A 57,671-nucleotide genomic window follows, 5' to 3' on the forward strand; every position below is an offset into this window, starting at 1 on the left:
TCACTACCGAAACCTACATAACTCATTGAATCTCAAGGAGTTTTCCGTTTCGACTGCGCCGGAAGTGGGGCGAATTATAGACATCTGAAATCTGCCGTCAAGCGTTAATTGCGCTTTTCTATCGAAGCAAGGAAAAGCCTTCTATATAGAGGCGCTCACGTGAGCCTTACCTGGAATCAAGCCTTCAGCCAGAAAGCATAGGCAAACCCACCCTGGCTCGTAGCAAAGCTTGAGCACGAGGTCAGCGAATATCAAAGGAGAGAGTTTCAACAAATAGATGGTGTCCCAGGGCAGGTTCGAACTGCCAACCTTCCCCTTAGGAGGGGGATGCTCTATCCAATTGAGCTACTGGGACACACGCTTGTCGCAGCAGACGCTGCATGACGGACGGCGTGCATGTTAACCACCGCACCCGGATTTGTCATGTCGTCCGTAGGGCTTTTTAAGTGTAGGCAGCCGCCCTGCCATATCGCGGGAAGAATTACCGTGCATTTTGCACCCCTCCCTAACGCCTTCATTGCAGATTGCAATCCAAGCAAGCCGTAAAAGCCTCTCAAATGCTTGTTTTTAAAGGACTTAACAGAGGTTAAACTGTTGGCACGACGGCTGCTTTATCTGTTCTATAGAAGAACATTCGGAGCCACGCCCCATGAACAGCACTCTTTTGCTTGCAAACGCAATTGCTCTAGTGGTTTTGGTGAGCTCCCAATTTATCCCCGAGAGTTCCGCACCAGAGCCATTGGTTCAGCGTATGCCACATTACCTGCAGGTACAGAGAACGCCGCAACTTGCGGTGCTGAGCGATCAGGTCAACCCCACCTCACAAGCCGTCAGTATTTCCGGGCAGACGCTGCCAGCACTGACTTCAGAACATCTGGTTTTTTGAAATATCTTCAGGAGTACAAAATGTCCAAATCAGCTGCAGGATTTCTGATCCTCGCTTTATTGAGCGGCGTTGTGCATTTATCGTTGTTCGAGGGTACCGAAATCACCCTGCCACTGATTGGCTGCGGTGTGTTTACAGTGCTGTTTGTGCTTGCAATGGCTGCCGGACGGAAAATCAAATTTGATCCGGTTTTACGTTGATCCCGATCAGGCGCAGAAGATCATTGACGGCCTCCGCCAGATTTCCGGAATTATCGATGTGATATACCGGCCCATCACTTGACCTCCGATCCTTGAACAACGCATTGCGAGCCAGTCTTTCTTCAATCTGCTCAAGCGTCTCTCGACCACGTCTGAGCAGACGTTCTCGCAAAACTTCATTCCTGACCGTAAGCAAAACCGGCAGCAGCGACGGATAGCGCTCCAATGCCTGGCGCAGATTGGCGCGGGAACCGTTGACCAACACATGCTGACCAGCTTTCAGTCGCTGATCCATTTCCACCGTAATTCCATAGGAAAGACCATTGGCGCGCCAGGCCAGCGAGAAGTCGCCAGCGCGCTCGCGTCGCTCGAACTCCTCCGGTGTCACCCCGATGGCATCCTCTCCTACCGATTCAGCGGATCGCGTGATCACCCGACGCATCACCTCGCAGTTCAACGCACGCAATGGCACCCGCGCGGCTTCAATCAAACTGTCCTTTCCCGAACCGGACGGCCCCATCAAATAAATTAGCTTGCCATCCATCCTGAAAACACCCTCCAGCAGGGGTATGCCACTAGTAAATCGGCAATTTGCCACTATCCTGTACAGGTAAGGAACAAGGATTTAGAACCCGCATAGAATGCACGTTCTGATGCCTTCGAACATCAATTGATGTGCGGCAGGAACCGAACAAGGATGCGGACAGTGGCGAAGATTTCAAACCAGTCCGCATTTCTGATAATTGGTGCTGGCATTACGCCTTTACCCAGCTCAATATTTGTCACAGAATTGACGCCAATGATCTGGCAATTTTGAGGCATGATGCGGGCCTCTTAACAATTCAGGTTGAACCATTTGGCGCGGATGCTTGTCCTACCACACATCCTGCGGCCAATCCCGAGAACCGCTCCCCTGAACTAACCGGTTAAATATATGCGCCCATTGAAACAGGCAATTTATTCCAGCCGTACGGCTGACAAGTTCGTCGTACGTCTGCCAGACGGAATGCGGGAACGCATTGCCGAGGTGGCTCGCAATCATCATCGCAGCATGAACTCCGAAATCATTGCGCGCCTTGAGCAGAGTCTTATTCAGGAAGGTGCACTGGGCGAAGAGCTGAGCATGCGCCTGGACAGCCCGGAGCTGTCGTTGCACGAGCGCGAGCTGTTGCAACGTTTCCGCCAGCTGTCTCACCGTCAACAAAATGCTCTGGTGTCCTTGATTGCCCACGATGCAGAAATGGCAGCAGACGCGCCCTGAGCCATACCGAACATCTCAAGCCAGCTTAATTGCTGGCTTTTTTTCGCGCGGATTTTGGGTAATCGCAGGCACAAAAAAGCCCGCCAATTGGCGGGCTGTTTCAATGCTGCCGGTTAGAGCAGGAAGATTGTCGCCAACCCCAGGAATATGAAGAAGCCACCACTGTCGGTCATCGCAGTGATCATCACGCTGGCTCCCATTGCCGGATCTCGCCCCATCTTCGCCAGGGTCATAGGGATCAAAACGCCCATCAATGCAGCCAGTAACAGGTTAAGTGTCATTGCCGCGGTCATTACCACGCCCAGGGACCAACTCCCGTAGAGCAGATAGGCAACAACACCGATCACACCTCCCCAGACCAAGCCATTGATCAAGCCTACCGCCAACTCCTTGCGCATCAGGCGCGAAGTATTACCGGTACTGACCTGATCGAGCGCCATGGCGCGAACGATCATGGTGATCGTCTGGTTACCGGAATTACCACCAATACCCGCCACGATCGGCATGAGTGCCGCCAGTGCTACCAGCTTCTCGATCGAACCCTCGAACAGACCGATCACTCGCGACGCGACAAACGCAGTGATCAAGTTGATCGCCAGCCACGCCCAACGGTTACGCAGAGACTTCCATACCGAAGCGAAGATATCCTCCTCTTCACGCAGACCGGCCATGTTGAGGACTTCGTTCTCGCTTTCCTCACGAATCAGATCGACCATTTCGTCGATCGTCAGACGGCCGATCAACTTGCCGTTCTTATCGACTACCGGGGCGGAGATCAAGTCGTAACGCTCGAAGGCCTGTGCGGCGTCGTAGGCATCTTCGTCCGGGTGGAAGCTCACCGGATCACTGGCCATCACCTCGGCAACTTGTTTGTCCGGGTCATTGACCAAAAGGCGCTTGATCGGCAGTACACCCTTGAGCACACCATCGTAATCAACGACAAAGAGCTTGTCGGTATGACCTGGAAGCTCTTTGAGGCGACGCAGATAGCGCAGAACCACTTCGAGACTGACATCCTCACGGATAGTCACCATCTCGAAGTCCATCAACGCACCGACCTGCTCCTCGTCGTAAGACAGGGCCGACCGCACGCGTTCACGTTGCTGGTTATCCAGACTCTCCATCAGCTCGTGGACGACGTCTCGCGGCAGCTCGGAAGCCAGGTCAGCAAGTTCGTCGGCGTCCATGTCCTTGGCCGCGGCCAGGAGCTCGTGATCGTCCATGTCGGCGATCAGCGTTTCACGAACAGAGTCGGATACTTCGAGAAGGATATCGCCGTCGCGATCAGCCTTGACCAATTGCCAGAGCGTCAGACGATCGTCCAGCGGCAAGGCTTCAAGGATGTAGGCGACGTCGGCAGAGTGCAGATCATCAAGCTTGCGTTGCAGCTCGACGAGATTTTGTCGATGAACCAGGTTTTCGACGCGATCGTGATGCGCGCCTTCCTGGCGATGAGTCAGGTCTTCGACGACGCGCTGACGCTGCAGCAACTCGACAACCTGAGCCAGGCGATCCTGCAGGCTTTCTTGTGTTTTCTTTACTTCGATTTCAGACATAGGCGAACTCCACTCCCAGCAGCGGGGCACGCCGGAAGGATCAATCAGTCAATTCATGATTGGTGAAACGGGGTACTGAGTAACTACTGGGTAAGTCCATGGAGGTTTTCCACAAGCCCCGGCGGGGCTGACGGGCGCAATGATACACCGCCTGACGGTTTAAAACGTTAAAAAATCGCGGTCGAAACAAGCGCTTGCGAAACAATCCTGAGCACTGTCCTGATCCCTGCACATGCGACGACTCATCCTGAAAAGAAAACACACCGGCACTGGAAAATGTAGCGACTACCCTTGAGCGTAGATCGTCATGGAGGACGTCGAATGCCATTGAAACCATCCCACCTTGTACTCACCAGCCTGTTCTGCCTGCCGCCGACCGGGGCCGCCCTCACCCTCCATCGCTGCGAGGCAGTCGATGGCAGCATCACCTTCACATCAATGAGCTGCGCTCAAGGCGAACGACGCTCAGAGCAGGACGTTCACCCCTACTTGCCCGGATCAGTCGCGGCAGTGATGCCGGAGCACAACCACGAAGAAACATCCGGCATGACAAACCGAATTCGGGAACCCGTCATTGTTGGCCACACAGAAGACCGATGCGGAAATCTGATCGACGCGAGACAACGTCGCGAAGCGATCATCAATCGCCGAGTCATTGCCGGCATGAGTCAGCAAGACGTCGAAAGCGCGTTAGGCAAACCGGACAAGGTGAATATTCGAACATCGGCGACCAGCTATCGCTATGACCTCAAGCGAGGCCGTTCGGCTCAAATAGATTTTGATGAGAGGGGATGCGTGAAGGCAAAAACCAAATCCCGGACAGCAAAAAGCCCGCGTTAAACGCGGGCTTTTCGGTATATGGTGCACTCGACAGGATTCGAACCTGTGACCGCTCGGTTCGTAGCCGAGTACTCTATCCAGCTGAGCTACGAGTGCAATTTGTGTTTTTAGACCAGACCACAACTGGCTGAAACCAAGTTATTCACATTGCTGCAACTAACTCTTAAATGGTGCACTCGACAGGATTCGAACCTGTGACCGCTCGGTTCGTAGCCGAGTACTCTATCCAGCTGAGCTACGAGTGCATTTGTGTTTTTAGACCAGATCACATCTGGTTGAAGCCGAGCTATTTACATTGCTGTAACTAACTCTTAAATGGTGCACTCGACAGGATTCGAACCTGTGACCGCTCGGTTCGTAGCCGAGTACTCTATCCAGCTGAGCTACGAGTGCATTTGTTGCGCCGCATTATAGCCCGTCTAATCTCTATTCCAACCACTTTTTCTATTAATTTCAACAACTTACAGAAAAAGCCAGATTACGACGTACTAAGCAAATAATGGCGGAGAACGGGGGATTCGAACCCCCGACACCCTTTTGAGGTGTACTCCCTTAGCAGGGGAGCGCCTTCGGCCACTCGGCCAGCTCTCCGCAACACGGGGCGTATCTTAACCAACCTTTTCCCCGTTTGCAAACATAAAAATCGATAAAAATTAATGGCTTGGTTCTTCGTCCTTCTCTTTCTTTATACGCAGGTAAATTTCCTCACGGTGCACGGCAACCTCTTTCGGGGCATTGACGCCGATACGCACTTGATTTCCTTTAACGCCGAGCACGGTCACGGTGATTTCGCCATCACCGATAATCAGGCTTTCTGCGCACCGACGAGTCAGAATCAGCATACCTTTCTCCTTACGCAATTCAGTTCAGGGACAACAGTCTGCAAAAAAAAGGCACCCGACCTACAACCGGAGCGATCGTAGCCCTACATGCCTGAGTATTGACCAGCGCGAGCAAAAGAACAGTTCAGGGCTCGCGCCATTCAAAAAATAAAGGGCGCGGTCAGACCGCGCCCTTCAAGAAACGGAATTACTCGCCTTGACGGGCCGGAGCATCCAGTTCGAAAGCCGTGTGCAGGGCGCGCACGGCCAGTTCCAGGTACTTCTCTTCAATCACCACGGAAACCTTGATTTCCGAAGTCGAGATCATCTGGATGTTGATGCTTTCTTTCGCCAGGGATTCGAACATGCGGCTGGCCACGCCTGCGTGGGAACGCATGCCGACGCCGACGATCGAGACCTTGGCAATCTTGGTGTCGCCAACCACTTCACGGGCACCGATCTCGCGAGCGGTGTTTTCCAGCACGGTCTGTGCGGCCTGGTAGTCGTTGCGGTGCACGGTGAAGGTGAAGTCGGTGGTGTTATCGTGCGCAACGTTCTGCACGATCATGTCGACTTCGATGTTCGCGGCACTGATCGGGCCGAGAATCTTGAACGCCACGCCCGGGGTGTCTGGCACGCCACGGATGGTCAGCTTGGCTTCATCGCGGTTGAAAGCGATGCCGGAAATGATCGGCTGTTCCATGGTTTCCTCTTCATCAATAGTAATGAGGGTGCCCGGACCCTCCTTGAAGCTGTGCAGTACGCGCAGCGGAACGTTGTACTTGCCGGCGAATTCCACCGCACGGATCTGCAACACCTTGGAACCGAGGCTGGCCATTTCCAGCATCTCTTCAAAGGTGATCTTGTCCAGGCGCTGAGCGACCGGCACAACGCGCGGGTCGGTGGTGTAGACACCATCCACGTCGGTGTAGATCTGGCACTCGTCAGCCTTCAACGCGGCAGCCAAAGCCACGCCGGTCGTGTCGGAACCGCCACGACCAAGGGTGGTGATGTTGCCGTGCTCGTCGACGCCCTGGAAACCGGCGACAACCACCACGCGACCTGCTTTCAGATCACCGCGAATCTTTTGGTCATCAATCTGCAAGATACGCGCTTTATTGTGCGCACTGTCGGTCAGGATCCGCACCTGATTACCGGTGTACGACACCGCCGGCACACCGCGCTTGATCAGCGCCATCGCCAGCAGAGCAATCGTCACCTGCTCACCGGTGGAAACAATCACGTCCAGCTCACGCGGAACCGGTTGCGTGTCGCCACTGATTTGCTTGGCCAGATCGATCAGACGGTTGGTTTCGCCGCTCATTGCAGACAGCACAACCACCAGGTCATCGCCGGCATCGCGGAATTTCTTAACCTTGTCGGCGACCTGCTCGATTCTCTCGACGGTACCGACCGAGGTGCCTCCAAATTTCTGTACGATCAAAGCCATTTCAAAGCCGCCTCTGCCCATGAAGGGCGCCCAATAATCACTCGAACAGCCGCCGGGCCCGCCACTAGACTGCGGGCCCGACGGGCCGTCTTATAAACCCTGCTCGACGAATGGAACGGTCAGCGCCAGTGCGCCATCCAGTGCGCCGGCGTCGACACCGCCGCCCTGCGCCATATCCGGACGACCACCGCCCTTCCCGCCCACTGCCGCAGCAGCCTGCTTCATCAAATCACCGGCTTTGAGTTGGCCAGTCAGGTCCTTGGTTACACCTGCAACCAGTACGACCTTTTCCTCATGGACACTGCCGAGCAGGATCACTGCGCGACCGAGTTTGTTCTTCAACTGATCAACCAGCGCCAGCAGCGCCTTGGCGTCCTGACCATCCAGACGTGCAGCCAGAACCTTCACGCCTTTGACGTCCAGCGCCGAGGAAGACAGATCGTCGCCCGCAGCACTGGCAGCCTTGGCTTGCAACTGCTCGAGTTGCTTCTCCAGTTGGCGATTGCGCTCCAGCACAGCCGACAGCTTGTCGATCAGGTTGTCGCGGCTGCCCTTGACCAGGCTGGCCGCTTCCTTGAGTTGTTCTTCTGCCGCGTTCAAGTAAGCCAGTGCTTGCGCACCGGTAACTGCCTCGATACGACGCACACCCGAAGCCACACCGCCTTCGCTGATGATTTTCAGCAGGCCGATGTCGCCGGTACGGTTGGCGTGGATACCGCCGCACAGCTCGACGGAGAAATCGCCGCCCATGCTCAACACACGTACGTTGTCGCCGTACTTCTCGCCGAACAGCGCCATCGCGCCCTTGTTCTTGGCGGTTTCGATGTCGGTTTCTTCGGTTTCAACGGCGGAGTTCTTGCGAATTTCGGCGTTGACGATGTCTTCCAGCGCCTTGATCTGCTCAGGCTTGATCGCTTCAAAGTGGCTGAAGTCGAAACGCAGACGCTGGCTATCCACCAACGAACCTTTCTGCTGAACGTGCTCGCCCAGCACCTGACGCAAAGCAGCGTGCAGCAAGTGCGTGGCCGAGTGGTTCAGCGAGGTAGCGTGACGCACCTCGGCATCGACATGAGTTTCCACTGGCGCGCCGATGGTCAGGCTGCCCGAATCCAGTACACCGTGGTGCAGGAATGCGCCGCCAGTCTTGGTGGTGTCGCGAACGTCGAAACGTGCGCTGCCCGCCTGCAGATAACCGCAGTCGCCGATCTGGCCGCCGGATTCAGCGTAGAACGGCGTCTGGTTCAGCACGATCACCGCCTCTTCGCCTTCATTCAAGACGTCGACCGACTGGCCATCTTTATAGATAGCAACGATTTTTGCCGAACCGCTGGTGTCTTTGTAACCGGTGAACTCGGTGGCCACATCAACCTTGACCAAGGTGTTGTAGTCCAGACCGAACGAGCTGGCCGAACGCGCACGAACACGCTGGGCTTCCATCTCACGCTCAAAACCGGCTTCGTCGACTGTCAGGCTGCGCTCGCGGGCGATGTCGGCGGTCAGGTCCATCGGGAAACCGTAGGTGTCGTAGAGTTTGAAGACTACGTCGCCCGGCACCACGGTGCCTTTGAGTTCCAGCAGATCCTGCTCGAGAATCTTCAGGCCGTGCTCAAGCGTCTTGGAGAACTGCTCTTCCTCGGCCTTGAGCACGCGCTCAATGTTGCTCTGCTGCTTCTTCAGTTCCGGGAAGGCTTCGCCCATCTCGGCAACCAGCGCCGCGACGATCTTGTAGAAGAAGCTGCCGGTGGCGCCCAGCTTGTTACCGTGACGGCAGGCGCGACGGATGATCCGGCGCAGCACATAACCGCGACCCTCGTTGGACGGCAGCACGCCGTCAGCGATCAGGAAACCGCACGAACGAATGTGGTCGGAAACAACCTTGAGCGACGACTGATCGCCGTTTTCGCAACCGATCGCTTCAGCCGAAGCCTTCAGCAGGTTCTTGAACAGGTCAATGTCGTAGTTGGAATTGACGTGCTGCATCACCGCACTGATCCGCTCCAGACCCATGCCGGTGTCGACCGACGGCGCTGGCAACGGATGCAACACGCCATCGGCGGTGCGGTTGAACTGCATGAACACGTTGTTCCAGATTTCGATGTAACGGTCACCGTCTTCTTCCGGCGAGCCCGGTGGGCCGCCCCAGATGTGGTCGCCGTGATCGTAGAAAATCTCGGTGCACGGGCCGCACGGGCCGGTATCGCCCATGGTCCAGAAGTTGTCGGAAGCGTACGGCGCGCCTTTGTTGTCGCCGATGCGGATCATGCGCTCGACCGGCACACCGATTTCTTTGGTCCAGATGTCATACGCTTCGTCGTCGGAGGCGTAGACGGTGACCCAGAGTTTTTCCTTCGGCAGTTGCAGAACGCCGGTCAGGAAGGTCCACGCGTAGGTAATCGCGTCCTTCTTGAAATAGTCACCGAAGCTGAAGTTACCGAGCATTTCAAAGAATGTGTGGTGACGAGCGGTATAACCGACGTTTTCCAGGTCGCTGTTCTTGCCACCGGCACGCACGCACTTCTGGCTGCTGGTCGCACGGGTGTACGCACGTTTTTCCTGGCCCAGGAAGCAGTCCTTGAACTGGTTCATCCCCGCGTTAGTGAACAGCAGGGTTGGGTCGTTGCCCGGAATCAAAGAGCTGGAGGCTACACGGGTGTGGCCTTGCTCTTCGAAGAAGCGAAGGAAGGCTTCACGGATTTCTGCGCTTTTCATTAGGTTCTTCCACGGAGGCTGCGGCCAAAGGCCTGTTCGAAACGTCAACAGACGAAGCGACGGCAAAGGGCCGCATTATATCGGCCCTGCGCGCGGGGTACAGCGTGTTTATACGATAGAAACGGTCAATTGGACGGCTAACGCTGTCACTTGCGCGAAAACTCGACGAATGTCGCGATCACTTGCTCGATTTGCGAGCGATTGACGTCCATGTGCGTGACCATACGCAGGCGTGCGGCGGCGCTCAACTTGATCCCGCGTTCGGCAGCAAAGGCCTTGATCGCTTCGGCTTTGTCGCCCATTTGCACATAAACCATGTTGGTTTGCACCGGTTCGACGATGAAACCTGCTTCACGCAGACCGTCGGCCAGCAGTTGCGCATTGGCGTGGTCGTCGGCCAGACGCTCGACGTTGTGATCCAGCGCGTACAGCCCCGCCGCTGCCAGCAACCCGGACTGACGCATGCCACCGCCGACCATTTTGCGCAGACGGCGAGCCTTGCCGATCAACTCGGCCGAACCGCACAACACCGAACCCACCGGCGCGCCGAGGCCTTTGGACAAGCACACCGACACTGAGTCGAAATGCTGGGTGATTTCCCGGGCCTCAACACCCAGCTTGACCGCCGCGTTGTACAGGCGCGCGCCGTCGAGGTGCAGTTGCAAGCCTTTTTCCTGAGTGAAGCGGCGTGCGCGGGCCAGGTACTCCAGCGGCAGCACTTTGCCCTGCATGGTGTTTTCCAGCGCCAGCAAACGAGTCCGGGCGAAATGGAAGTCGTCCGGTTTGATCGCGGCGGCGACTTGATCCAGATCCAGCGAACCATCGGCTTGCACTTCCAGCGGCTGCGGCTGGATCGAACCGAGCACCGCCGCGCCACCGCCCTCGTATTTGTAGGTGTGCGCCTGCTGGCCAACGACGTATTCGTCGCCGCGCTCGCAGTGCGCCATCAAACCCAGCAGGTTGCTCATGGTGCCGGTCGGCACAAATAAAGCGGCGGCAAAACCCAAGCGTTGGGCCAATTCGGCTTCCAGGCGATTGACCGTCGGATCTTCGCCGTACACGTCATCACCGGTGTCCGCCGCAGTCATCGCGTCGAGCATGGCGGGAGTCGGTTGGGTGACAGTGTCGCTGCGAAGATCGATAACGCTCATGAACCTGGCCTCAAATCAGCAGGGGAAATCCCTTTACGAAGTGGAATTACTGCGGTCATCGCGTGGATTAATCAAGCCTTGGGCAAGGAAAAGTCGTTTCGAGCCTGCAAAAAATTCGATGGCAATCATCAGAAAGGCGCAATGCACAGACACACAATCTGTGTTAAAAACGCTGCGCCGCCCCAGAAAGGGCGGCAAAAACGTTCTCAGGGCGGGGTGCAATTCCCCACCGGCGGTAATTGCGCGCAATGCGCATAGCCCGCGAGCGCTTGGCGACGAACACGACTTCGGTTGAGATCGGCGGCAAGGTCAGCAGACCCGGTGTGATTCCGGGGCCGACGGTCATAGTCCGGATGAAGAGAGAACGGGATTAACGCCAAAGGGCCGTCCGCGCGATGTTGTGCGTGTGCGCACCCTTGAATCCCTTTCGATTCATAACGCCCTGTTTTTCACACAAACAGGAGTCAGAACATGCAACCCACCGCTATCGACAGCAAAAGCAAACACCCTCACGGCGAGCGCGTCGCGTTCATCCAGGCCTGCTGGCACAAGGAAATCGTCGACCAGAGCCGAAAAGGCTTCGTCGCCGAAATGATTGCCCTGGGTTATCAGGAGTCGGACATCGATATCTTCGAAGTCGGCGGCGCCTTTGAAATGCCCCTGCACGCCAAGTTGCTGGCCAAAACCGGCCGTTATGCCGGCATCGTCGCCGCTGCTCTGGTGGTTGACGGCGGCATCTACCGTCACGAGTTCGTCGCCCAGTCAGTGGTCAGCGGCCTGATGCAGGTGCAGCTGGAAACCGAAGTGCCGGTGTTCTCGGTGTCGCTGACCCCGCATCACTTCCATGCCGGCGACGAGCATCAGAAGTTCTTCTTCGAGCACTTTGTGCACAAGGGTCAGGAAGCAGCGCGGACTTGCGCGGATACGCTGCGCAAGGTTCGCGCACTGCGTCGTACAGAGCCGCATGCTGTAGCCGTCTAAGCCTCCAACGATCGTTCCCCTGCTCTGCGTGGGAATGCCTCAATGGACCGCTCTGCGTCCGCTTTGGGACGCGGAGCGTCCCGGGCTGCATTCCCACGCGGAGCGTGGGAACGATCATCACGTCAGGCGAGGTTTTCGTCGGTGGTCGGGACGATCAGGATGCCCGCGCGCAAGCCGTTCTTGACCTTGGGATTGGGGAAGATGATCCGTGCGCCCTCTTCCTCGATGATCCAGCGGGTATTGGCCAAGTCTTCGGCCAACACGTAACCCATCTCCAACTCGGAAAAATTTTCGATGTCCTGCGGCAGGTTCAAGCGAAAGGCATCGCTGTGCTTGATGATTTCCCGCGCCACGCTGAAAAGCTGCAAACCATCCAGCTGCGCTTCAGCCATCTGTGGCTCAGTGCCTTCGATAATCTGCTTCAAACGAGTTTCCAGCAGCGAGACGTTAACCCCGTCGTTCTGCCCGAATGGCCGCGCCTTGCCCAGTTCCAGCGTAAACGCCTCGGCACCGAGCTTGTCGTAGGTGTACGAACTGAAGACGATCGACGGTTTGTTCTGCAACAGCACCGCTTCCATCCCGGCAGCACGCAGACGTGCCAGCTCCAGACGCGAATGCTGGCGACCTTCTTTCCACGGATAGAGTGCGAACTGTTCGATCTTCGAACCGCGAATCGCCGTGTGCAGGTCGTAGTGCAGGCGCTGGCGATCCGGCAGGCTGAAGAAACTCGCCGCCAGACGTTCCAGCTCACAAGCTCGCAGCGCTTCCGAACCACTGCTTTGTTCATGGCGGCCGTTGAACAGCCGATTGACGTCCTGCTCGACGAAACGCTCGCCTTTGCGAATCGCTTCCGGGTTGCCGAACAGGAACAGAATGCGTGCGCGCGGCTTCAAATCGCCGCGAGCGATGTCGTGCAGCAACCGATCAAGCAGCTCGATCGGCGCTGTTTCGTTGCCGTGGATGCCTGCCGAAAGCAGCAGATCCAGGCCATTGTCGCGCGCTTCGGGTGGCCGGACTTCCAGCGCACCTTCGCTCAACCAGCGCATACGCACGCCTTCGACAGTCAGTTGAGTCTTCTCCGCCGGTTCGCGGCCGGCGAGGGTCAGTTCAAGCAGTTTGCCGAGGGCGAGCATAGAGCGGTTTCCTTAGTGGTCGTGGTTGCAATCCGGGCCGTGCACGTGGTCTTCGTCGTCGCCGACGTCGGCCGGTTCCATTTCCAGTTGTAGACTTACCAGATTAGTCGCCAATGGGCGCAGCAGCAGGTTGGCGTACTCGGCGTCACCTTCTTCAACGTCCACGCCGATCAGCAGTTGGCCACGGCCGTCCTGCTGGATCCACAGCTCTTTGCCTTGCCACATGACCGCGACGCGGGTGCAGGAGGTCTCCAGTTGCGTGCCGTCGGTGTCTTCAAGGATCAGCTGCAGGGAATCGCTCATGTTTTTACTCTCTAGGTGAGACAAGCCGGGCGCCGCGTTCAGGCGACGCGCTGGCCATCAATTGATCTGGAATGGATAAACCGCGCTCAGTTTAAGGATTTGCGTCAGTTCATCCAGTGCCGTCCGGCATTCAAGCAGCAATTGCGGATCCGCCAGATCGGTTTCGCTCAGGCGGTCGCGGTAGTGCTTTTCAACCCATGCGGTCAACGAACCGTACAACGGTGGCGTCATGATAACCCCTGGGTTGACCGCCGCCAGTTCGGTTTCGTTAAGCGCGACGCGCAAACGCAGGCACGCCGGGCCACCGCCGTTCTGCATGCTTTGCTTGAGATCGAAGACTTTCACTTCGCGGATCAGGCCGCCGGAACTGGTCAGTTCTTGCAGGTAAGTCCAGACGCGTTCGTTGGCCTGGCACTCTTGCGGCACGATCAGCAACATCGAGCCATCAGGACGCGACAGCAACTGGCTGTTGAACAGGTACGAGCGCACCGCGTCATCTACGGTGACCGCCGAACGCGGCACACACACAGACTGGAAGTTGCCGCCGGCTTTGGCGAGTTTGCTTTGCAGCTCGGCCAGCATCGAGTCGGTGTCGAGGAACGCGTCCTCGTGATAGAACAACACCTCGCCGTTACCCACCGCGATCACGTCGTTATGGAACACGCCCTGATCGATCACGTTCGGGTTCTGTTGGGCGTAGACCACGCCTTCGTCACGCAGCCCGTGCAGACGCGCAACCGCTTGCGACGCTTCGAGGGTCTGACGGGCCGGGTACTTCTGTGGCGCCGGGAAACGGTTGTCGAACGCGCTGCGACCGAATACGAAGAACTCGACGCCGGCCTCGCCATACTCACGGCAGAAACGCGTGTGGTTGGCCGCGCCCTCGTCACCGAACTGTGCCACCGCCGGCAGAGCGGCGTGATGAGCGAAGTGCTGCTGATTGGCGAACATCGCACCGAGCACGCGGCTGGTGGTCGGGTGCTCGATGCTGCGGTGGTATTTGCAGTTAAGGTTGGCGGCGGTGAAATGCACGCGACCGTCTGCGGTGTCGGCGCTCGGGCTGACGGTGGCAGCGTTGGCCACCCACATGCTCGATGCCGAGCAACTGGCGACCAGCAGCGGCATGGCTTCCTTGGCGGCGCGCTCGATCACTTGCGCGTCAGTGCCGCTGAAACCCAGACGGCGCAAAGCGGCCACGTCCGGACGTTCCTGTGGCGCCAGCACGCCTTGCTGAAAGCCCATTTCCATCAGCGCTTTCATCTTCGCCAGACCTTGCAGCGCCGCTTCCTTCGGGTTCGAAGATTGCTGGCTGTTGCTCTGGGAGGCAACGTTGCCGTAGGACAGACCACCGTAGTTATGGGTCGGCCCCACTAGACCGTCAAAATTGACTTCATAGGATTTCATCAGCGAGGCTCCACGAGAATCTGTTGTTATAGGCTTCAGTAACTATTCTTTAACACCGCGGTGCGGCCATCGCTGGCAAGCCAGCTCCCACAGTGACCGCGTCGTACACAAAATGTGTGGACGCCTCCGCCCCTGTGGGAGCTGGCTTGCCAGCGATTGGGCATCACGCCATTTTCACGCCAGGCGTCAGGGCGGCAGGCAACACCAGACTTGGGGTTTCCAGCGACGCCACCGGATACGCGCAGTAATCCGCTGCGTAATAGGCGCTGGCGCGATGGTTGCCCGAGGCACCGACACCGCCAAACGGCGCGCTGCTCGCCGCACCGGTCAGTTGTTTGTTCCAGTTGACGATACCGGCACGGCTTTCCAGCCAGAACTGCTGATAACGTGCTTCGGAATCCGACAGCAAACCGGCGGCCAGACCATAAGCAGTGTCATTCGCCTCAGCGATTGCCGCTTCAAAATCAACGTAGCGAATCACTTGCAACAACGGGCCGAACAACTCTTCGTCCGGACGCTCGGCAACAGCGCTCACATCGAGAATGCCCGGCGTGAGCAGCGCGGCTTGTGCCTGCGGCTGCGTCATCGCCAGCAACGACACCGCGCCGTTAGCCAACAGATGTTCTTGAGCGTCCATCAGCGCTTTCGCCGCGCCGAGGGAAATCACTGAACCCATGAACGGCGCCGGTTGCTGATCGAATGCACCGACCTCAATCGTCGAGCTGACTTCAACCAAACGCTTGAGCAGGCTGTCGCCCCACGCGCCTTGCGGTACCAGCAAGCGGCGCGCACACGTGCAACGCTGACCGGCAGAAATGAACGCCGACTGAATGATCGTGTAAACAGCCGCATCGAGATCGGCGACCTGGTCGACCACCAACGGGTTGTTGCCGCCCATTTCCAACGCCAGAATCTTGTCCGGGCGTCCGGCGAATTGCTGGTGCAGATGATTGCCGGTGCGGCTCGAACCGGTGAAAAACAGACCATCGATGCCCGGATTCGCCGCCAGCGCAATGCCGGTTTCGCGAGCGCCTTGCAGCAGGTTCAAAACGCCTGCCGGCAGGCCGGCTTCGATCCAGCACTTGACTGTCAGCTCGGCGACTTTCGGGGTCAGTTCGCTTGGCTTGAACAGCACGCTGTTACCCGCCAGCAGCGCCGGAACGATGTGGCCGTTCGGCAGGTGACCGGGGAAGTTGTAAGGACCGAACACCGCCACCACACCGTGTGGCTTGTGGCGCAGCACGGCGGTGGCGTCGCCCAACGGGCCGCTCTTCTCGCCAGTGCGCTCGCGGTAGCTCTGCACCGAGATCGCGATCTTGTTGACCATGCTGGTGACTTCGGTCGCGGCTTCCCACAACGGCTTACCGGTTTCCTCACCGATGGTGCGGGCCAGTTCGTCAGCGTGGCTTTTCAGCGCGGCGGCGAACGCCTCCAGCACAGTGATGCGCTCGTCCAGCGAACGCCGCGCCCAGCCCGGAAACGCCTGACGTGCAGCCTGCACCGCCGACTCGACTTGAGCGGTGGTTGCGCCCTCCCCCGACCACAGCACTTGCTGAGTCACCGGGTTCAGCGATTGAAAAGCTTCGCCCTGACCGGCCAGCCACTCACCTGCGATGTATAGCGAATTCATTATTTCGACTCCCGTGCAGCGGACAACGCCACGGCGCGCACTTGATCGCCAGCGTTGAGTTGAAGACGTTTGGCGGTCTGCGGATCGACCACCAGGGTGCCGGCAGCCAGACGCGCCGGCGCAGCAGTGATGCGGCAGTCTTCGCGTTTGCGGTTATGGATGATGAACGGCGTGGCGTCTTCGCCCGGTGTGCCAACAGCCAGCACCAGCGCTTCACTGTCACGCACCGCGCGGATCTTGCCGGTTTCGCATTCGATGGCCGGGCCGGCGTCGAAGATGTCGACGTAACCCTGATAGCTGAACCCTTCGCCCTTGAGCATCGCCAGGGCCGGCTCGGTGTCCGGGTGCACCTGACCGATGACGTTACGTGCGCCTTCGGACAGGAAGCAGGTGTACAGCGGAAATTTCGGCATCAGCTCGGCGATGAAAGCTTTATTGCCGACACCAGTCAGGTAATCGGCCTGGCTGAATTCCATTTTGAAGAAGTGCCGACCGAGGCTTTCCCAGAACGGCGAACGGCCGGCGTCATCGGAGACACCGCGCATTTCGGCGATGATCTTGTTGCCGAACAGTTCCGGGAACTCAGCGATGAACAGCATCCGCGCCTTCGACAGCATGCGACCATTCAGACCGCTGCGATAATCGGCGTGCAGGAACAGCGAGCACAGCTCGGAATTACCGGTCAGGTCGTTAGCCAGAAACAGCGTCGGAATCTCGCGATAGATGTTCAGCTCTTGCGAAGCACTGACGGTCAGGCCGACACGGAAGTTGTACCAAGGCTCACGCATACCGACCGCACCGGCGATGGCGGAAATCCCCACCACGCGGCCGTCATCGTCTTCGAGCACGAACAGGTAGTCCGCATCACCACGACCGGCTTCACCGCGAAAGGTCTTCTCGGCCCAGCCGACCCGGTGGGCCAGACGCTCTTCGTTGGCCGGCAACGTGGTCAGGCCGGTGCCGGTGCTGCGGGCCAGGTCGATCAGAGCGGATAAATCGCTGCTGCGTACGGGACGAACAATCATGCTATCTCCTCAAACGGGCCGCCTTCGCCACCCGTGAAACTCGCTAAGGCGTTAAACCGCCACCAGGCGCACACTGGCACCTTCACCGACGCCCAGGGCTTCGGCTGCTTCCAGATCCAGAGTCACCGGTTTGCCCGGCGCGTAATCCAGTTCCAGCAGCACCGCGCGGTAATCCTGCAACTGCGCGTTGGCCACCAGATACTGGCGCCCGGCACCTTTCACCGGCTCGCCGATCTTCACCGGCACCACGCGGCTCTGGGCGATCGAACGGATCCCCGAAACACGCGCATGCAGGGTCGGGCCACCGTCGAAAATGTCGATGTAGTGATCGGTCTCGAAGCCTTCGCGCATCAGGATGTCGAAGGTGATCTGCGCACGCGGGTGAACCTGGCCCATCGCCTCTTGGGCGGAGTCCGGCAGCAGCGGCACGTAGATCGGGTAATGCGGCATCAGTTCGGCGAGGAACGTGCGGCTTTTCAGCCCGCACAGACGCTCGGCTTCGGCGTAGTTGAGGTCGAAGAAGTTGCGACCGATCGCATCCCAGAATGGCGAGTCGCCGTTCTCGTCGCTGTAACCGACGATCTCGGTCACCACCGAATCGGCGAAACGCTCCGGGTGGCTGGCAACGAACAGCAGACGGCCACGGGAGTTGAGCTCTGACCACGGCGAACCGACCAGCTCGCGCTGCACGTAGAAACTGGTCAGCAAGCTGTTGCCGGTCAGGTCATGGCACTGCGAAAGCACGTGGATCTTGTTGTGGATCTTCAGCTCGCGCGAAGCGTGGACGAAGGTCTCGTTGCGGAAGCTGTAGAACGGCTCCGAATAACCGGCCGAGGCGACAATCGCCGAGCAACCGACCAGCTTGCCGGTGGTGGAATCTTCGAGGACGAAGAAGTAGCTCTCTTCACCGTTGAAGCTCACTTCGGCGGCAAACGAAGCTTCGCTCGCAGCGATCTTGTCGCTCAGACGTTCCACGTCATCCGGCAAGGAAGTGACACCAATCGGGCTGTCCGCAGCCAGACGCTGTACCTCGCCCAGATCAGCCATTTGCGCGGGGCGCATCACCAGCATGGTGTCACTCCTTTCTCTTATCAATTCACAGAAAAAATTACCGGGCCTACATGGAGATCAATGTAGGAGTGAGCCTGCTCGCGATTGCGGTCTGTCAGAAACCAATGAGTCGACTGACAGACCGCAATCGCGAGCAGGCTCACTCCTACAGTTGATCTGGTCCGGCATAAAATTTTGATCGACGCCTGAAAAGCTCCAGGCGTCGAAGGGTCTATCAGGCTTGCGTCAGTGCTGCGGCAGCGCGTTCGAAGCGGTCGAGACCGGCATCGATATCGGCGTCTTCCACCACCAGGCTCGGCGCGAAACGGATCACGTCCGGGCCGGCTTGCAGAATCATCAGGCCTTCTTTTTCAGCGGCGTTGAAGATGTCTTTGGCCTTGCCTTTCCAGGCATCGCTCAGCACGCAACCGATCAACAGACCGAGGCCACGCACCTGAGTGAACAGGCCGTACTTCTCGCCGATCTGCTCAAGGCGCGCCTTGAATTTGTCGTGCTTGGCGTTCACGCCGTTCAGCACTTCTGGCGTGTTGATCACGTCGATCACCGCTTCCGCGACCGCGCACGCCAGCGGGTTGCCGCCGTAAGTGGTGCCGTGAGTACCGACGACCAGATGCTTGGCCAGCGCTTCGGTGGTCAGCATGGCCGCGATCGGGAAACCGCCGCCCAGGCTCTTGGCGCTGGTGAGGATGTCCGGAGTCACGCCGTAATGCTGGTAGGCGAACAGCTTGCCGCTGCGGCCCATGCCGGTCTGCACTTCGTCGAACACCAGCAGCGCGTTGTTCGCGTCGCACAGTTCGCGGGCACCTTGCAGGTAAGCCAGTTCAGCTGGCAGCACGCCGCCTTCGCCCTGGATCGGTTCCAGCACGACCGCACAGGTCTTGTCGGACACCGCCGCTTTCAGCGCGGCCAGATCGTTGTAAGGGACGTGGGTAATGCCGGTGATTTTCGGGCCGAAACCGTCGGAGTACTTCGACTGGCCACCGACGTTGACGGTGAACAGGGTACGGCCGTGGAAGCTGTTCAGCGCGGCGATGATTTCGTACTTCTCAGTGCCGAAACGGTCGAACGCCACACGACGGGCCAGCTTGAACGCGGCTTCGTTGGCCTCGGCACCGGAGTTGCAGAAGAACACGCGCTCGGCGAACGTGGCATCGATCAGCTTGTGCGCCAGGCGCAGGGCTGGCTCGTTGGTGAACACGTTGGACACGTGCCACAGCTTGTTCGCTTGCTCGGTCAGTGCACCGACCAGCGCCGGGTGCGCGTGGCCCAATACGTTGACGGCGATGCCGCCGGCGAAGTCGATCAGCTCGCGGCCGGCCTGATCCCAGACGCGGGAACCGGCGCCACGCACTGGAATGAAAGCGGCAGGCGCGTAGTTGGGAACCATTACCTGGTCGAAATCGGCGCGTTGTACCGCAGCGTGCTCAACGGACATCGGAGTCTCCTGATGAGAAACACTCGCCTGAAACTGGCGAGCTTGGTGAGGATTGTAAGGACAGTTTTCAGCCCGGCCTTGTCGCCAAGCGACAACTTCTTATAGCGCAAACCCCGGATTTTCACGGGTTTACGGCAATGCGACATATAGCGTCGCAAAGGCGCAGTTTAACGGGCGCCGCCGATTTGCGGCAGGCTGCAGAGAATACCAACTCCACCCCGCGACAAAGATATAAATATGTACCGCACAAAGGTGGTCCGTTCCTGATTTGCTGCGCGTTCTTTTCAACGCCAAGGATTGGCCCATGCACCTGACTCAGCCACCACCGCCAGTCTCGACTGCCGCGAGCGACGCGCAGCATCACGACGACCACTACCTGCCACTGAAAAACGCCGTACCCGACTGGCTCGGCAACACTTCATCGACCCGCCGCCAGGCGCTCCAGGACAGCCTGCCCCGTCTGTCCACTTCACTCCAATCGGTCCCCGCCGAACAGCATCAACAGATGAAAACCCTCAACGCCGCGCACTGGGCCGCGCAAAGCCAAGTCGATCAAAGCCTCGAACACCTGCAAGACGCCAGCGCCTTTGCCGAGCCCTTGCTCAAACAGGAACTGAACAAATCCTTCGGACTGGATCTGGATGTGCGCAATACCTTTGTGCGCCTGTACATCCCCGCAACCACCCCGTGGCTCCCGATCAGAACGGGCACGCGCGCCTGGACGGTGTCGTTACTGGAGGCCGCGCTGCACAACTTCGAGGAAGCGGAAACCCGTGACGACGCCTTCGACGTTGACTCGACCTTCGTCACCCGGCCCTCCACCACCGGCCAGTTCATGACCCTGCCGTCGATCAAGGCCAAACTGAGCATTGCCGCCTTCACCCAGCTGTGCCGAAGGCTGGATCTCGGTGCTCAGTACAAAGCCCATCTCGAAGACAACCTCGGCTATACCGATCCGATGGTGGCGTCTGTACTGCGCAGCAAACTGGACGACAGTCAGAAGGCCGCGATGAAAGCGGCCCTGCAATGGGCGCGGATGAACCGCGATGTGTCGGAAAGTTATTTTCGCTTGATCGATGCCGTGCTCGACGGCATGAGAGGGCTGTATGTCGGTGGCGCGCCCGTGCGGTGCCATGACATGGGGATGCTGTGCGCGCCGCTCACCGGTATCGTCGTCTTTGCCCCCGACCTGTATGCATCGCGCACCCCGGCGCGGGTGGTGGCCTACGTCCCGGATGATCCCGAGCACCCTTTCAAGGAATACGCATCGACCTACGAACTGTTTGTCGAACTGACGCGCCAGCTGCGTTCGAAAGACTATCAGCAGTTTTTCAGCCGCTTCGTGAACCACGAACATCGCGGCTTTTTCTTCAGCACCCTCAACAGCCGCTTGAGCCAAATGACATGGCATCCGCCGGAGTCCGGCAGCTCACTGCCCGCTTGGCGCGAAACACCTGTAGAACGACCGGATCTGCAAACCACACTGACACCGTTCCAGGTCGATCTGTGGCAACACCTCTATCAATCGAAACTGAACAAAATCTTCAATGACGCCCGGGTGATCGCCGTGCCCACCGCCATGGTGGACCAAAAAGCACGCTGGGCTTTCTGGGATTCGGTGAGCAACATCATCTCGAGCATCGTCCAGGCCGCCGCGCTGATCGTCGCGCCGTTCGTGCCGGTCCTGGGTGAAGCGATGATGGCGTACATGGCGTATCAAATGCTCGATGAAGCTTTCGAGGGCATCATCGAATGGGGACAGGGACGCACGAGCGAAGCGTTCGAACACCTGATGGGCACCGTCGAATCGCTGATCCAACTGGGTATCTTCGGCATGGGCGGCGCGATTGGTGCCGGCGAGTTTCGCAAGGTCTTGCCCAAGGAAGTGGTCGCCTTCATCGACCGCTTCAAGCCTGTACAACTGGCCAATGGCAAAACCCGCTACTGGGATCCCGATCTGGCCCGCTACCAGCACACGGCAGTGCCCGATGCCGGTTCAACGCCCAATGAACTGGGCCTGTACCCGCATCAAGGCAAGCAACTGCTGCCACTGGAAGACGCTCATTTTGCCGTGAGCGAAGGTGCGATTCCCGGCCAATACACGATCGAACATCCCACTCGGCCCGACGCCTACCAACCGACGGTGCGCCACAATGGCGCCGGTGCCTGGCACACCGAACTAGAACAACCACTGGAATGGGACACCGACACGGCGCTGCGGCGAATCAATCCTTCCATCGAGACATTCTCGCCTCCAGAGCGCGAGACGATCCTGCGTGTCAGTGGCGTCAATGAAGATGCCGTACGCAAGATGCATGTCGATCAACAAACTCCACCTCCCCTGTTGGCCGACAGCATTCAGCGCTTCAAGATCGATCAACAACTGCAACGCTTTATCGATCAACTCGACAGCAACGTGGCTGAGCAATACCTGCGTGCCGATCCGGCGACACAACTGCAACTGCTGACGCAACACGGCCGCTGGCCGAGCAGCCAACGCCTGCGCCTGGTTGATCAACGAGGCGAACTGCTCTGGCAATCCTCGGCGGACGCAACCTTGCCGCTGACCGAGCTTCGCCTGGACAGCCTGATCGATGGCGACCTGCTCAAGACCCTGCTGGCTTCTCTCGACGAGCAGCAAATCAAAGCGTTGCTCGCAGAACCTTTCAGCGGGCCGACGCCCTCGCTGGAAGTTCGCAGTCAGATGCTGCGCAAGCAACTGGCCCATCTCGCCCGACGCCACCGAAGCTCGCTGTTCGACTCGCGCTATCAGGTCCTTCAGCACATTGACGATCCATTGGCCCAAACAATCATCGACCACGATCCGACACTGCCGGCCAGCCTCGTCCGTGAACTGCTCGACACCGCCAGCGGTAGTGAATTGATACAGATCAGCAACGGAGAACTGCCGCCGCGCCAACAGGAATTCATGCAACTGGCCAATCAGGAAGTGCGTGTCACCCGCGCTTACGAAGGCCTGGAACTGAACGCCTTGAGCAATGCCGATTCCGATTCCCTTGCGCTGCACAGCCTCAAGCTGCTGCCAGGCTGGAGCGGCGATGTGCGCCTCGAAATCCGCGACGGACGTTACGAAGGCGCGGTACTCGACAGCATCGGACGCGAAGATGCGCCCGCTCGGAAAGTACTGGTTCGCCACCAGGACGGCCGCTATCAATCTTACGACGACCGCGGCCAGGAGCTGCATTCGGCCACGGATTTTTACTCCAGTCTGTTGTACGCATTACCGGACGGCGAACGTCAGAATCTGAACCTGCAGATCGGCCAGGGCGACGCGTTGAGTGCCGCAGTTCGTCAGCGATCACTTGAACGCGAGGAGCTACGCACCGTGCTGTTCGAAGCGCCGATCAGCCAACCGGCCGTGGACACGCTACGCCTGGCAGGCTTCGGCAATGATCGACTGAACGCACCCAGAAGCCTTGAAAATGCCGATTTTTTTGAAGCGGGTGAACTCGGTGCGATCGGCATCGAAAACCAGGACAACCTGGTGACCACAGGTCAGCGAATCGTTAGTCCCGAAGAGCGCGTGCAGGCGATCTATCGAGGCATGTCCAACGAAGAGGCGCGTAATTTCGTTGCGGTTTTCCAGAACAACACGGTTGAGTTCAACGCGGAACTGGCCAGGCGCCGCAACGAATACTTCAAGCTCAGTAATGACCTGCGTAACTGGGAAATCGACGTCCCCGCCAATGACCCTGTCAGCGGCCTGCCGTTGACCTATATCGAACGCCGGGCAGCCCTGCAGAATCGCGCGCAGTTCCGAGAAGCGCTACTGCGTTGCTGGCGCAGGCAAACCCGGGGTCCCGCTGGGTACATGTTGCAGATTGCGCAACCCGTACTGGGGGAACTACCCGCACTGGAAGCGGACTTCAGCCACGTCGTCATGCTCTCCATCAATGGCAGCGCCAATACCAGGGCAGTGGACACCTTTATGCAACGCTTCACAGGTCTGCTGTATCTAGATGCGCAAAACCTCGATCTGCCGAGCCTGCCCCAATCGTTCACCGCAATGCCCAACCTGCGCCAGCTGATCTTGCGCGACTGCGGCATCACCCACTCGGCAACCAATCAGGCAGTGCTTGCATCGTTACCCAACCTTTCGCTGCTGGATCTGCGGGGCAATCCATTGGGCACGCCTCCCGACGTCAGCGCGATGCCTTCGTTGCGTTATCTCAATCTGACCAAGACAGACATCTCCACACTGCCGGACAACCTGCTCGATCACCCGAGACTGATCACCGGCAATTTCGATGGCAACCAGATCAGCGACATACCGGACGTTTTTTTCAACCTGACCAGCTCACTCAGTGACGGCTTCGGTTTTGCCGACAACCCGCTGTCGGCCGCCACCCGAGAGAAAGTGAAAACGTACTATAACCACACAGGCAAACATTTCGGAGTACGCCCGGATCCAGCCGATATTTTGCGCACCACCACGTTGTTTCCTGATCTGAACGCCGACCAGGCCAGTGAATTGTTGTATCGGCTTCCCGGCACATTGACTGACAGCCAGGCTCAGCTCGCCAGTTGGGAGGCCGAGCTCGCAACGTTGAAGACTGAACTCGGCGAATGGGCCAACCAGACACCTGCGTTCGACCCCGTTTTCAATCGACCTTTGACGCTGGATGAGCAAGCACTGGAGCGCAGTGCACGGGATGAGTTTCGGCAAAAACTGGAGCGTTTCTGGCGCACCCGATCAGCGTCTCTCAGAGAAAGCGAGCTGACCGCAACGCTTGATTTCATGGGCGACCTGCCGGCCTTGAGTGCCAATTTCGAGCATGTCTCGCGACTGACACTGACGGGCAATAAAAACCTCACGGCAGTACTGCCGTTCATTCAGCGCTTTGAGAATCTGACCACACTGGAATTACACGCCTTCGACCTGGAGCCGATTGCCCTTTCGCAGATCAGGATGCCCCGCCTCAGCGTATTGGAACTCAACGATTGCGGCGTGGTGCTGACCCCTGAAAATCAGGCGACACTGGTTTCCCTGAACAACCTGCATACGCTGGACCTGAGCAACAATCCCCTGGGGACATTCCCCGAGCTGAACCTGCTCCCCGAACTGACCTACCTCGATTTATCCAACTGCGGCCTCAACGTGACGCCTGACGGGCTGGCCAGTCATCCGAATCTGCGCACTGCAATTATCAGCGGTAACCGCATCAGCGAAATCCCCGATGCGGTGTTCGAGCTGTCGGCCAATCAGAGTGACGGCTTCGACTTTTCCGACAACCCGCTGTCGGTGGCCACACGCAATAAAGTGAAAACCTATTACAGACGCACCGGACAAGACTTCGATGTGCGCGCAGAGACCAGCGATATCGCCCTCATGCGAGATCTGTTTCCGTCCCTGGATGAACAGGAGGCCAGCGATGTGATCTACGACTTGCCCGGAACCCTGGCCGATAGCAGGATTCAGCTCGTCAGGTGGCGGGCCGAGCTTAATCAGCTGACTTCGGACCTGACCGCTTGGGCACCGCAAGTTCCCAGCGTTCATCCCTTGACGGGTGAAGTTCTCACGGCCATTGAACTGTTTGACCAATACGCCGCCCGCTCCGAATTTGGCCAACAGCTGGAACGCTTCTGGCGTCGCCGGTCGGTCGAATCAGGCATGCGTGCGGATTTTTTCGAGTCCGACTTGAGGTTCATCGGTGACCTGCCGCAACTGACAACGGACTTCTCTCATGTCGTTGGTGTGAAGCTCAAGGGCAATGCCGCTATCGGTGCCCCCGACGCGTTCATCGATTTGTTCGTCAACACACGCGAGCTGGACCTGCAACAGTTTCCACTGGGTGAAATACCGCAGTCCGTGACCCACCTGCCGAAGCTCACGGAACTGACATTGAGAGACTGCGGCGTGACACTCAGCCCCGCCGACCAGAACACCCTCGCGACACTGAGCGACCTTGAACTGCTGGACCTGAGTCACAATCCACTGGCGGCGATACCCGACCTGCAGCCGCTGCCTGCCATGCGTGACATTCTGCTTTCGAACTCCGGCATTACGGCACTGCCCAATGGCTTCGCCGATCACCCGAACCTGAAAAACGCCTTGTTGAACGGCAACCGCATCACCGATCTGCCCGAAACTTTTTTCAGCCTCGATCTGGACCTCGCCGACGGCACCAATCTGGCCAGCAATCCACTGTCCCTGCCCACTCGCGAGCGCATCAAAACCTACTATGTCGAGCACGGACGCCATTTTGACGTGATGCCGGATGTCGGCGACCTGGCCAGCGCACAAAGGTTGTATCCATGGATGGACATCGACGATGCCAGTCACATGATCTATCACTTGCCCGGCACGCTGCAGGCAGGTAGTGCGCAACTGCTGCGCTGGGAAGCGGAAATCAGCCAGATGATCAGCGACTTGAGTGCTTGGTCCGAACGCATACCGTTGCGCAATCCCATGACTGGCGAAATCCTGAGCGTACCTGAGCGCGTGGAAGAACAATTCAAGAGGAGAGAGTTCAGTCAAAATCTGGAACAGTTCTGGCGCGCCAGAAACACCGACAAGCCCGAGCTGAGGCTCAATACGCTAGATATCGTTGCTCACTTTGCGGGGGAACTGCCGTCGCTGTCTGCCGACTTCAGCCACGTCGTCCGCTTGTCCATTCAGGGTAATGAAATGCTAAATGCCCCGGACAGTTTCCTGATGTGCTTCAAAGGATTGCAAGCCATGGAGCTGCGCGGCTTCAAGCTGGGCCGCATGCCACGGGCGCTGGCACTCATGCCTTCCCTCGAAACACTGATGCTGAACAGTTGCGGTGTGGTACTCGACGCCATGGGCCAGGCCACGCTTAGCGCGATGAGCGGGTTGAAAGGACTGGACTTGTACAACAACCCTCTGGGCACTGCGCCGGATGTCGGAGCATTACGCGCGCTGTCGGCCCTGGATCTTTCCCGCACCGGTATTACTCAGGTGCCCGCCGGCGTGGGGCAGTTACCTCGCCTGCGTGACACGTTCCTCAGCGAAAACGCCATTGTCGAATTGCCGGAAGACTTGACTGGCTTTGGCACCAACGGGGTTGTCCTGAGGGCCAATCCACTGTCCACGGCCTCAAAAAACCGGATAAAGGCCTTCTACCAACTCAGTTATCAGAACCTGGGTGTTTTGGCTGAGCAGGCTGACATTGCCCTGGCGCGAGACCTGTATCCCGCCATCAGTGAAGCCGATGCCAATCATCTGGTCTATGGCCTGCCCGGGACAATGGCCGAAGGACGCATCGAATTGCTGCGTCGCCAGAGCGACCTCGCCACGCTACTGCGCGAGCTTGAGGTGTGGGCGCGGGAGGTTCCGCGTGATCCGCTCACAGGCGCTAACATGGGCGACGAAGCACTACGCCAGGAAAACGCCAGACGCAGCTGGTTCAGGGATGGCCTGAAACAAAGCTTGCGCGTAGCGCCGGGAGGCCTGGCCTCTTCTGAGGTAGCCCTTGATCTGTCTTTCCATGGCGAGTTGCCGAAACTGAGCGGGCGTTTCGAGCAGACCAGCAAACTGACACTGACAAGTACTGCCAACGTGCACCCTCGGGTTGACCGATTGCTTGAGCTGTTCCCGTCACTCAAAAAACTGGATATTCGCGCCTATCAACTCAACGAGATTCCCGCCTCAATCTTGCGCATGAGCAATCTGACCAGCCTGGAACTGCCCCATTGCCGCATCGTACTGACTGAGCAAACCGTGAATGCACTGGCGGCGATGGAAAACCTGCGCATTCTTGACTTGAGCCACAATCCATTGGGGCTGACACCGGACCTGAGAAACTTCAACGCGTGTCACTCTCTGCGATTGAGCAACACGGGACTGACCGACGTACCGGTCGGCCTTTTTGAGATGCCGCAGTTGACGTATGCAGATCTTTCCGCCAACGCCATCATCGAACTCCCCGACCCACTGCCCTCTCCTGCTGACGGTAGAGGTGCCACCTATGACTTCAGCAACAATCCACTAAGCCTGGAGAGTCAGCAGCGTTTGACTATTTACAATGCGACCAATGAAACGCGACTGCAGGAGGAGCGAGAATGGCTGGCCAGCGCTTACCAAGCGCTGGACAACTTCAGGGATATGTCGTTTTCCGATTGAGCCAGACGTACGCCGAGACCTAACCGCGCTCTGGCGGCACTGACGACAATTCGAACGGACTGCTGCTGCGCCGCTGGTTGCGATCTTCCCGCGGCGTGGCGCCGAAGAAGTTGCGATAGGCGCTGGAGAAATGCGGCCCCGAGGAGAAGCCACACGAAAGGCCGATCTGGATGATCGACTTGCTGGTTTGCATCAACATCTGCCGGGCCTTGTTCAGGCGCAATTCCAGGTAGTACTGGCTCGGCACACGGTTGAGGTATTGCTTGAAGATGCGCTCCAGTTGGCGACGCGACACGCACACGTGTTGGGCGATTTCGTCGGTGGTCAGTGGCTCTTCGATGTTGGCTTCCATCAGCAACACCGCTTGAGTGAGCTTCGGATGGCTGGAGCCGAGACGGTTCTGCAGCGGGATGCGCTGACGCTCGCCGCCTTCACGAATGCGTTCAACCACCAGTTCTTCCGAGACTGCACCGGCCAATTCCGCACCGTGATCGCGGGCCAGCACCGCCAGCAACAGATCGAGCACGGACATGCCACCGCAGGCGGTCAGGCGATCGCGATCCCAGTCGAACAAGTGACTGGTGGCGATGACTTTCGGAAAACGCTCGGCGAAATCGTCCTGCCAGCGCCAGTGCACGGCAGCGCGATAACCGTCGAGCAAACCGAGTTGCGCCAGCGGGTACACACCCGCGGACAGACCGCCGATGACCGTGCCGGCACGCACCAATTGCTTCAGTGCACTGCTGAGCGCCGGCGCCAACGTGGTCGGTGGCTCGTCAGCGAGCAGGAACAGTTTCTGGAAATTTTCGAGTTTGCCGGCCCACGCTTCGCCGGGTAATTGCCAGGCACCTTCGGCGGGTGGCTCGGCTTGCAGGAACGACAGTTCGTAAACCACATCCGGGTGCACCCGCTGAGCAACACGCAAGGCTTCCTCCGCCAGCGCCAGCGTCAACGCTTTAGTGCTGGGCCAAATCAGGAAACCAATTCGATGGGCAGTCATGGGCGGGCAATCCGAAACGAGGAACAGTGATGAAGGCATGGGCCAATGCTAGCCCGTAAATGAACACAAATCTTGAGCCTGACGCAGATCCACCATCGGGACTGGAATGCCATTCCCATGTAGGAGCTGTCGAGTGGAACGAGGCTGCGATCTTTTGATCTTCAAAAACAGATCAAAAGATCGCAGCCTTCGGCAGCTCCTACAGTGGATTGGAGCCAACCTTCAGGTCGCGAAGCATGACCTGATTTGGTGCATAACGGCAGCGATTACTTGAGGCTGCCCGAGAGGAATTGCTGCAAACGTTCCGATTGCGGATTCACCAGCACTTCGCGCGGGTTGCCGCTCTCTTCAACGACACCTTTATGCAGGAACACCAACTGGTTCGACACTTCACGGGCAAAACCCATTTCGTGCGTAACCACAACCATGGTGCGACCTTCCTGCGCCAGCGCTTGCATGACTTTCAGCACGTCGCCCACCAGTTCCGGGTCGAGGGCCGAAGTCGGTTCGTCGAACAGCATCACTTCAGGCTCCATCGCCAGCGCACGGGCAATCGCCACGCGCTGCTGCTCGCCACCGGACATGTGCCCCGGGAACGCATCTTTACGATGGGCCACGCCGACCTTGTTCAGGTAGTACTCGGCTTTTTCGCGCGCTTCGTACTTGGGTACGCCGAGCACGTGAACCGGCGCTTCCATGATGTTTTCAATCGCGGTCATGTGCGACCACAGGTTGAAATGCTGGAACACCATCGACAGGCGCGAACGCATGCGTTGCAGCTGCTTCGGATCAGCGGCTTTCAGCGCGCCGTCCTTGTTCGCCACCAGTTTCAGCTCTTCGTTGTTGAGCAGAATCTTGCCCGCGTGCGGCTGCTCGAGCAGGTTGATGCAGCGCAGGAAAGTACTTTTGCCGGAGCCACTGGAGCCGATGATGCTGATCACATCGCCGGCTGCCGCTTTCAGGGACACGCCCTTGAGCACTTCGTGACTGCCATAGCGTTTATGCAGGTCTTGGACTTCAAGTTTGTACATGCGGTCGGTTCTCACAAAAACAGTCAGTCAGTCGTTGAGCAAGCGCCCGTGACGCAGCGCTTCGCGCCCCGCCACCTTGGCCAGCCAGAAACCGGGTTGGGCATAACGCAGCCGTTCAATGGCAAACAGCACCCCGGAGGTACCAGCACATACCGTGCTGACCCGATCGGACAGAGGATCAATCACTTCAAAAATCTCGTCGCCGGCCTCGACCCATTCGCCGGGCTTGCGCAGAAAACTCACCACGCCAGGATGCGGTGCGAACAGCAACTCGGTGCCTTCGAACGGCATGCCTTCACAGGCTTCGTGTGCTGGGTTCGGCCACTCGCCGGTGATCAGGCCTTGCCCGGCGAGGAACGCAAGAATGCCTTCAGCATACGCCTGCGCTTCGGCGCGACCGGTATCGGCCTGACCGCCCAGCTCAATGGTCGTCGCCAGACACGCCAGCGGAATCTGCGAATCAGGGAACTGCCGCGACAGACGCAACCATGGCAACGAACAGGCTTCATCGAACGAGCTGCCGCCGGAATCTTCCGCTAGCAATCCGACCTTCACATTCAGGTGCGCGGCCAGCGAACGCCACTGCGGCCAGTGTTGCGGCAACGCGTACATGTGCAGCGCGGCTTCAGCATCGCAGTGCAAATCAAGCACCACATCAGCGGTGCAAGCGTGGCTGAGCAACACCCGCTGCATGCCTTGCAACTGGCTGCTTGCCTCTGGCAATGCCGCCAGATGATCGGCCATGGCCTGACGGATCAGACGCACATTGGCGTGCGGATCATCACCGAGGCTTTCAGCCAAAGCGGCCGCAACCGGCGCGCTGAGCTCGACGAAATCACGGTTGAAATTCTTGCCGCTACCGGCCTCGAAACGGCCTTGGTGATTGCCTTGCAGCAATTGCCCGAGGCCCAACGGGTTAGCGACCGGCACCAGCTCGATGACACCGTTGAGCAAGCCTTTGGCTTCGAGTTCGCCGAGGCGCTTTTTCAGCTCCCAAGCGGTGCGCATGCCCGGCAATTCATCAGCATGGAGGCTGGCCTGAATGTAGGCCTTGCGCTCGCCGTGGCCGAAGCGGAAAACCGAAATCTTGCGCTCGCTGCCCAGGTGGCTCCACGGCAATACGTGGTCGATGCGTTCCATATCAGTGCTTCCGCGGGGCCAGGTAGCTCAACCAGCGACGCTCGGCCAGTTTGAACAGCTTGACCAGAATGAACGTCAGGCACAGGTAGAACACGCCGGCGGTGATGTACGCCTCGAACGGCAGATAGAACTGCGCGTTGACGGTACGCGCCGCGCCAGTGATGTCGATCAAAGTGACGATGGAGGCCAGACTGGTGGTCTGCAGCATCATGATCACTTCGTTGCTGTACTGCGGCAGTGCCCGGCGCAGGGCCGATGGCAGCAGGATGCGCTTGTACAGTTTGAAGCGCGACATGCCCATGGCCTTGGCCGCTTCGATTTCACCGTTTGGCGTAGCCTTGAGGCTGCCAGCAATGATTTCAGCGGTGTAGGCGCTGGTGTTGACCGCGAACGCCAGACACGCGCAGAACGTTGCACTGGACAGCCACGGCCAGAGGAAGCTTTCGCGGACCGCTTCAAACTGCGCCAGACCGTAGTAGATCAGGAACAGTTGCACCAGCATCGGCGTGCCCCGGATCACGTAGGTGTACAGCCACGCGGCGCCGTTGACGACCGGGTTCTTCGAGACGCGCATCAGCCCCAGCGGCAGGGCCGCGAGCAGACCGAAAAACAGCGACAGCGCGAGCAGTTTGAGGGTGGTCAGCAGGCCGCCGAGGTACAGCGGCATGGCCTCCCAAATGACGTTGTAGTCGAAGATCATAGATCAGCCGCCCTTACGCCTACCGAGTAGCGCTTCTCAAGTTGACGCAGGATCAGCAACGAAACACTGGTGATGACCAGGTACATCGCTGCCACTGCGAGGAAGAAGGTGAAAGGCTCACGGGTGGCATCTGCCGCCTGCTTGGCCTTGAACATCATGTCTTGCAGACCGACCACGGAAATCAGCGCGGTCGCCTTGGTCAGTACCAGCCAGTTGTTGGTGAAGCCCGGAATCGCCAGGCGAATCATCTGCGGCACCATCACCCGGAAGAACACCTGAAAACTGCTCATGCCGTACGCCATGCCGGCTTCGGCCTGACCTTTGGGAATGGCCATGAACGCGCCACGGAAGGTTTCCGACAGGTACGCACCGAAAATGAAACCGAGGGTGCCGATACCGGCGGCCAGCGGATTCAGGTCGATGTAGTCGTCATAACCGAGCATCGGTGCGACGCGGTTGAGCAAATCCTGGCCGCCGTAGAAGATCAGCAGGATCAGCACCAGATCGGGAATCCCGCGGATCACCGTGGAATACAGATCGCCCAGCCAGGCCAGCCAGCGCACCGGCGACAGGCGCAACGCGACACCGATCAGCCCGAGAACGATGGCCAGAGCCATGGACGACAAGGCGAGCTGAAGCGTCAGCCATGCGCCATCGAGGATGACAGCCCCGTAGCCTTTCAACATGATTCAGGTCCTCGAAAGTTGGGATGAAAAAATGGCGCAAACCGCAGAGATCCTGTTGCTTGCGCCATTTCGGACTTGTCGCAGAGACGTGTTACTTGCCGTAGATATCGAAGGCGAAGTATTTGTCCTGGATTGCCTTGTATTTGCCGTTTTCGCGGATGGCCGCGATGGCCGCGTTGATCTTGTCTTTCAGGGCGTCGCCCTTACGTACCGCGATGCCTACGCCGTCGCCGAAGTATTTGACGTCGGTGAACGCCGGGCCTGCGAACGCGAAGCCTTTGCCGGCGTCGGTGTTGAGGAAGCCATCTTGCAGCAGGGTGGCGTCAGCCACGGTACCGTCGAGACGACCGGCGGCCACGTCAAGGTAGATTTCGTTCTGCGAGCCGTACGGCTTGATCTCGGCACCCAGTGGCGCCAGGACTTCGCGGGCGAAACGCTCGTGGATCGAACCACGTTGCACGCCGATGTTCTTGCCCTTCAGCTCAGCCAGACCTTCGCTGACCTGAGTACCGGACTTCATGACCAGACGTGCCGGGGTGTTGTAGTACTTGTTGGTGAAGTCGACCGACTTCTTGCGATCTTCAGTGATCGACATGGACGACAGAATCGCGTCGATCTTGCGCACTTTCAGTGCCGGGATCAGACCGTCGAACTCTTGCTCGACCCACACACACTTGACCTGCATCTGCTCGCACAGAGCGTTGCCGATGTCGTAGTCGAAACCGACGATGCTGCCATCCGGTGCTTTCGAAGCGAACGGAGGGTAAGCCGCTTCGATACCGATCTTCAGAGGTTTTTCGTCAGCGAAGGCGTTCATCGACAGCACGGACAGTGCCAGGGCGCCAAGCAGCACAAGTTTCTTCATCTTGGGACTCCATCGGTAAAGGGCAAAAACGGCAGAGTGAGCGACAGCCCAATATGCGAATGGGTGAATCGGGAAATCGGTTGCTGCATCGGTGGGAAATTTCCCATTGAAACCGTCAGAGATTTCAACGTCAGCCACGATGAGCGAGTGATCGGCATTCTAACGACAGGCCCGAAGCCGATATTTCTTCAATGCGACAACTAATTACAGATGCACAGAGAAAGCGACTTTGGCACATTGACAGCCCTGCAATTTCATGCAAGAGCGAAAGACAGTGAACCGATCTATGCTGCAAATTGCGGGCCTATTATTCGCAAACCCTTCTAATCCGGCAAGCGCAGCGTTGTGTCTTATTTTTCACCGGGGGTTTCGAGGCTCTAAAACGGGGCGATGCGTTTCCCTTTGCCCCGCTCCGGGGCGGGCGGTTACACATTCGGTTACGTGGAACGCGGCGGGTAACAGCGGGAAAGGTCTTACGGGGGAGATCGATAATTATTGGTTGGGTGTTCTTGCGTTCCGACAGTGGACTACACAGTTGCCTGACAGATTGCTATCGCTGGCAAGCCAGCTCCCACAGGGATATTCGGCGAAGCTGAAATTTCCGACACACCACAAACTCTGTGGGAGCTGGCTTGCCAGCGATTAGGCCAGAGCAGCCACCCCCAATATGCGCTGGAACCAAAATCTCCAACGCACCACAAACTCTGTGGGAGCTGGCTTGCCAGCGATTAGGCCAGAGCAGCCACCCCCAATATGCGCTGGAACCAAAATATCCAACACACCACAAAACCTGTGGGAGCTGGCTTGCCAGCGATTAGGCCAGAGCAGCCACCCCCAATATGCGCTGGAACCAAAATCTCCAACACACCACAAAACCTGTGGGAGCTGGCTTGCCAGCGATTAGGCCAGAGCAGCCACCCCCAATATGCGCTGAAACCAAAATTTCCAACACACCACAAAACCTGTGGGAGCTGGCTTGCCAGCGATGAGGCCAGAGCAGCCACCCCCAATATGCGCTGGAACCAAAATATCCAACACACCACAAAACCTGTGGGAGCTGGCTTGCCAGCGATGGGGCCAGACCAGCCACCACAAAAACAGCAGACACAAAAAAGCCCCGCCCAGCATCACCGGACAGGGCTCCTATGCTTCTAACGCTTAAGCAACATTCATGGTCTTGTGCGTATCAATCAAATGCTGCACCACACCCGGATCCGCCAGCGTCGAGATATCCCCCAACCCGTCATATTCCGCCGTGGCAATCTTGCGCAGAATCCGGCGCATGATCTTGCCCGAGCGCGTCTTCGGCAGCCCCGGCGCCCACTGGATCACGTCCGGCGAAGCGATCGGCCCGATCTCTTTGCGCACCCAGTTCTTCAACTCCAGACGCAACTGCTCGGTCGGCTCCTCGCCATTTTTCAACGTGACATAGACATAAATGCCCTGCCCCTTGATGTCATGCGGCACCCCGACCACCGCCGCTTCAGCGACTTTCGGATGCGCAACCATCGCGCTCTCGATCTCGGCCGTGCCCATACGGTGACCGGACACGTTGAGCACGTCATCGACACGCCCGGTGATCCAGTAGTAACCGTCGGCATCACGACGCGCACCGTCACCGGTGAAGTACATGCCACGGAACGTCTTGAAGTAGGTATCAACGAAACGATCGTGATCGCCATACAGCGTGCGCGCCTGACCTGGCCACGAATCAAGAATCACCAGATTGCCCTCAGCCTCGCCCTCGATGATGTTACCGAGGTTGTCGACCAGCGCCGGCACCACACCAAAGAACGGACGTGCCGCCGAACCCGGCTTCAGCGCGTGAGCACCCGGAAGCGGACTCATCATGTTGCCGCCGGTTTCGGTCTGCCACCAGGTATCGACGATCGGGCAACGCGACTTGCCGACATTCTTGTAGTACCAGTCCCAGGCTTCCGGGTTGATCGGCTCACCGACCGAACCGAGTAGACGCAGACTGCTGCCATCGGCGCCTTCAACCGCGGCTTGACCCGAGGCCATCATCGCGCGGATCGCGGTCGGTGCGGTGTAGAGGATGTTGACCTTGTGCTTGTCGACGATCTTCGCCACCCGGGTGATGTCCGGATAGTTCGGCACGCCTTCGAACAGCAGCGTGGTCGCGCCATTGGCCAGCGGGCCGTAGACAATGTAGCTGTGGCCAGTGACCCAGCCGACGTCGGCGGTGCACCAGTAGACTTCGCCCGGGCGGTAGTCGAACACGCGCTCGTGGGTCATTGCCGCATACAGCAAGTAACCGCCGGTGGTGTGCTGCACGCCCTTCGGCTTGCCGGTCGAACCGGAGGTATAAAGGATGAACAGCGCTTCTTCAGCGCCCATCTCTTTCGGCGCGCAAACAGTGCCCGCCACTTTCATCAGGTCTTCGTACCAGATGTCGCGATGCTGGTTCCACTTGATGTCGCCACCGGTGCGCTTGCACACGATGACTTTCTGGATGCTGCTGGTTTCCGGGTTGGTCAGCGCGTCGTCGACGTTGGCTTTCAGGGAAATCTTCTTGCCGGCGCGGATGCCTTCGTCAGCGGTGATCACCACTTTCGATTTGCAGTCGATGATGCGACCGGCCAGGGCTTCCGGCGAGAAACCACCGAACACCACCGAGTGAATCGCGCCGATCCGGGTGCAGGCCAGCATGGCGACCACGGCTTCGGGAATCATCGGCATATAAATGGTCACCACATCGCCGCGGTGCACGTCCTGACCACGCAGGGCGTTGGCCAGTTTGCAGACTTGTTCGTGCAGTTCGCGGTAAGTGATGTTGCGGCTCTCGGAAGGATCGTCACCTTCCCAGATGATCGCGACTTGATCGCCGCGCTCGGCCAGATGACGGTCGAGGCAGTTGTAGGAAACGTTCAGGGTGCCGTCGGCAAACCACTTGATGTCGACATGGTGATCGTCGAACGACGTCTGCTTCACCGTGGTGAAAGGTTTGATCCAGTCGAGACGCTTGGCTTGCTCGCGCCAGAAGCCGTCAGGGTTGACGACCGACTGCTGGTACATGGCTTTGTAGGTCGCCTCGTCAGTCAGCGTGTTAGCCAGAACCTCGGGACGAACGGGATACAGAGAAGCCGCACTCATCTTTCCTACCTCGGTGTAATAGTTGTTTTTGTATGACCCTGTTGTAACGGGGCGGGGGCCATAGAACCATTCGACGATGGTAGTAACAAGCCCCTACAAATCCTCCACCTACCCCGTTTGCAAGCCAGACACCAACCTCTAAAACACCCCCAAACCCTGTGGGAGCTGGCTTGCCAGCGATTCAGACAACTCGGCCCCACAGACAAAACACCCGGTTATCAACCCCCATCTCAAGGGATTGTTACCAAATCTGCCAAAGGTGTTTATCAAAACCCGCTCTGTTTACCCCCGCCCCATCTCCCTAAAATTCACCTCGCCGACAAGGCAAACGCGATTAACAACGTTACAGCCCCCACGAAGGCCGTTAATCCAGCTCTCAAGTAATAACCGCAAACGATGAAGTTCCACACGCAACCCTAAAAAGGTTGCGTGACCCCACTCGACCTCAAAAAGGTAAATCTGAAATGAAAGCTTTATTGGTTCTGGCCCTCAGCAGTCTGTGCGCAACCGCCATGGCAGATGAGGTTCCGACTGATGTCGCGCAGCAACAACCGGTTATCGAGGAATACACTTACTCCACGCACCTGGACATCGCCAAAGTTGTTTCCATGAGCGAAGTTCCGAATGTCTGCGAAGTGGTTCCGGCCAAAATGGAATACGACGACTCCAAAGGTCAGCGTCACATCCTGCGTTACAGCATCATGGGCAACGGCTGCACCAATTGATGATTTGAGACTGCACCGAATTGGATCTCTCAGCGCTTCATTGAGGGTCGATTCCAGCCCGACTTCGGTCGGGCTCAGTTGTGTCTGGAGTCGTTGAAAAGGGTTGCAAAACACAAGATATAGTGAAAAACGCGGTTTTTTGCTCATTTCTTGAGCAACCAAAGCCCGACGAAAAAATTAATCAAAAAAAATTCTCACCGACCAACATCCGCGAAAGCCCTGTAAACCCTCGCTCCGACTGAAATACCCCTCCTGATCGACCGCCCTGTGCTGATTCACCTCCCCCACGCGCGTGTTTTTTTCCCTATAATGCCGCCCTAATCGGGTCAGCAATATTCCCTTACAGGGATCAAAGCCATTCTGAAGCCCCGCAGTCGCGTTCAACGTGATCTGCGCCCGTCAGAGGCTCTCGGAAACCCGTACAAAATTCTGTTTTATTGCCTGCCTTAGCTGCTGCAAAAAACGATTCCTTAAGATCCAACGCGGTCTGTACGACCGTGTGAAAAACCAACCAATCAGGTTTCACACGGGCGACAGGCCCTCACGCAGGAGACGACACGTCATGCTGAGCTGGGACGAATTCGACAAAGAAGACAGTGAAGTAGCAGCAGTGAAAGGCGCCAACGCCGGCCACGCTACTGAAGCCAACATGGACCGCCTCGACAACGCCGGCGGCGCCGCAGCGCTGGAAGCCCGCGCCGTGACCGCCGACGACTCCGCCGCTGTCGCCCGCGCCAAGGCTGCACTGAACTCCCTCGACGTCGCCGAAGGCCTCGCCGAACTCGAAGGCGCCTCCGCCCGTGTCGCCGTTGACGAAAAGCGCATGATCAACTGCCGCGCCGACCTCAACCAACTCGTGCCATTCAAGTACGACTGGGCCTGGCAGAAATATCTGGACGGTTGCGCAAACCACTGGATGCCGCAAGAAGTCAACATGACCGCCGACATCGCCCTCTGGAAAAACCCGGAAGGCCTGACCGACGACGAGCGCCGCATCGTCATGCGCAACCTCGGCTTCTTCTCCACCGCCGACTCCCTGGTTGCCAACAACCTGGTACTGGCCGTGTACCGCCTGATCACCAACCCGGAATGCCGCCAGTACATCCTGCGCCAGGCTTTCGAAGAAGCGATCCACACCCACGCCTACCAGTACTGCATCGAATCGCTGGCCATGGATGAGGGCGAAATCTTCAACATGTACCACGAGATCCCATCGGTCGCCAAAAAGGCAGCCTGGGGCCTGAAGTACACCCGTTCGATCTCCGATCCGAAGTTCGAAACCGGCACCCCGGACACCGACAAAGAGCTGCTGCGCAACCTGATCGCCTACTACTGCGTTCTGGAAGGCATCTTCTTCTACTGCGGCTTCACCCAAATCCTCTCCATGGGCCGCCGCAACAAAATGACCGGCGTCGCCGAGCAGTTCCAATACATCCTGCGCGACGAATCCATGCACCTGAACTTCGGCATCGACGTGATCAACCAGATCAAAATCGAAAACCCGCATTTGTGGGATGCTGAGATGAAGGAAGAAGCGACCCAGATGATTCTGCAGGGTACGCAGCTGGAGATTGAATACGCGCGGGACACCATGCCTCGCGGGGTGTTGGGTATGAACGCGGCGATGATGGAGGACTACCTGAAGTTCATCGCTAACCGTCGTTTGTCGCAGATTGGTTTGAAAGAAGAGTATCCGGGGACTACGAATCCGTTCCCTTGGATGAGCGAGATTATGGACTTGAAGAAAGAGAAGAATTTCTTTGAGACTCGCGTGATCGAATACCAAACTGGTGGTGCTCTAAGCTGGGATTGATCTTCGAGGCAAAGCCCTCCATTGATCAATACTCGAAACTAAGCGTTAAAGAGCCCTGAACCATTCAGGGCTTTTTTATGAGCATGTGCTTTATAAATATAAAAAATTAATACTTCGCCTATAGGCAAGAAATATATTTGAACGAGAATCTAGGACATACCATCCCCAAAAATAAAACGTGTTGCAGTTATAAAGCTGCCAAAAGTGCCACGCAGTGTAAAAAACGCACTGCGCGAGGCACATAAAACTAGCAGCTAATCTCAACCGTTAAATCTTCTGGCTTATCCGCGACTTTTACGCCAAAACGAATCTTTGCTTCAATGTCATTATGTGGAAACTGGAGCGCAAAGCCAGGGGTAATATTAGTAGCAGAATTGTTTTTATCAATTGTAGGATAGAACAAAAATACCCCCTGTTTAGATGAGCGTAATTCTTGAGTAACCGAGTTATTCGATTTTCCTTCACCGAGGCCGCATAAATATTTGGCGATATATCGATGCCAGCTTTCAGAATAAGCATTAAACCTCTCCGAACCTCCCTCCACGCGAGAGCGTCTATACGAGTTAAAATTCTGACCTAGAATTTTATATGCAACGCTATTTTTTGGCCCTTCTATATAAAGAAAAAGCCACTGCTCAACATTTGTCTTATTCGCTTTATCCTCAAGAAACGCGATCTCCCTTTCCAGAACGCCTTGTGCAGACCACTTGTACGCTTTCAAAAAATTGACCATGTCCGTTGATGAGAGAGTAGCCCACCTAGACTTATAATCTTTATTTCCTTCGTCAGAGGTTGAGATAGATAGCACTCCTTCCCCAAAGCCAGATTTGGCATTTGCGAGAAGTCGCTCGAGTAAAACTTGGTTATATTTGACATGAGAGGAATTCGTTGGTGCTAGCGTCGACTCTTTCCATTCCTCTGAGAAATTCTTGAAAGTCACAACGGCATTATACATTTTGTTAGTCGCTGTTGGGCGTAGCAAGTGCGATGGTACGAGCGGAGGAACTTGAATTGGAAGTACCGGAATTCCGGTTTTGGGATTAGCGTATCTCTTCAATTCAGAGCGAAATTCCATTTCGTCACGACAAACTGCTTCAAATGCTTCATAAAGATCAATAGTACCTTTACCCGCTACCTCTTCACGCCCGATATAAAGCCTAACCAAATCGCGATAGCCATCGCGAAATCCAAACCAACGTCCCATCTGCATCAATGCATCTGCTGCCGCTGCACGACGTCGGTAGTAACTAACTGTCAATCCTTCGATTGTATACCCCCGAGAAAGCTTGGCCCCGCCGACGATAATTTTCCAGATACTATCACTTTCAAAATCTGGGTTATCGTTAGCCTCACCATTTACCACAAGTACTTTTTTTGAACCTTCTGACAATCGACTCCAGCAATCTCCCAGAAATGGTTTGATTTGACTAAAGCTTTTCGGTGCTGGGTAACCGTCTTCATCACTGCAAAACTTAGAATAGTCAGAGACCCACAAAGACTCAAGACGCCCCCAAGCACTGCCCGACATATATCCTCCCTTACTAAGGCAGCGCTCTACCTCTCCCGCTATTGCATCATGATGCTTCGTTAAGTGTGATACGTGCACAAGCATCGTATGGTGCCGGTAATTCTTAGAGAGCGCCGGATCAATACTTTGCCGAAATAACTTTACGGCACCACTAAGGATAAAAGAATCTATAGCTCGTGGTAAATTTTCAGCGGATACATCATCACCTACTACATCACGCACATAGGCTTTTTCATTCGGCCCAGCGACACTTTTGTCAAGGCGATCCAGATCATGAAAATCGGCGACGCCCATGTAGTTTTTAGGTCGCGACAAGCTAATAATAAAATCACGAGGGAAAAGATTTTCTTCGTTATCAGGGTCAATAAAAACATTAGCAAAAGGAGTTGCAGTATAACCAACGTATTGAGCTCGCGGCAATTGCTGCAAGAGCGAAACAATTGCGGAGTTAGTAGCAGTTCGCTCCTCCACCTCCTTTCTAGTTGGCTTCTTGGTATTGACCGAAGCCTGATCCGATTCATCATCAATAATTAAAGTTGGAATATCTGCCAACCTTGACTTAATCGAATCAAGATCATCCGCTACTTTTTTCAGTACGGCGGGGACCTTCTTTACAACTAGCAGCCTAACATCTTCAACATGAAGGTTGTCGGGATGATTGAATGGTTTAGTTTTATCCGCCCTACGAAACTCCAAAGATTGAATACCTTGTCTCAACCGCTGATAGTCACCGCTTATATTTGTAAGGCGATGCCAGTCGAACCCTCCAAAATCAGAGGGCAAACTTCCATGATCAATAAAACTATGAAGATCAGATGCATAACCAACCTCATCTTCAGCAGTAATAAACGGCTTACCAATTAACTCGCGATCGATCCGACGCTGTGTTTGGGCGCGTAGAATATTCATCGTTCCCGCAAGTACAATTATTAGCCGATACCCTGCATCTGCCGCTCGAGCAACAACACCAGTGAAATTCGCAGTTTTACCGCTCTGCACATAACCAACTACTAGTCCCTTTACGGGAAAGATCTCGTTCGCCTCTGGGTCTGATAGTCTTTCGGTTACTAACCTGGTACTTTCCTCCAAATCACTTACTTGATCTTGACTCCACCCCTTGCGTTCCCTTAAATATTTGGAATAAGCATCGCGGTAGAATGATCGACTCTGTTGTCTATCGGAATCGTACCAAGGCTTATGCTCTTGAGCGATAACAATCGGAGCTTCATAGGCAAGATTGGGTGGAAACCTATCATTAAATATCTGAATTAATTCATCATCAAGCTTCAGCAGATTGTAAATTAGCGCCCGTCGCTCCCTTGTATTTTTAGGAGTTGTTGTTATCCACGCCGCTGCAGATTCATAATCCCAGAAACTAAGCTTTCTACTGAACAGGATAAATACAGGTGCGGATGACGGAATGGAACTTATATACTCTTTAAAAATCGACTCAACTGACTCTTCCGCCTCAGAATTAAAATTGAGTGCCAATATCAAGTTTTTTGGCGCGCTAGCCATACCACCCAAAGTATCAGTTATTACGCTTATCAAATTCATAGTTTTATTTTCCTTAATAAAAGCTAAACGAACTAAGACTACTTTTCAAACAGGAGAGAATAACTTGGCATTCCCTCTCGAAATCCGAGACCTTCAAAATCCGCAAAATACCGAATATCTTTTATCCTTTCACGATGAGGTACATCAGATAATAAATCATCATTAAGTTTCGGACACCGTTCATCCACGGGTATAACCAACGGTGAGTTCACTAATTGTAGTCGCTTAGGATAGAACGAAGAATGTTCTGGGCGATAGCTAAAGTATTCTCGCAAAATTATATCTAGATTTAGTCTCACATCATTGCTCAGAAGATCTCTAGTTAGATAAATATCCTCAGAAAGTGTAGTGCCAGAATTGAGACCGGAGGGTGCAAACCTGAGTGAAAACACAAACAGATCATGTTCCAAGGATGGTTGCAACTGTGCAAACCCGTTGATGATATGAGCATGCCTTGGCCCACTAGTCGCTTTTACTTCAAACTCTTTCTTTCCAAAGCGAAAATCATGAGGCTGCCTCTGCGGACCAACCCATGCGCTGAGCGCTTCATCGCCAAGTTTTTTAATGAGAATTCGAAGAAAGTATAGCTCTCCGCGCAACCCTAGCTGCACCTCTTCACTAAGGCTTGTACGAGTCCTCAGTAGCTCCCGCCATCCCTCAAGAGTTTCCTCAACAGCAGCTATGGGTAAAACTCCATTCAACTGTATCTTATCCGCAACAGAAACGAAAAAACCATACATTTCCTGGTAAAGCGAAAGAGTACTTGTACGAACTTCCAACATGACTCCTTCCAGCGTATGTACCATTGCTATTTTAATTTCTTCTAGAGGCGACTCTTTTGGTTTCACAACGCCATAGCACTGTACTCTCAACGCCAGCTCTTTACCGAACTCCGAAACCCAGATATCTACTGCGGGGGCGAGGCCATCGATAGAAGGAATACGGTGGACGAATGGAATTCCATTTTGGATTCGCACACGCAAATCTTCCCACCCGATGTGCCGGGAGCCTTGTTGAGCTATCGGATTCATTCAGCCATCCTCGAATTTTCTTCATTCACTGCCAGCATCAGGAGCTCATTAATCTCTTCAAGTCGCGCAGTGAAACGCTTACTTTCACGTTCTCTTAATAGATCATCGCGAAGCAGCAAAAAAAGTAGAATTTTTATAGTCGGAGCATCATTTAGGCTAGCGGATGTTCCTTTTAATAGAACTTGCCGATACATAGCATTGAGTACAACATTACAAGCTGAACGATCAATCCTAAAAAATCTGTCTTCCGGCAACTTAGCCCAAACAATATTTACTTCAGTTCTCGGTGATTTTTGGCCAGCAAGGTAAGTTGACGCTTTCCTTCTAACTGCAACACCAAATCCCCTGCCAGGTACGGGAATAAAAACTCTGTCAACGTCGACAGTTTTTCTATAAACATCTTCCGCGCATCTTAAATATTGATCCATGGCCCCATCTTTTGAGACTAGTGCCATCCTAAAATAATCAGGTACATCAAGCGCAGACTTTTGCACATTAAGACGAAATTCGGCGTCAAACTCTTGTGAAAGCTCGACTTCAACACGGGCCAAAGATAGATGATGATCTGCGTTATTTTCCCTCCAGCCATTCCACCCCCCTGCCTGAATTAGCCGCCCATTCCTGTAAAAATAAAAGCCTTGCCGCGTGGCAACATTTGTACCGCCTAATAAATACCCACTACTAATTTGATTAGGCGGCCAGATATGTGCGATGCAGTTTATTGTCTGAAGCTCGGTGACGTGTAAAGACACCTGTAAAGGGTAGTTCTTTTCACCCGTAATGGGATAGCTGAACGGGTTAAGACTTCCAACCGTAACGACAAAACCTTGGCCACCGTCAATCATATTTGCCGCATCAATGTAAAGCTTTACGCCTGCATCAATAAATCGATGGAAAACCAAACCAAGATGAACACTTAGTTTTTTTTGCAATCGCTGCAAGACCACTTCTAGCGACTTACTTTGGATAAGTGCATGGTCAAGCTCATCAATTATGACGAGAGTGCCGCTACCACCGATTGTAAACGGCCACTGGATTTCGGCCATCCACATTGCAGCTCCTTCAGAGTCGAGCAACTCACAGTTCCATCCAGCCGCTATCGATTTTGTGGTCCAGCGGCACGAAACGACCTGCTCCGCCTGTTTTGAAATTACAGTTAAACTCCGGCCTTGACTTAACGCGGCGGTCTTCAACCCCATTCCAAATTTTCCCAATGCTTGAGGGCTGCGTTCGCGGGTAGAACCGAACTGCATAGCTGAAAGAAGCTCTTCATTACTCATCCCCAATCCATTGTCGGCAAGTACTATACGTTTAATCTCCGACCCATCATGAACAAAGCGAATGAGTATATTCGTCGCACTTGCATCGATCGAATTATCGACCAAATCTGCAATTGCCTCTTCAATTTTATATCCGATACGTGACAACGCATCTGTGACTTTCCCTGCATGTGGCTGAATCGGTACAGTAGTAACAACTTTTAGTCCATTAATTGATGTTCTCGCACTCACTATTCGACTCCACTTAAATCGAAAAAAACTCTACTCTATAAATTCTGCATTTTCGCAAAATCTATAAAACTTTCTAGCGACATTAACCAATCACGCTGAACGATAGAGTAGGTCGCCTGAATATCCTGAGGAACTACAAGTCGTAACCCACGCGACTTCATCTCCATCGTTTGACTGTCGCTAATTGCAGCCTCCAGAGTAATCAGATGTTTTTCAGAAACACGATTAGCCTCACTCAACACCTGCCTCCATCGGTCTTTACAAGTTGTTTTCGCGCCAGCCATAACTAATTTTCCTGCGGGAAATGAATAATCGTGATACTCCGCAAAACCAGGAAAAATAAAATCAGGCTTAGAATTATTTTCTGTTGTCAATCCTTTGCCTCGTCCCTGCTGGAAGCGCAAACCATTTAAAAGAAAAATCTCTTCCAAGTGGCTTTCAAATGCGTGACCCACTCTAGATTTTCTTCGATTCTGAACGCTCAGGGAGAAACTAATAAATTCTTCAACGTCGTCGCCAAACTCGCCAAAACCAATCACAAGCTTCTGTTGAACTAGGTGCCGTTCGTAGATCCGAAAAAGTTTTTCTTCATGCTCCATCCAAGAAAGAATCGCTTTATCTGGATAACTTATAGGATCGACCTCTTGCCCAATAGTTTTTCTAGCATAGTTAGAAAATACTGATGTACTAGGAAACTTAGTACCGCCGAATGAATTGATTAACTTTTCAAGCCAAACATCATCATCCCTTTCACACTGACTTACTTCAATTCCTAGATCTTCAAGCATGAGTCTGAGTGGCAGAAGAAGCTGTACAGAATCTAAAGTTCCTGCGGTAAACTTTTCGTCAACATCACGGAGACCAAAGAGAAGCCTGAGTTGACTTTCAACCGATGTACCTGCTGGAGTGAAGATCATTAGTAACGACCCGTCCCGCATTTTTGCCACAAGCAGAAAATCGCCTTCGTCGATTAACTCAGTTACTGCGCTTTTATTATAATAAAGTCGGAACTCTGAACTACGATGTGGTTGTTTTCTCCGACAGTCGTACCAAGTAACAAACCCATCGCAGAAATCTGGTGCTACAGACTCATCCGTAACGTAGATCTGCTTCGCGTTGAATCGATACTCCTCATTTTTGCCTGGCGCGCCTAAATATTGTTTAAATCCGGCGGCTGGAAGGCCTCCTATTTCGTGTTGGTTGGAGGAGCCTGGATCAGCATCCACGGCGCTCAAATATTTGGCAGCTACGCCTTCGAAATAGTCACTGATACGGTCGGTGAACATACGGTTTCATCTATCTGTAAATATTCATTACCGTTTATCAGCCACTCTGCTATCTGGTCAATCAATACCATAGATTTTTTTTTGTCCATTGACCTAATTACACATTCCCAAACGATGAGCACTCGCCAACCATCACTCAAGAGTGCAATTTCCTGAAATCTGTCTCTGGTTCGATTTTTTTCGATTTTCTCCATCCAGAAATCGGGACGCGTCCGGGGTATTTTGAAGTATCGACAGGTATGTCCATGCCAGAAGCAGCCGTGGACGAACACCACAGCTTTGTATTTAGGTAAAACCAGATCAGGTTTACCGGGGAGATTATTGACGTGAATGCGGTAGCGAAACCCACGGGCATGCAAAGCCCTGCGAATCGAAACCTCTGGCTTGGTATTTTTACCTTTAATGCCAGACATCATTCGAGATCGGGTTACGGCATCTACAACATCGACCAAGCCTCACCTCCATGCACTCGATAGCTCAGCTCCTTTGTATACCCCTAGCGACTTCAAGCTCAAGGTTCGCTTTGAGCTATCTAGTGCATTGATGGATGGAGTCGACGAGAAAAATTACTCCAAACCTTGGATAGATATGCCTCTGCTTACTCTGGAAGGGCAAACTCCAACTGCGGCCTTTCCTCTTCTGCGTTTTTTTCCTTCGCGGCCAATATCCGGTCCTTCATCAACCGTGCTACAGCCTCAAAAACCGGGACTGCCACAGAGTTACCAAACTGGCGGTACGCTTGGGTGTCGGATACAGGGATTACAAATTTGCTTTCCCCCGGCTTGTCAAAACCCATCAGGCGCGAGCACTCATTCGGAGTCAATCGGCGTGGGCGATTGAGCTGATTCAATTCACTGTTGAAATCCAGGGTATCCATAAACCCACGGTCGACCAGTATTTCCGAACCATCCTTGTGGTATCTCGCCGACAGCGTACGAGCCACGTCGTTTGGACGAGTCAAACCAAAGCCAAAGCCATTACCCTTCTCACGATGCTTCTCGGCATACCGGTAAAGATAATCCCAAAGCTTCGGGGTGAGGATGTACTTCTCGTCCACATCCTTATCGAGCAGATCACCAAAGCTAGGTCGCTGCTTTGGTATGAGCTTGCTGATGTCGCGCAGGGTGAATCCTTGATGAACATTGAGATCACGGCGGAAACCGACCAGCACGATTCGCTCACGATGCTGTGGCACAAAATGCCTGGCATCAATGACCTTCGGATCTGATCCCTTTGGCGCATTTACATCTGCAACCTCGTAGCCCAGTTCATCCAACGCTTCGCAGATGATCCGGAAGGTATTGCCCTTGTCATGGCTTTTCAGGTTTTTCACGTTTTCGAGCAAGAACGCGGCCGGACGTTTCGCGGCAATAATGCGCGCCACGTCGAAAAACAGAGTGCCTTGGGTCTCGCATTCGAAACCGTGCTTACGACCCAAGGAATTCTTCTTGGATACACCTGCAAGAGAAAACGGCTGGCAAGGGAATCCTGCCAGCAGAACATCGTGGTCAGGAATTTCGCGATCAATGTTCTTGTAGGCTTCCTCGTCACTGATTTCTGGCTTGTCTGAAAGCGTGACCGAGCGGATATCGAGATTGAAGCGATGACGGGCAGGATCGCAATAGTGGTTCGCTTTGTACGTTTTAACGGCGTACTTGTTCCATTCGGATGTGAACAAGCACTCGCCACCGATGGCTTCAAACCCTTTCCTGATGCCGCCAATGCCGGCAAAGAGATCGATAAAGGTAAATGAAGGTTTGTGGTTTAACCGCTTGGGCAACAGATCCTTCAGACGAGTGAATTCAATGTGAGAGAGCTTCGGCGAAGCCTTTCCCTTGATCCAGCGATTGATGGTTTCGCGACACCAGTGGCTAGGGCTTACGTCGTTTAGAATTTCGGCCAACTGCCCTTGATCATAGATCTCTAGGAGCTTATGCAGCAGCGCTAGGTCAGTCACGGGATGGGTATCAGGCTCGTACGAACCCGAGGTTGTTTCGCTCAAGGATTCAAAAGACGGTGTTTCAAAAAGATTCATGAGCCCGAAATTCCTCTGGGTCAAAGCTGTGACGAATGGTCACCATTCTAGCCCGCAAAACTTCAAAGTAAATGAAATTTCCTGGATTCCGTGAGATGAGTCATGGCTACACGGATGTGGGAGCTGCGGGATTCGATGGCGATCAAACACTGGATATAAACACAGCATAATTTACTCCGCATCTTTGTCCAGGTTTCCTTTCGCCTCAGGACCAGTAGGAAAAGTCGCTGGTTGACGACCATCCCTGATGCCCCTACCCTCAGATCCGAGCCTAAGAAACTCTACAAACCAGAGCGGTTCTCCGCACCCGACAGTCATGCGGCTTTTTTTCGTCTGCGGTTTCTCTACGTCTGCGAAAAATCCCGTTATGTCGGGAGTGGGCGAATACAAGACCCGAAAGGGGAATATGTCCGGCCCGTCTCTGGTGGGTTTCTTAGCTCCCGACACCCTAACGAATGCCCTAAGAAAGCAGCCAGAGGTAAATGGAAATGCCTGAATATCAAACCTTCATGATGAAGGTGAATCGCTGTACCCGTACAACGCCCTCGTCGCTTCCGACCCCGGAGGCTCGCCATGTCTGAGCCACTTTTACCGACTCGATTTACTCGCAACAAAACGCACCTGCATGCCGTTCTGGTTGAGAACCAGGTGTGGTTCTGCGTCCATGATCTAGGGCGGTTGATGGGTAAACATCTTGATGAGCGCCAGCTGCGCAAACTCGATGCTGATCAGCGTCAGTTGATGTGCGTGGAGCTTTTCGGCGAAACGGAAGAACAGTGGATGGTAAGTGAGTCCGGCGTGTATGCCTTACTGATTTATCACTACTGCCCTGAGTACCGACAGCTTCGTGAGTGGGTGACGCTTCAGGTTGTGCCAACGCTGCGTGATGCTCGTCCGACACGTTCTGTCGAGCGGCCGACGCTGAGTGTTTTGAGTTGGCCACAGATGTCGCTGAGTACGTTGCACTGGCAGGATGAGCCGTGGATTCGGTTGCGGGATATGCCTTGTTTGTTGGCGAATGATCCGTTTAATCGTCATGAGTCCTGGTGGCGTAAGGCTTCGCGATTGTTGCGTGGAAGCTGATGTTTTCAGAATCCGCTGTTTGAATTTTCAAGCAGCGGATTTTTTGTGGCCAAAAGTCCTTGGGGCAGCTCCGCTGCCCATCGGGGATAAATCCCCTCACCACAATTGAAACGTGTTGCTGCCGGGCGGGTGTCTGGATTCGACATTGTGTCGATGCCGAGAATCGCCAGCAGGCTGGCTCTCACAAATCCCGCATCATCTTGAAAACAATCAGTGCAACCCGCGCCGCCTCCCGCTATTAATACCCATCCCCCACTCAAGGATCCGAGCCCCACCATGAAATTCGATCTCGCCTACTGCCTCAGCCTCGACGACAAGTTGTCGATCTATGATGTTCGCGATCTCAATTTCGATGAGACGGTGGCGTTCGACTCCGCGAAGGAACACTTCCTGTGCCCCAACGATGCCTGTCGTTCGGCGTTCGAGGCTTCCAACGAGTTGGGCACGTTCAACGCCAAGAATGTGAATTACGTGCGCACGCCGCACTTCAAGAATCTGCCCACGACGCAGCATGTGGCGGGTTGTCCGTATGTGAGTTTGAAGGCTTCAGCGTCTGGCATTGAGACGGCGGATGGTGAGGTGGATGACGGGCGTGAGGAACACTTCCCATCGGAGTTGTTGCTGACCCGGCGTGAGTATGTGCGCAAGCCTGTCGCGCCAGCGGGGGTGGCGGATGTGTTGCGGGATGATCCGGTGCGGGTGACGGCGGAGAGTGGTAAAGAGTCAGCGAGTCGAGAGTCGGCGCCGGATAAGACCAGTGTGTTTGCGCATCCGGTGGAGTGTTTTGTTTCCAACTTCGCGGACAAGGAGTTGCTCAAGCGAATGCCGTTGAAGGTCGGCGAGCATTCGGCGCCGTACAGTTCGTTCTTCAAGAAGGTTGAGTATCTGACGGACAACAAGGGGCTGATTTACTGGGGGCGGATCAAGAAGATCGAGGACTTCCACAGTGCCAGTTTTCGTATCGATTTCGAAGACAAGGTCTGGTTCAAGAAGCCCGAGGACAGTAAGAAGAAGCCGTATCCGGTCAGCGTTTATCTGAACAAGAAGCTGATCGACAACTACCGCAAGCGCAAGGCGTTTCTGGAGGAGATCAAGCACGCGGTGGATAGCGAAAAGGCGTTGTTCTGTTTCTTCTATGGGGTGACGCCGGAGTTGAAGCAGGTGCCCGGCAAGAAGACCCCCGAAAAGCCTTTCGAGGTCTTCAATGCCAATATCGAGAACCTGGATCACTTCATTATTCGTGAAGCGCCGGGTCTGGAGTGACGGTTAGCTTTGGGGCAGTTGCAGTTTGACGGCGCCGGGGTGTTGTTTGACGAGTGAGTACGGCAGGATCGACCAGTCGGGTCTATCGCAAGAGCGTTGCACGCGAGCGAAGTAGGCGCCGAGGTACAAGCCCTTCTCGGTGAAGTACCAAGGTGAAGTGCCCCAGATGCTCTCATCCTGGAAGTTGCAGTCGTCATCTCCCGTCGGTGTCTTCATTTCTGTGGGGTACAGGGCGGTGAATTGCTTGATTACCCAAGGTACCAACTCTTTGCTTACGTACTGATAGCGCGCGTTACTTTCGGCCTCGCTCAGCGGTTTGTCGCCCAGGCTGTCGCGCTCGGCATGCAAAATCGGCGTGCCCTTACCTACCCAAAAGACATCTTCGAGTGACAATGGGTGGCCGGTTTTTACATCGATGTTGAGAGGGGAATCGCCGAAGTCGGGATGCGCGCCGCCGCAGTAATAGCTGGTTGAGATATTCAGGCTGACCACGGCTGGCGAGATCATTTTCGGTTCTGCCTGCTGCATGAACTCCACGTTCTCCCCGCCCTGTAATTGGCAGCCGTGATAGCTGATGACTTCATTCCAGAGGCGCCCGAGCAACTGCTGGTTAACCCGTTGCTGATCATCTTTCGATAATCCGGACTCCACGCTGAACAGCGAAATCTTTGTCTCAGGTTCCGTCCACCACTGCAGGTCATAGCCCATGAAGTTTTCTTTCTTCGCCGGTTTGAGCTTGAGTCCCTGCAGGCGCAAATACTCGTAAGGCTCGCCGTATGGCAGTGCGGCAATGAACGGCAGAGTTGCTGAGGTGGGCGCGGGAAGTCTGGCCTCGGTGAGTTTCACCGGCAGCTTTTTGCCCTGCGGACTTTGCCATTCACCCTGCCAGCCGCTGCGGGTTTCTTCCAGCTTCAAGGTCGGCAGCGGCTTGTCGTCACCGTAGCGGTTATTGCCTTCGACGAGGCTCAGCGTGCTGTCCTGCAGCGAACCGCTGAGTGCCAGGTCGCGGTGATATTTCTCGTAGAAATAGCGGCCGGTGACTTCGTCCTGCTGTGTGGTGTTGAGTTCAACAACAATCGCCGTCTTGCCCAATGTGCCGGTAAATACGCGCCGGCCATCTTCAGCATGGGCAGTGGAAATCAGTGTGAACAGCGCCGCGGCATATGGCGCCAGGCGCATCAGTCCCTTGAGCATGAATCAATCCTTGAAGGAGTCGGTGGTCGCGTCGGCACACAGGCGCCGGCGCTGAAAAATACGCTGCGGATTATGGCGGGGACGGTTTAACTATTCGAGTTTTCTTGCTCGTACTTTTTAAGCCAGGCTTCGTGCTCAAGGGCCGCAATTTCCCGAGCCATCTGTTGGCGACGCTCCTTGGCAGCATGAAGCTGGACGTCATCGAGAAAGCAGTAGTGACGCAGCCAGTGAAGCGCCATTTCCTCATCCGGAAAGTAGTAAGACTTGGCGCCCTTGCTGTTCCTGGGGGTGTCATTCATTTGCTCGTCAAAAACCATCGCAGTGATTTCATCCGGCGGCAAAGATCCCGTATGGGCGACCTTGTCCTGAAACATCCATGCAATCTCATCAATGTGTTTTTGTGCGCTGCGATGACTACGTCGATAGAACCGTTGATGCTCACAAGTCTGTTTCAGCCGCGCCAACATCAACTCAGGGTTAAGCCACTGCCCGAGGTCATGATGATGTGCGTTGATCACTATCCCCTTGACCCAACGATCCACAAATCGATCAACAAAGTCTTCTGTGTCAGCCTTTTTCGCATCAGCGAAAATCAGGCAATAGCGGGTCTGGACGTGAATGACCAGCAACACATGCTTGCGTTGTACCGTTATCGCGTGCACCAGCCACTGCTCGTCAGCGCCGTTCGACTCATCATCTTCAATGATTGGGGACGGCGGTTTAGCATCCACCGGCGTGATCTTTTTGCCCTTGTGGACACGGCTGAAGAATTTGCTGGCGGCTTCGGTGCAGTTAAAGATCAGCATGCTAGGCCCCATGTGATTTCTACAGAAAAGAAACATATTCTTGCGAACACGCTGACTGATTCCAACCCCCTTCGACGCACTAATCCAGTTTTACTCAGGGCAATTGCAATGGAACGCCGCCGGGGTGCTGTTTGATCAGGTCATAAGGCAGCACGCCCCATTCGACGTATCCGCACACGGCGGCGACATGTGGATACGACGGCGTGACGGTGATGCCGTTTGCGCTGAAGTACCACGATGGGAATGCCCAAGGTTCTTGCTCGTCGTACCCGCATTCGTTTTCGCCTTCCGCAACGACGGTCATTTCCCTGGAATAAAGCTTTAGTAGCTGCGCGACGAGCCAGGGTGAGAATTCTTTGGAGCGGTAGTTGTAATAGTCAGCGGAGGACACAGTAGAGGCGCCTTCCAATCCCTCCACATAATGAAAGGGCTTGCCCTGCCCCACCCACAGAACATCCTCAAGGGTCAGCAACTTCCCTGTTTGCGCATCAAAGTTGAGCGATTCATTGTTCTGATCCGGATAGGCACCGCCACAATAATATTCGGTAGAAATGCGCGCACTCATCACCGAAGACGACAACCATAGCGGCTGACTGGATTGCGAGTAACTCCCCGCACAGCTGAAGTGTGCGTCTACCTCGCCCCACAAGCGTGCCATTAAATATTGATTGATGCGCTCCCGCGCTTGCGGCGAATAACCCGATACCACTTCAAACAGCGAAGCCCCCGACTTCGCCTCGCTCCACCATTGCAGCGTGTAGCCCATGAAGGTTTCGGTTTTGCCTTTTACAAGTTGCAGACCCTGCAACCGTAGGTACTCGTACGGGTTCTTGTCATGCAGTTCGGTGAAATACGGCAAGGCACCGACGGGAACATCGGGGAGCTTGGCGGGCTGTAATTCGACCTTCAGGATCTTCCCGTCCGGGTTGCTCCATTCGCCGCTCCAGCCGTCGAGTTTTGGCTGCAAGCGCAGAGTCGGGCGCGAATGGCCATCCATCGCCGCGCCTTCGGCCATCACCAGCGCATCGTCTTCTTTGCTGATGTCCAGCGCCAAGTCTTTTCGGTATTTTTTGTAGAAGTAACGACCCTCGCTGTAGCGAGTGTCGATTTCCACAACGATCGCGGCTTTGCCCAGGGTGCCGGCGTACACCTGTTTGTTGTCTTCGGCCCATATCCGGGTTGAGAGCACTAAACCGGCGAGCATCAACATGCCGGAGATTCGCAACAGTCCGCGATACATCTTTCATCCTTGAGTGACTGGGCTTTTGCCCATGATAAAACGTTGCGGATTATGTCGAGGTTGCGCAGGGGAATCGAGCGCCGTCGCGCTCAGCTCAAACACATGCTGATCATCACCATCAGCAACAGCCCGATGTACACACGCGCATGCACCCGATCCGGGATCCGCCCAATCCATGGCGCGGCCAAGCGAATCCCGATGAGCGACCCCACCGTCAGCAGCGCAAACGCCAGCAAATCCACGTACCCGACAAACCACGCCCCCAATTCAGCCTGACTGAACCCGGCTAACGCCATGTACGTCAGCGTCCCGGCCAATGCCACCGGCACACTCAACGGATTGGCCATAGACGTCGCTTGCGACATGCTCAATCCACAACGGCGCAACAGCGGCACGGTCATGACGCTGCCTCCTACACCGAGAAACGTCGCGATGGCGCCAATGCCTACACCACCTGCGGAAGTTTCCGTAGCGCCAAGTCGGCGTGGGATGACGTCTGCGTTCTGAGTGAGAAAGCCGCGTCGCAGCAGGCAATCGACGATGGTCACGCCGAGGTAGCCGATGAATGCGTAGCGAATCACGTCGCCGCTGACCCACACCGCCGCTATCGCTCCAACGACCGCACCCATCCCGATAAACCCACCCAGCGGCCACAGGTAATGACGGATCAGGTTGCCGGCGCGGCGATGTTTGTCGGTGGAGATGAGGGCGTTGACGATCATCACGCAGGTCGAAGTGGCGACGGCGATGTGCATCGCCGATTGGCCGATCGGGTCGTCGGCGCCGTGGCTGGCGGTGAGCAGGCGATACAGCAGCGGCACCACGACGAAGCCGCCGCCGAAGCCGAACAGCACGGCGGTGATGCCGGTCAGGCAGCCGAAGAGGGTCAGCAGTAAATAGAACATGTCGAGGCTTCCGTGGTAGGAGAGCGGTCGACGATAGAGCGGCAGCGCTTGGCCTGCCTCAGCAAGTCAGCCAATAATGTTTGCGTTTACGCCAACCACCGGGAAACGCCTGATGCGCAATGTTTCGATCAATCTGCTGGATGAAACGCCGCGCGCGGTGGTGGCGATCGGTACGGATTATTCCCACGGTCACTTGCTGCCTTTTCATACGCATCGACGGGCGCAGTTGCTGTACGGCGCGACTGGTGTGATGCAGGTAAGCACCCATGACGGCAACTGGGTGGTGCCGCCGCAGCGGGCGGTGTGGATTCCACCGGGGGTGGCGCATGAGGTGTTGATGCTTGGGGTCAGCACTCGCAGCTTGTACATCGAACCCGGTGCGGTGGATTTGGGGGAGCGCTGCCAGGTGATCAGTGTGTCGCCGTTGATGCGGCATTTGTTGATGGAGGCGGTGGAAGTGCCGCTGACCTATGACTTGGGCGGCCGCGACGGTGTGTTGATTGATCTGTTGCTGCATGAATTGACGCGCAGTGCGCCGCTACCGTTGCACATTCCGCTGCCGACTGACGGAAAGCTCCTCTCTCTGTGTCAGAACTTTCTGCATCAGCCGTACGCCCACCAATCGCCACAGCATTGGGCTGACCAATTACACATAAGCTTGCGTACCTTCAACAGACTGTTTCGCCAACAAACCGGGCTGAGCTTCAGACAATGGCGGCAGCAGGCTTGCGTGGTCCTGGCGCTGGCGCGCTTGGCCTCGGGTGAAGCGGTGACACGCATCGCCCTGGACTTCGGTTATGAAAGCCCGGCGGCGTTCTCGACGATGTTCCGGCGGATCCTCGGGCAGGCACCGTCCGTCTGGTTGGAGGCGGCGAATTAGCGCAAATCAAAAAATGCGTTTGATCCCGGCCGAAAACAACTGTACAAAAACACAGTACATTTTCAATCAGCACTCTTGAGCCCGGAGCACACCATGGCCTCTCTTGCGATGAACCACATCCTCGAACGCATTGCCCTTTTCCAGTTCACCCCGACGCACTGCGTCCAGGCCCGAGCGATGCTGGGCTGGAGCGTGGACCAGCTATCGCGGGAGGCAGAGGTTTCGGTTGAAGACATTCAACGCTTTGAAGCGCAGCAAGATGTAGCGGATGCGGCGCGATTGGCGCTGGCTTACCGGTTCGAGGCCCAGGGGCTGGTGTTCTTTCCCGGGTTTGCACCGGGGCGTAGTGCGAGTTCTCAGGGCGTTTCGTCGGAAGCGATGGGGCGTGGGGATTTTGCGATGGCTGAGTAAGGATAAAAACATGAGCGAGATCGAAGAAAGCACAGGCAATGTTTATCAAGATTTAGAGCTTGAGCATGCAGGCGAGATGCTGCTCAAGTCCGAGTACGCGACCAAATTGATCTCGCTCATCGAGTCCACCGACATAAGCGAATCTGAAGCCGCACAAAGAATGGGAATACCTCTGGAGAACCTGCAGCAATTACTTCGTGGAAAATTTCGAGAAGTGTCGGTTACTACTATGGCTGATTACAGCCGTAAGATTTCAGGGCTTGTTTCTGGAACAACCGGTTCGCCCCCTTAGGCGCGAACCGTCTTCATCTGATCAGGCGTTCTGCACCACACCCTCACTCTCCCCTTCAACCGCCAACCACCACGCCTCCCCGCGTTGCGGTTGAGCGATGTTAAACGCCTCGCCCATCTGCGGCGTGGTAATGGAAATACTGCGTTCCCACGCCAATGCCAGGATCCGGTCGAACGGTTCGTGCCAGGCGTGCATGGCCAGGTCGAAGGTGCCGTTGTGGATCGGGAAGAGCCATCGGCCCTTGAGGTCAATGTGCGCTTGCAGGGTTTCTTCGGGCTGCATGTGTACGTGTGGCCATTCGACGTTGTAGGCGCCGGTTTCCATCAGGGTCAGGTCGAACGGGCCGTATTGTTCGCCGATGCGTTTGAAGCCGTCGAAGTAGCCGCTGTCGCCGCTGAAGAAGATCCGCGTGTCACCGTCGATCATCACCCAGGACGCCCACAGGGAGCTGTTGCCATCGAACAGGCCACGGCCGGAAAAGTGCTGAGACGGTGTGGCGACGAAACGGATGCCGGCAATCTCGGCGCCCTGCCACCAATCGTACTGGCGGACTTTGCTGGCATCGATGCCCCATTTGATCAGGGTGTCGCCGACGCCCAGCGGTGTCAGGAACAGGTTGGTCTTGGCGGCCAGTCTGAGCACGGCCTGGTAATCGAGGTGGTCGTAATGGTTGTGCGACAGGATCACCGCTTCGATCGGCGGCAACTGGTCGATGCTGATCGGGGGCTGGTGGAAGCGTTTCGGCCCGGCCCACTGCACCGGCGATGCGCGCTCGGCGAAGACCGGGTCGGTGATGAAGAATTTGTCGCGCAGCTTCAGCAAAAGGGTCGAGTGACCGAGGCGATAGACGCTGTGATTGGGCGCTGCCAGCAGTTCTTCCCGGGTCAACGCTTGCACCGGGATCGGCGCTGCGGGCCGGGTGTTGCGCGGTTTGTGGAAAATCATGTTCCACATGATCCGCAGCATTTTGCGCACACCTTCGCGTTGCACGGGTGCGTGATTGCGAAACAGCCCCTGATGCTGCCGCGAGGCTTCAGGCGTGGATGTGTGATCCGGGATTGAAACTGGATTGGCCATGACTGAATGACTCCAGAAAAACCGCGCAATTCGCGGTTTTCCTCGGTGGGACGATAAATGGCCAAAGCTGCACGCATAGGCCGAACTGTCTGGTTTTTAGATTGCGAGGATTAACGCAACATTACACTGCTCGGTGTAGTTTCTAGGTTGCATCAAAGCGGATGACAAGTAAACTGCCAAGTGTAATTTCATCTTTTCTCTGCCGAAGCGTACTTATGACAGCTCCACAGCGCCTCACCGACCGTAAACGCGAAGCCATTATTCAGGCGGCAATTGCCGAATTCCGCGCGAACGGTTTCGAGATCACCAGCATGGACAAGATTGCTGCCACCGCCGGTGTGTCGAAGCGTACGGTGTACAACCATTTCCCCAGCAAAGAAGAGTTGTTCGCCGAAATTCTCAACCAGTTGTGGGCACGAATCAGCGCAGAACAATCGGTCGTGTATAACCGTGATCAGCCGTTGCGCGAGCAATTACGGCAGATGCTCCAGGCCAAAGTGCAGTTGATGGCCGACGAGAATTTTCTGACCCTGGC

45 protein-coding genes, 5 tRNA genes and 1 riboswitch (1 of these 51 running past the window's edge) are annotated in these 57,671 nt (G+C 55.7%); of the genes, 14 read left to right on the forward strand and 36 right to left on the reverse strand.

The features are described 5' to 3' along the window. Window positions 1-278: 278 nt before the first annotated feature. Window positions 279-355: transfer RNA gene (locus tag ACM6JQ_RS12485), tRNA-Arg, on the reverse strand. 294 nt (window positions 356-649) lie between these two features. Here ACM6JQ_RS12485 and ACM6JQ_RS12490 point away from each other — a divergent pair. Together ACM6JQ_RS12490 and ACM6JQ_RS12495 are read left to right on the forward strand one after the other, a co-directional pair. Further along, window positions 650-886 (forward strand): hypothetical protein, encoded by a 237-nt coding sequence (locus tag ACM6JQ_RS12490; protein WP_007919322.1) that lies wholly within the window; start codon window positions 650-652, stop codon window positions 884-886. A 20-nt stretch (window positions 887-906) separates the two neighbouring features. Beyond that, entirely contained in the window at window positions 907-1,086 is a 180-nt protein-coding gene (locus ACM6JQ_RS12495; RefSeq protein WP_095112208.1) for a PA3371 family protein, read from the forward strand. Here ACM6JQ_RS12495 and phnN read toward each other — a convergent pair. Further along, on the reverse strand, window positions 1,061-1,630 hold the full coding sequence (gene phnN, locus ACM6JQ_RS12500; protein ID WP_414893915.1) for a phosphonate metabolism protein/1,5-bisphosphokinase (PRPP-forming) PhnN: 570 nt from the start codon (window positions 1,628-1,630) through the stop codon (window positions 1,061-1,063). The two genes, ACM6JQ_RS12495 and phnN, sit on opposite strands and share 26 nt — an antisense overlap. A 390-nt stretch (window positions 1,631-2,020) precedes the next feature. On the opposite strand from phnN, the gene ACM6JQ_RS12505 reads away from it, so the two are divergent. Continuing rightward, entirely contained in the window at window positions 2,021-2,347 is a 327-nt protein-coding gene (locus ACM6JQ_RS12505) for an Arc family DNA-binding protein (protein ID WP_169842157.1), read from the forward strand. A gap of 113 nt (window positions 2,348-2,460) precedes the next feature. Here ACM6JQ_RS12505 and mgtE read toward each other — a convergent pair whose 3' ends face one another. Further along, complete coding sequence (gene mgtE, locus ACM6JQ_RS12510) at window positions 2,461-3,903, reverse strand: magnesium transporter (protein ID WP_007919330.1); 1,443 nt, start codon at window positions 3,901-3,903, stop codon at window positions 2,461-2,463. A 321-nt stretch (window positions 3,904-4,224) separates the two neighbouring features. On the opposite strand from mgtE, the gene ACM6JQ_RS12515 reads away from it, so the two are divergent. Further along, a complete protein-coding gene (locus ACM6JQ_RS12515; protein WP_095112210.1) occupies window positions 4,225-4,743 on the forward strand; it encodes a cell envelope protein SmpA in 519 nt (172 codons plus the stop codon). A gap of 19 nt (window positions 4,744-4,762) precedes the next feature. Here ACM6JQ_RS12515 and ACM6JQ_RS12520 read toward each other — a convergent pair. From ACM6JQ_RS12520 to ltaE, 8 genes are all read right to left on the reverse strand, one after another. Then, a tRNA-Arg gene (locus ACM6JQ_RS12520) sits at window positions 4,763-4,839 on the reverse strand. A gap of 72 nt (window positions 4,840-4,911) precedes the next feature. Continuing rightward, window positions 4,912-4,988: transfer RNA gene (locus ACM6JQ_RS12525), tRNA-Arg, on the reverse strand. A gap of 71 nt (window positions 4,989-5,059) precedes the next feature. Beyond that, window positions 5,060-5,136: transfer RNA gene (locus ACM6JQ_RS12530), tRNA-Arg, on the reverse strand. 107 nt (window positions 5,137-5,243) lie between these two features. Next, a tRNA-Ser gene (locus ACM6JQ_RS12535) sits at window positions 5,244-5,334 on the reverse strand. A gap of 62 nt (window positions 5,335-5,396) precedes the next feature. Further along, window positions 5,397-5,585, reverse strand: a complete 189-nt coding sequence (csrA, locus tag ACM6JQ_RS12540; RefSeq protein WP_002554426.1) for a carbon storage regulator CsrA — start codon at window positions 5,583-5,585, stop codon at window positions 5,397-5,399. A 187-nt stretch (window positions 5,586-5,772) separates the two neighbouring features. Then, complete coding sequence (locus ACM6JQ_RS12545) at window positions 5,773-7,014, reverse strand: aspartate kinase (protein ID WP_007919332.1); 1,242 nt, start codon at window positions 7,012-7,014, stop codon at window positions 5,773-5,775. A 90-nt stretch (window positions 7,015-7,104) separates the two neighbouring features. Beyond that, window positions 7,105-9,723: an alanine--tRNA ligase gene (alaS, locus tag ACM6JQ_RS12550; protein WP_007919333.1), complete on the reverse strand. Its 2,619-nt coding sequence runs from the start codon at window positions 9,721-9,723 to the stop codon at window positions 7,105-7,107. Window positions 9,724-9,869: 146 nt separating this feature from the next. Further along, window positions 9,870-10,874: a low-specificity L-threonine aldolase gene (ltaE, locus tag ACM6JQ_RS12555; protein ID WP_414893916.1), complete on the reverse strand. Its 1,005-nt coding sequence runs from the start codon at window positions 10,872-10,874 to the stop codon at window positions 9,870-9,872. A 198-nt stretch (window positions 10,875-11,072) separates the two neighbouring features. Beyond that, window positions 11,073-11,244: riboswitch (FMN riboswitch) on the forward strand. 101 nt (window positions 11,245-11,345) lie between these two features. Between ltaE and ACM6JQ_RS12560 the strand changes: the two genes are divergently transcribed. Next, window positions 11,346-11,855 (forward strand): 6,7-dimethyl-8-ribityllumazine synthase, encoded by a 510-nt coding sequence (locus ACM6JQ_RS12560; protein WP_007919335.1) that lies wholly within the window; start codon window positions 11,346-11,348, stop codon window positions 11,853-11,855. 122 nt (window positions 11,856-11,977) lie between these two features. On the opposite strand, the gene astE is transcribed toward ACM6JQ_RS12560, so the two are convergent. The 7 genes from astE to ACM6JQ_RS12595 all read right to left on the reverse strand — a co-directional run bounded on the left by astE (window position 11,978) and on the right by ACM6JQ_RS12595 (window position 19,856). Next, window positions 11,978-12,988, reverse strand: coding sequence for a succinylglutamate desuccinylase (gene astE / locus ACM6JQ_RS12565; RefSeq protein ID WP_095112212.1), 1,011 nt, complete (start codon window positions 12,986-12,988; stop codon window positions 11,978-11,980). A gap of 12 nt (window positions 12,989-13,000) precedes the next feature. Continuing rightward, on the reverse strand, window positions 13,001-13,291 hold the full coding sequence (locus tag ACM6JQ_RS12570; protein WP_007919345.1) for a hypothetical protein: 291 nt from the start codon (window positions 13,289-13,291) through the stop codon (window positions 13,001-13,003). 57 nt (window positions 13,292-13,348) lie between these two features. After that, complete coding sequence (gene astB, locus ACM6JQ_RS12575; protein WP_414893917.1) at window positions 13,349-14,695, reverse strand: N-succinylarginine dihydrolase; 1,347 nt, start codon at window positions 14,693-14,695, stop codon at window positions 13,349-13,351. A 163-nt stretch (window positions 14,696-14,858) separates the two neighbouring features. After that, a complete protein-coding gene (astD, locus tag ACM6JQ_RS12580; protein WP_176472305.1) occupies window positions 14,859-16,328 on the reverse strand; it encodes a succinylglutamate-semialdehyde dehydrogenase in 1,470 nt (489 codons plus the stop codon). After that, window positions 16,325-17,350, reverse strand: a complete 1,026-nt coding sequence (gene astA / locus ACM6JQ_RS12585) for an arginine N-succinyltransferase (RefSeq protein WP_007919351.1) — start codon at window positions 17,348-17,350, stop codon at window positions 16,325-16,327. The genes astD and astA overlap by 4 nt, the downstream gene beginning before the upstream one ends. Window positions 17,351-17,401: 51 nt before the next feature. Continuing rightward, on the reverse strand, window positions 17,402-18,421 hold the full coding sequence (gene aruF, locus ACM6JQ_RS12590) for an arginine/ornithine succinyltransferase subunit alpha (protein ID WP_007919353.1): 1,020 nt from the start codon (window positions 18,419-18,421) through the stop codon (window positions 17,402-17,404). A gap of 214 nt (window positions 18,422-18,635) precedes the next feature. Then, a complete protein-coding gene (locus ACM6JQ_RS12595; protein WP_008077923.1) occupies window positions 18,636-19,856 on the reverse strand; it encodes an aspartate aminotransferase family protein in 1,221 nt (406 codons plus the stop codon). A gap of 304 nt (window positions 19,857-20,160) precedes the next feature. Here ACM6JQ_RS12595 and ACM6JQ_RS12600 point away from each other — a divergent pair, with 304 nt between their 5' ends. After that, entirely contained in the window at window positions 20,161-27,963 is a 7,803-nt protein-coding gene (locus ACM6JQ_RS12600) for a dermonecrotic toxin domain-containing protein (protein ID WP_414893918.1), read from the forward strand. 19 nt (window positions 27,964-27,982) lie between these two features. On the opposite strand, the gene argR is transcribed toward ACM6JQ_RS12600, so the two are convergent. The 7 genes from argR to acs all read right to left on the reverse strand — a co-directional run bounded on the left by argR (window position 27,983) and on the right by acs (window position 36,499). Further along, window positions 27,983-28,963: a transcriptional regulator ArgR gene (gene argR / locus ACM6JQ_RS12605; RefSeq protein WP_007912706.1), complete on the reverse strand. Its 981-nt coding sequence runs from the start codon at window positions 28,961-28,963 to the stop codon at window positions 27,983-27,985. 266 nt (window positions 28,964-29,229) lie between these two features. Next, the gene (locus ACM6JQ_RS12610) at window positions 29,230-29,994 is read right to left on the reverse strand and encodes an ABC transporter ATP-binding protein (RefSeq protein WP_007912705.1); all 765 of its coding nucleotides are present in this window, start codon (window positions 29,992-29,994) and stop codon (window positions 29,230-29,232) included. Window positions 29,995-30,021: 27 nt separating this feature from the next. Further along, window positions 30,022-31,134, reverse strand: a complete 1,113-nt coding sequence (locus ACM6JQ_RS12615; protein ID WP_414893919.1) for a M14 family metallopeptidase — start codon at window positions 31,132-31,134, stop codon at window positions 30,022-30,024. A gap of 1 nt (window position 31,135) precedes the next feature. Further along, a complete protein-coding gene (locus ACM6JQ_RS12620) occupies window positions 31,136-31,834 on the reverse strand; it encodes an ABC transporter permease (protein ID WP_007912703.1) in 699 nt (232 codons plus the stop codon). Continuing rightward, a complete protein-coding gene (locus tag ACM6JQ_RS12625) occupies window positions 31,831-32,520 on the reverse strand; it encodes an ABC transporter permease (RefSeq protein WP_007912702.1) in 690 nt (229 codons plus the stop codon). The genes ACM6JQ_RS12620 and ACM6JQ_RS12625 overlap by 4 nt, the downstream gene beginning before the upstream one ends. 91 nt (window positions 32,521-32,611) lie before the next feature. Beyond that, the gene (locus ACM6JQ_RS12630; protein WP_007912701.1) at window positions 32,612-33,385 is read right to left on the reverse strand and encodes an ABC transporter substrate-binding protein; all 774 of its coding nucleotides are present in this window, start codon (window positions 33,383-33,385) and stop codon (window positions 32,612-32,614) included. Between the two features lie 1,158 nt (window positions 33,386-34,543). Next, the gene (gene acs / locus ACM6JQ_RS12635; protein WP_007912698.1) at window positions 34,544-36,499 is read right to left on the reverse strand and encodes an acetate--CoA ligase; all 1,956 of its coding nucleotides are present in this window, start codon (window positions 36,497-36,499) and stop codon (window positions 34,544-34,546) included. A gap of 464 nt (window positions 36,500-36,963) precedes the next feature. On the opposite strand from acs, the gene ACM6JQ_RS12640 reads away from it, so the two are divergent. Together ACM6JQ_RS12640 and ACM6JQ_RS12645 are read left to right on the forward strand one after the other, a co-directional pair. Continuing rightward, a complete protein-coding gene (locus ACM6JQ_RS12640; RefSeq protein ID WP_007912695.1) occupies window positions 36,964-37,224 on the forward strand; it encodes a DUF2790 domain-containing protein in 261 nt (86 codons plus the stop codon). Window positions 37,225-37,786: 562 nt separating this feature from the next. Beyond that, on the forward strand, window positions 37,787-39,037 hold the full coding sequence (locus tag ACM6JQ_RS12645; RefSeq protein WP_047599662.1) for a ribonucleotide-diphosphate reductase subunit beta: 1,251 nt from the start codon (window positions 37,787-37,789) through the stop codon (window positions 39,035-39,037). 247 nt (window positions 39,038-39,284) lie between these two features. On the opposite strand, the gene ACM6JQ_RS12650 is transcribed toward ACM6JQ_RS12645, so the two are convergent. The 6 genes from ACM6JQ_RS12650 to dcm form a co-directional block, all read right to left on the reverse strand. Continuing rightward, window positions 39,285-42,122, reverse strand: a complete 2,838-nt coding sequence (locus ACM6JQ_RS12650) for a Z1 domain-containing protein (RefSeq protein ID WP_414893920.1) — start codon at window positions 42,120-42,122, stop codon at window positions 39,285-39,287. Window positions 42,123-42,160: 38 nt separating this feature from the next. Then, entirely contained in the window at window positions 42,161-43,153 is a 993-nt protein-coding gene (locus tag ACM6JQ_RS12655) for a PD-(D/E)XK motif protein (RefSeq protein WP_414893921.1), read from the reverse strand. Further along, window positions 43,150-44,664 (reverse strand): ATP-binding protein, encoded by a 1,515-nt coding sequence (locus tag ACM6JQ_RS12660; protein ID WP_414893922.1) that lies wholly within the window; start codon window positions 44,662-44,664, stop codon window positions 43,150-43,152. Before ACM6JQ_RS12660 ends, ACM6JQ_RS12655 begins: the two co-directional genes overlap by 4 nt. Window positions 44,665-44,699: 35 nt before the next feature. Continuing rightward, window positions 44,700-45,950 carry a type II restriction endonuclease gene (locus tag ACM6JQ_RS12665; RefSeq protein ID WP_414893923.1) on the reverse strand — a complete coding sequence of 417 codons (1,251 nt, stop codon included), beginning with the start codon at window positions 45,948-45,950 and terminating at the stop codon, window positions 44,700-44,702. Next, window positions 45,911-46,402 carry a very short patch repair endonuclease gene (locus ACM6JQ_RS12670; protein WP_414893924.1) on the reverse strand — a complete coding sequence of 164 codons (492 nt, stop codon included), beginning with the start codon at window positions 46,400-46,402 and terminating at the stop codon, window positions 45,911-45,913. The genes ACM6JQ_RS12665 and ACM6JQ_RS12670 overlap by 40 nt, the downstream gene beginning before the upstream one ends. Before the next feature lie 146 nt (window positions 46,403-46,548). Further along, window positions 46,549-47,985, reverse strand: a complete 1,437-nt coding sequence (gene dcm / locus ACM6JQ_RS12675; RefSeq protein WP_414893925.1) for a DNA (cytosine-5-)-methyltransferase — start codon at window positions 47,983-47,985, stop codon at window positions 46,549-46,551. Between the two features lie 573 nt (window positions 47,986-48,558). On the opposite strand from dcm, the gene ACM6JQ_RS12680 reads away from it, so the two are divergent. Further along, window positions 48,559-49,068 carry a Bro-N domain-containing protein gene (locus ACM6JQ_RS12680; protein WP_414893926.1) on the forward strand — a complete coding sequence of 170 codons (510 nt, stop codon included), beginning with the start codon at window positions 48,559-48,561 and terminating at the stop codon, window positions 49,066-49,068. A 276-nt stretch (window positions 49,069-49,344) separates the two neighbouring features. Beyond that, the gene (locus tag ACM6JQ_RS12685) at window positions 49,345-50,331 is read left to right on the forward strand and encodes a hypothetical protein (protein WP_414893927.1); all 987 of its coding nucleotides are present in this window, start codon (window positions 49,345-49,347) and stop codon (window positions 50,329-50,331) included. Window positions 50,332-50,334: 3 nt separating this feature from the next. Here the strand turns inward: ACM6JQ_RS12685 and ACM6JQ_RS12690 are convergent, their stop codons facing one another. The 4 genes from ACM6JQ_RS12690 to ACM6JQ_RS12705 form a co-directional block, all read right to left on the reverse strand. Then, window positions 50,335-51,525, reverse strand: a complete 1,191-nt coding sequence (locus ACM6JQ_RS12690) for a hypothetical protein (protein ID WP_414893928.1) — start codon at window positions 51,523-51,525, stop codon at window positions 50,335-50,337. Window positions 51,526-51,611: 86 nt separating this feature from the next. Continuing rightward, window positions 51,612-52,331, reverse strand: coding sequence for a DUF6933 domain-containing protein (locus ACM6JQ_RS12695; protein WP_414893929.1), 720 nt, complete (start codon window positions 52,329-52,331; stop codon window positions 51,612-51,614). A gap of 94 nt (window positions 52,332-52,425) precedes the next feature. Further along, window positions 52,426-53,571, reverse strand: a complete 1,146-nt coding sequence (locus tag ACM6JQ_RS12700; RefSeq protein ID WP_414893930.1) for a hypothetical protein — start codon at window positions 53,569-53,571, stop codon at window positions 52,426-52,428. 89 nt (window positions 53,572-53,660) lie between these two features. Further along, window positions 53,661-54,476, reverse strand: coding sequence for a sulfite exporter TauE/SafE family protein (locus tag ACM6JQ_RS12705; RefSeq protein WP_414893931.1), 816 nt, complete (start codon window positions 54,474-54,476; stop codon window positions 53,661-53,663). 112 nt (window positions 54,477-54,588) lie between these two features. Between ACM6JQ_RS12705 and ACM6JQ_RS12710 the strand changes: the two genes are divergently transcribed. The 3 genes from ACM6JQ_RS12710 (at window position 54,589) to ACM6JQ_RS12720 (ending at window position 56,059) form a co-directional block, all read left to right on the forward strand. After that, a complete protein-coding gene (locus tag ACM6JQ_RS12710) occupies window positions 54,589-55,356 on the forward strand; it encodes an AraC family transcriptional regulator (RefSeq protein WP_095112225.1) in 768 nt (255 codons plus the stop codon). A 93-nt stretch (window positions 55,357-55,449) separates the two neighbouring features. Beyond that, a complete protein-coding gene (locus ACM6JQ_RS12715) occupies window positions 55,450-55,767 on the forward strand; it encodes an XRE family transcriptional regulator (RefSeq protein WP_414893932.1) in 318 nt (105 codons plus the stop codon). A 10-nt stretch (window positions 55,768-55,777) separates the two neighbouring features. Beyond that, window positions 55,778-56,059, forward strand: coding sequence for a helix-turn-helix domain-containing protein (locus ACM6JQ_RS12720; RefSeq protein ID WP_414893933.1), 282 nt, complete (start codon window positions 55,778-55,780; stop codon window positions 56,057-56,059). 21 nt (window positions 56,060-56,080) lie between these two features. Here ACM6JQ_RS12720 and ACM6JQ_RS12725 read toward each other — a convergent pair whose 3' ends face one another. After that, a complete protein-coding gene (locus tag ACM6JQ_RS12725; protein ID WP_414893934.1) occupies window positions 56,081-57,136 on the reverse strand; it encodes an MBL fold metallo-hydrolase in 1,056 nt (351 codons plus the stop codon). Window positions 57,137-57,351: 215 nt separating this feature from the next. On the opposite strand from ACM6JQ_RS12725, the gene ACM6JQ_RS12730 reads away from it, so the two are divergent. Continuing rightward, window positions 57,352-57,671, forward strand: partial view of a TetR/AcrR family transcriptional regulator gene (locus ACM6JQ_RS12730; RefSeq protein ID WP_095112228.1) — the 5' portion only. 289 nt of this gene lie beyond the right edge of the window; the window shows 320 of its 609 coding nt (coding positions 1-320); it begins with the start codon at window positions 57,352-57,354; its stop codon lies beyond the right edge, outside the window.

The organism is Pseudomonas sp. IT-232MI5 (genome assembly GCF_949767845.1).
Classification (GTDB): domain Bacteria; phylum Pseudomonadota; class Gammaproteobacteria; order Pseudomonadales; family Pseudomonadaceae; genus Aquipseudomonas.

Coding starts and splice junctions, on each gene's coding strand:
- ACM6JQ_RS12490 (WP_007919322.1), top strand. CDS start 650: ATGAACAGCACTCTTTTGCTTGCAAACGCAATTGCTCTAGTGGTTTTG.
- ACM6JQ_RS12495 (WP_095112208.1), top strand. CDS start 907: ATGTCCAAATCAGCTGCAGGATTTCTGATCCTCGCTTTATTGAGCGGC.
- phnN (WP_414893915.1), bottom strand. CDS start 1,630: ATGGATGGCAAGCTAATTTATTTGATGGGGCCGTCCGGTTCGGGAAAG.
- ACM6JQ_RS12505 (WP_169842157.1), top strand. CDS start 2,021: ATGCGCCCATTGAAACAGGCAATTTATTCCAGCCGTACGGCTGACAAG.
- mgtE (WP_007919330.1), bottom strand. CDS start 3,903: ATGTCTGAAATCGAAGTAAAGAAAACACAAGAAAGCCTGCAGGATCGC.
- ACM6JQ_RS12515 (WP_095112210.1), top strand. CDS start 4,225: ATGCCATTGAAACCATCCCACCTTGTACTCACCAGCCTGTTCTGCCTG.
- csrA (WP_002554426.1), bottom strand. CDS start 5,585: ATGCTGATTCTGACTCGTCGGTGCGCAGAAAGCCTGATTATCGGTGAT.
- ACM6JQ_RS12545 (WP_007919332.1), bottom strand. CDS start 7,014: ATGGCTTTGATCGTACAGAAATTTGGAGGCACCTCGGTCGGTACCGTC.
- alaS (WP_007919333.1), bottom strand. CDS start 9,723: ATGAAAAGCGCAGAAATCCGTGAAGCCTTCCTTCGCTTCTTCGAAGAG.
- ltaE (WP_414893916.1), bottom strand. CDS start 10,874: ATGAGCGTTATCGATCTTCGCAGCGACACTGTCACCCAACCGACTCCC.
- ACM6JQ_RS12560 (WP_007919335.1), top strand. CDS start 11,346: ATGCAACCCACCGCTATCGACAGCAAAAGCAAACACCCTCACGGCGAG.
- astE (WP_095112212.1), bottom strand. CDS start 12,988: ATGCTCGCCCTCGGCAAACTGCTTGAACTGACCCTCGCCGGCCGCGAA.
- ACM6JQ_RS12570 (WP_007919345.1), bottom strand. CDS start 13,291: ATGAGCGATTCCCTGCAGCTGATCCTTGAAGACACCGACGGCACGCAA.
- astB (WP_414893917.1), bottom strand. CDS start 14,695: ATGAAATCCTATGAAGTCAATTTTGACGGTCTAGTGGGGCCGACCCAT.
- astA (WP_007919351.1), bottom strand. CDS start 17,350: ATGATTGTTCGTCCCGTACGCAGCAGCGATTTATCCGCTCTGATCGAC.
- aruF (WP_007919353.1), bottom strand. CDS start 18,421: ATGCTGGTGATGCGCCCCGCGCAAATGGCTGATCTGGGCGAGGTACAG.
- ACM6JQ_RS12595 (WP_008077923.1), bottom strand. CDS start 19,856: ATGTCCGTTGAGCACGCTGCGGTACAACGCGCCGATTTCGACCAGGTA.
- ACM6JQ_RS12600 (WP_414893918.1), top strand. CDS start 20,161: ATGCACCTGACTCAGCCACCACCGCCAGTCTCGACTGCCGCGAGCGAC.
- argR (WP_007912706.1), bottom strand. CDS start 28,963: ATGACTGCCCATCGAATTGGTTTCCTGATTTGGCCCAGCACTAAAGCG.
- ACM6JQ_RS12610 (WP_007912705.1), bottom strand. CDS start 29,994: ATGTACAAACTTGAAGTCCAAGACCTGCATAAACGCTATGGCAGTCAC.
- ACM6JQ_RS12615 (WP_414893919.1), bottom strand. CDS start 31,134: ATGGAACGCATCGACCACGTATTGCCGTGGAGCCACCTGGGCAGCGAG.
- ACM6JQ_RS12620 (WP_007912703.1), bottom strand. CDS start 31,834: ATGATCTTCGACTACAACGTCATTTGGGAGGCCATGCCGCTGTACCTC.
- ACM6JQ_RS12625 (WP_007912702.1), bottom strand. CDS start 32,520: ATGTTGAAAGGCTACGGGGCTGTCATCCTCGATGGCGCATGGCTGACG.
- ACM6JQ_RS12630 (WP_007912701.1), bottom strand. CDS start 33,385: ATGAAGAAACTTGTGCTGCTTGGCGCCCTGGCACTGTCCGTGCTGTCG.
- acs (WP_007912698.1), bottom strand. CDS start 36,499: ATGAGTGCGGCTTCTCTGTATCCCGTTCGTCCCGAGGTTCTGGCTAAC.
- ACM6JQ_RS12640 (WP_007912695.1), top strand. CDS start 36,964: ATGAAAGCTTTATTGGTTCTGGCCCTCAGCAGTCTGTGCGCAACCGCC.
- ACM6JQ_RS12645 (WP_047599662.1), top strand. CDS start 37,787: ATGCTGAGCTGGGACGAATTCGACAAAGAAGACAGTGAAGTAGCAGCA.
- ACM6JQ_RS12650 (WP_414893920.1), bottom strand. CDS start 42,122: ATGAATTTGATAAGCGTAATAACTGATACTTTGGGTGGTATGGCTAGC.
- ACM6JQ_RS12655 (WP_414893921.1), bottom strand. CDS start 43,153: ATGAATCCGATAGCTCAACAAGGCTCCCGGCACATCGGGTGGGAAGAT.
- ACM6JQ_RS12665 (WP_414893923.1), bottom strand. CDS start 45,950: ATGTTCACCGACCGTATCAGTGACTATTTCGAAGGCGTAGCTGCCAAA.
- dcm (WP_414893925.1), bottom strand. CDS start 47,985: ATGAATCTTTTTGAAACACCGTCTTTTGAATCCTTGAGCGAAACAACC.
- ACM6JQ_RS12680 (WP_414893926.1), top strand. CDS start 48,559: ATGTCTGAGCCACTTTTACCGACTCGATTTACTCGCAACAAAACGCAC.
- ACM6JQ_RS12685 (WP_414893927.1), top strand. CDS start 49,345: ATGAAATTCGATCTCGCCTACTGCCTCAGCCTCGACGACAAGTTGTCG.
- ACM6JQ_RS12690 (WP_414893928.1), bottom strand. CDS start 51,525: ATGCTCAAGGGACTGATGCGCCTGGCGCCATATGCCGCGGCGCTGTTC.
- ACM6JQ_RS12695 (WP_414893929.1), bottom strand. CDS start 52,331: ATGCTGATCTTTAACTGCACCGAAGCCGCCAGCAAATTCTTCAGCCGT.
- ACM6JQ_RS12700 (WP_414893930.1), bottom strand. CDS start 53,571: ATGTATCGCGGACTGTTGCGAATCTCCGGCATGTTGATGCTCGCCGGT.
- ACM6JQ_RS12705 (WP_414893931.1), bottom strand. CDS start 54,476: ATGTTCTATTTACTGCTGACCCTCTTCGGCTGCCTGACCGGCATCACC.
- ACM6JQ_RS12710 (WP_095112225.1), top strand. CDS start 54,589: ATGCGCAATGTTTCGATCAATCTGCTGGATGAAACGCCGCGCGCGGTG.
- ACM6JQ_RS12715 (WP_414893932.1), top strand. CDS start 55,450: ATGGCCTCTCTTGCGATGAACCACATCCTCGAACGCATTGCCCTTTTC.
- ACM6JQ_RS12720 (WP_414893933.1), top strand. CDS start 55,778: ATGAGCGAGATCGAAGAAAGCACAGGCAATGTTTATCAAGATTTAGAG.
- ACM6JQ_RS12725 (WP_414893934.1), bottom strand. CDS start 57,136: ATGGCCAATCCAGTTTCAATCCCGGATCACACATCCACGCCTGAAGCC.